General features: G+C 72.7%; 52 protein-coding genes, 4 tRNA genes and 3 pseudogenes (1 of these 59 running past the window's edge). 48 read left to right on the top strand and 11 right to left on the bottom strand.

Features of this window, described 5'->3' with window-relative positions:
- Positions 1-53: 53 nt before the first annotated feature.
- Both Q8R60_17985 and Q8R60_17990 read right to left on the bottom strand, forming a co-directional pair.
- A complete protein-coding gene (locus Q8R60_17985) occupies positions 54-1,400 on the bottom strand; it encodes a glycosyltransferase family 39 protein (protein ID MDP3714366.1) in 1,347 nt (448 codons plus the stop codon).
- An 87-nt stretch (positions 1,401-1,487) separates the two neighbouring features.
- A pseudogene (locus Q8R60_17990) lies at positions 1,488-1,706 on the bottom strand (BldC family transcriptional regulator).
- A gap of 373 nt (positions 1,707-2,079) precedes the next feature.
- On the opposite strand from Q8R60_17990, the gene Q8R60_17995 reads away from it, so the two are divergent.
- The 4 genes from Q8R60_17995 (at position 2,080) to Q8R60_18010 (ending at position 8,015) form a co-directional block, all read left to right on the top strand.
- Entirely contained in the window at positions 2,080-3,786 is a 1,707-nt protein-coding gene (locus Q8R60_17995) for a hypothetical protein (GenBank protein MDP3714367.1), read from the top strand.
- A gap of 156 nt (positions 3,787-3,942) precedes the next feature.
- Positions 3,943-4,155 carry a hypothetical protein gene (locus Q8R60_18000; GenBank protein ID MDP3714368.1) on the top strand — a complete coding sequence of 71 codons (213 nt, stop codon included), beginning with the start codon at positions 3,943-3,945 and terminating at the stop codon, positions 4,153-4,155.
- 5 nt (positions 4,156-4,160) lie between these two features.
- Positions 4,161-4,454, top strand: a complete 294-nt coding sequence (locus tag Q8R60_18005) for a DUF4229 domain-containing protein (GenBank protein MDP3714369.1) — start codon at positions 4,161-4,163, stop codon at positions 4,452-4,454.
- Between the two features lie 135 nt (positions 4,455-4,589).
- The gene (locus Q8R60_18010; GenBank protein MDP3714370.1) at positions 4,590-8,015 is read left to right on the top strand and encodes a M36 family metallopeptidase; all 3,426 of its coding nucleotides are present in this window, start codon (positions 4,590-4,592) and stop codon (positions 8,013-8,015) included.
- A gap of 222 nt (positions 8,016-8,237) precedes the next feature.
- Here Q8R60_18010 and Q8R60_18015 read toward each other — a convergent pair whose 3' ends face one another.
- The gene (locus tag Q8R60_18015) at positions 8,238-8,678 is read right to left on the bottom strand and encodes a hypothetical protein (protein ID MDP3714371.1); all 441 of its coding nucleotides are present in this window, start codon (positions 8,676-8,678) and stop codon (positions 8,238-8,240) included.
- Positions 8,679-8,843: 165 nt separating this feature from the next.
- Here Q8R60_18015 and Q8R60_18020 point away from each other — a divergent pair, with 165 nt between their 5' ends.
- Together Q8R60_18020 and Q8R60_18025 are read left to right on the top strand one after the other, a co-directional pair.
- Positions 8,844-9,554: a response regulator transcription factor gene (locus tag Q8R60_18020; GenBank protein MDP3714372.1), complete on the top strand. Its 711-nt coding sequence runs from the start codon at positions 8,844-8,846 to the stop codon at positions 9,552-9,554.
- Positions 9,551-11,032: a HAMP domain-containing sensor histidine kinase gene (locus tag Q8R60_18025; protein MDP3714373.1), complete on the top strand. Its 1,482-nt coding sequence runs from the start codon at positions 9,551-9,553 to the stop codon at positions 11,030-11,032. Before Q8R60_18020 ends, Q8R60_18025 begins: the two co-directional genes overlap by 4 nt.
- Before the next feature lie 28 nt (positions 11,033-11,060).
- Here Q8R60_18025 and Q8R60_18030 read toward each other — a convergent pair whose 3' ends face one another.
- Together Q8R60_18030 and Q8R60_18035 are read right to left on the bottom strand one after the other, a co-directional pair.
- On the bottom strand, positions 11,061-11,468 hold the full coding sequence (locus tag Q8R60_18030) for a nuclear transport factor 2 family protein (protein ID MDP3714374.1): 408 nt from the start codon (positions 11,466-11,468) through the stop codon (positions 11,061-11,063).
- A complete protein-coding gene (locus tag Q8R60_18035) occupies positions 11,465-12,310 on the bottom strand; it encodes a TIGR03619 family F420-dependent LLM class oxidoreductase (GenBank protein MDP3714375.1) in 846 nt (281 codons plus the stop codon). Before Q8R60_18035 ends, Q8R60_18030 begins: the two co-directional genes overlap by 4 nt.
- A 143-nt stretch (positions 12,311-12,453) precedes the next feature.
- Between Q8R60_18035 and Q8R60_18040 the strand changes: the two genes are divergently transcribed.
- Positions 12,454-13,422: an amidohydrolase family protein gene (locus Q8R60_18040; GenBank protein ID MDP3714376.1), complete on the top strand. Its 969-nt coding sequence runs from the start codon at positions 12,454-12,456 to the stop codon at positions 13,420-13,422.
- Between the two features lie 88 nt (positions 13,423-13,510).
- The gene (locus Q8R60_18045; protein ID MDP3714377.1) at positions 13,511-14,749 is read left to right on the top strand and encodes an isochorismate synthase; all 1,239 of its coding nucleotides are present in this window, start codon (positions 13,511-13,513) and stop codon (positions 14,747-14,749) included.
- Between the two features lie 27 nt (positions 14,750-14,776).
- Here the strand turns inward: Q8R60_18045 and menD are convergent, their stop codons facing one another.
- Both menD and Q8R60_18055 read right to left on the bottom strand, forming a co-directional pair.
- Positions 14,777-16,456: a 2-succinyl-5-enolpyruvyl-6-hydroxy-3-cyclohexene-1-carboxylic-acid synthase gene (menD, locus tag Q8R60_18050; GenBank protein MDP3714378.1), complete on the bottom strand. Its 1,680-nt coding sequence runs from the start codon at positions 16,454-16,456 to the stop codon at positions 14,777-14,779.
- On the bottom strand, positions 16,453-17,472 hold the full coding sequence (locus Q8R60_18055; protein MDP3714379.1) for an o-succinylbenzoate synthase: 1,020 nt from the start codon (positions 17,470-17,472) through the stop codon (positions 16,453-16,455). Before Q8R60_18055 ends, menD begins: the two co-directional genes overlap by 4 nt.
- A gap of 18 nt (positions 17,473-17,490) precedes the next feature.
- Here Q8R60_18055 and Q8R60_18060 point away from each other — a divergent pair, with 18 nt between their 5' ends.
- Genes Q8R60_18060 through Q8R60_18070 form a run of 3 tightly spaced genes read left to right on the top strand, consistent with a single transcriptional unit; the run spans position 17,491 to position 20,350 of the window.
- Complete coding sequence (locus Q8R60_18060) at positions 17,491-18,414, top strand: 1,4-dihydroxy-2-naphthoyl-CoA synthase (GenBank protein ID MDP3714380.1); 924 nt, start codon at positions 17,491-17,493, stop codon at positions 18,412-18,414.
- 11 nt (positions 18,415-18,425) lie between these two features.
- On the top strand, positions 18,426-19,484 hold the full coding sequence (locus Q8R60_18065) for an AMP-binding protein (protein MDP3714381.1): 1,059 nt from the start codon (positions 18,426-18,428) through the stop codon (positions 19,482-19,484).
- Positions 19,481-20,350, top strand: coding sequence for a 1,4-dihydroxy-2-naphthoate polyprenyltransferase (locus Q8R60_18070; GenBank protein MDP3714382.1), 870 nt, complete (start codon positions 19,481-19,483; stop codon positions 20,348-20,350). Before Q8R60_18065 ends, Q8R60_18070 begins: the two co-directional genes overlap by 4 nt.
- A 26-nt stretch (positions 20,351-20,376) precedes the next feature.
- Here the strand turns inward: Q8R60_18070 and Q8R60_18075 are convergent, their stop codons facing one another.
- Positions 20,377-21,072, bottom strand: a complete 696-nt coding sequence (locus Q8R60_18075) for a demethylmenaquinone methyltransferase (GenBank protein MDP3714383.1) — start codon at positions 21,070-21,072, stop codon at positions 20,377-20,379.
- Positions 21,073-21,193: 121 nt separating this feature from the next.
- On the opposite strand from Q8R60_18075, the gene Q8R60_18080 reads away from it, so the two are divergent.
- The 20 genes from Q8R60_18080 (at position 21,194) to htpX (ending at position 41,588) form a co-directional block, all read left to right on the top strand.
- Positions 21,194-22,459, top strand: coding sequence for a geranylgeranyl reductase family protein (locus Q8R60_18080; GenBank protein MDP3714384.1), 1,266 nt, complete (start codon positions 21,194-21,196; stop codon positions 22,457-22,459).
- 105 nt (positions 22,460-22,564) lie between these two features.
- The gene (locus tag Q8R60_18085; GenBank protein MDP3714385.1) at positions 22,565-22,924 is read left to right on the top strand and encodes an NADH-quinone oxidoreductase subunit A; all 360 of its coding nucleotides are present in this window, start codon (positions 22,565-22,567) and stop codon (positions 22,922-22,924) included.
- A gap of 1 nt (position 22,925) precedes the next feature.
- A complete protein-coding gene (locus Q8R60_18090) occupies positions 22,926-23,471 on the top strand; it encodes an NADH-quinone oxidoreductase subunit B family protein (protein ID MDP3714386.1) in 546 nt (181 codons plus the stop codon).
- A gap of 32 nt (positions 23,472-23,503) precedes the next feature.
- On the top strand, positions 23,504-24,121 hold the full coding sequence (locus tag Q8R60_18095) for an NADH-quinone oxidoreductase subunit C (protein MDP3714387.1): 618 nt from the start codon (positions 23,504-23,506) through the stop codon (positions 24,119-24,121).
- Positions 24,118-25,443, top strand: a complete 1,326-nt coding sequence (locus Q8R60_18100; protein ID MDP3714388.1) for an NADH-quinone oxidoreductase subunit D — start codon at positions 24,118-24,120, stop codon at positions 25,441-25,443. Before Q8R60_18095 ends, Q8R60_18100 begins: the two co-directional genes overlap by 4 nt.
- Entirely contained in the window at positions 25,443-26,102 is a 660-nt protein-coding gene (gene nuoE / locus Q8R60_18105; protein ID MDP3714389.1) for an NADH-quinone oxidoreductase subunit NuoE, read from the top strand. Before Q8R60_18100 ends, nuoE begins: the two co-directional genes overlap by 1 nt.
- Positions 26,099-27,397: an NADH-quinone oxidoreductase subunit NuoF gene (nuoF, locus tag Q8R60_18110; protein MDP3714390.1), complete on the top strand. Its 1,299-nt coding sequence runs from the start codon at positions 26,099-26,101 to the stop codon at positions 27,395-27,397. The genes nuoE and nuoF overlap by 4 nt, the downstream gene beginning before the upstream one ends.
- Positions 27,394-29,913, top strand: a complete 2,520-nt coding sequence (locus tag Q8R60_18115) for an NADH-quinone oxidoreductase subunit G (GenBank protein ID MDP3714391.1) — start codon at positions 27,394-27,396, stop codon at positions 29,911-29,913. The genes nuoF and Q8R60_18115 overlap by 4 nt, the downstream gene beginning before the upstream one ends.
- The gene (nuoH, locus tag Q8R60_18120; protein MDP3714392.1) at positions 29,910-31,205 is read left to right on the top strand and encodes an NADH-quinone oxidoreductase subunit NuoH; all 1,296 of its coding nucleotides are present in this window, start codon (positions 29,910-29,912) and stop codon (positions 31,203-31,205) included. Before Q8R60_18115 ends, nuoH begins: the two co-directional genes overlap by 4 nt.
- Positions 31,198-31,707 carry an NADH-quinone oxidoreductase subunit NuoI gene (nuoI, locus tag Q8R60_18125; GenBank protein ID MDP3714393.1) on the top strand — a complete coding sequence of 170 codons (510 nt, stop codon included), beginning with the start codon at positions 31,198-31,200 and terminating at the stop codon, positions 31,705-31,707. The genes nuoH and nuoI overlap by 8 nt, the downstream gene beginning before the upstream one ends.
- A complete protein-coding gene (locus Q8R60_18130) occupies positions 31,704-32,450 on the top strand; it encodes an NADH-quinone oxidoreductase subunit J (protein ID MDP3714394.1) in 747 nt (248 codons plus the stop codon). Before nuoI ends, Q8R60_18130 begins: the two co-directional genes overlap by 4 nt.
- On the top strand, positions 32,447-32,746 hold the full coding sequence (gene nuoK, locus Q8R60_18135; GenBank protein ID MDP3714395.1) for an NADH-quinone oxidoreductase subunit NuoK: 300 nt from the start codon (positions 32,447-32,449) through the stop codon (positions 32,744-32,746). The genes Q8R60_18130 and nuoK overlap by 4 nt, the downstream gene beginning before the upstream one ends.
- A 118-nt stretch (positions 32,747-32,864) precedes the next feature.
- Positions 32,865-34,784: an NADH-quinone oxidoreductase subunit L gene (gene nuoL / locus Q8R60_18140; protein ID MDP3714396.1), complete on the top strand. Its 1,920-nt coding sequence runs from the start codon at positions 32,865-32,867 to the stop codon at positions 34,782-34,784.
- Entirely contained in the window at positions 34,781-36,361 is a 1,581-nt protein-coding gene (locus Q8R60_18145; protein ID MDP3714397.1) for an NADH-quinone oxidoreductase subunit M, read from the top strand. Before nuoL ends, Q8R60_18145 begins: the two co-directional genes overlap by 4 nt.
- A 6-nt stretch (positions 36,362-36,367) precedes the next feature.
- Positions 36,368-37,927 carry an NADH-quinone oxidoreductase subunit NuoN gene (gene nuoN / locus Q8R60_18150; GenBank protein ID MDP3714398.1) on the top strand — a complete coding sequence of 520 codons (1,560 nt, stop codon included), beginning with the start codon at positions 36,368-36,370 and terminating at the stop codon, positions 37,925-37,927.
- Between the two features lies 1 nt (position 37,928).
- Entirely contained in the window at positions 37,929-38,927 is a 999-nt protein-coding gene (locus tag Q8R60_18155) for a polyprenyl synthetase family protein (protein MDP3714399.1), read from the top strand.
- A gap of 270 nt (positions 38,928-39,197) precedes the next feature.
- A complete protein-coding gene (nuoB, locus tag Q8R60_18160) occupies positions 39,198-39,719 on the top strand; it encodes an NADH-quinone oxidoreductase subunit NuoB (GenBank protein ID MDP3714400.1) in 522 nt (173 codons plus the stop codon).
- Positions 39,716-40,261, top strand: coding sequence for an NADH-quinone oxidoreductase subunit C (locus Q8R60_18165; GenBank protein ID MDP3714401.1), 546 nt, complete (start codon positions 39,716-39,718; stop codon positions 40,259-40,261). Before nuoB ends, Q8R60_18165 begins: the two co-directional genes overlap by 4 nt.
- On the top strand, positions 40,258-40,674 hold the full coding sequence (locus tag Q8R60_18170; GenBank protein ID MDP3714402.1) for a 4Fe-4S binding protein: 417 nt from the start codon (positions 40,258-40,260) through the stop codon (positions 40,672-40,674). The genes Q8R60_18165 and Q8R60_18170 overlap by 4 nt, the downstream gene beginning before the upstream one ends.
- Before the next feature lie 41 nt (positions 40,675-40,715).
- Positions 40,716-41,588, top strand: a complete 873-nt coding sequence (gene htpX, locus Q8R60_18175) for a zinc metalloprotease HtpX (protein MDP3714403.1) — start codon at positions 40,716-40,718, stop codon at positions 41,586-41,588.
- Positions 41,589-41,684: 96 nt separating this feature from the next.
- Here htpX and Q8R60_18180 read toward each other — a convergent pair whose 3' ends face one another.
- Positions 41,685-42,173 (bottom strand): YajQ family cyclic di-GMP-binding protein, encoded by a 489-nt coding sequence (locus Q8R60_18180; protein ID MDP3714404.1) that lies wholly within the window; start codon positions 42,171-42,173, stop codon positions 41,685-41,687.
- Between the two features lie 54 nt (positions 42,174-42,227).
- Between Q8R60_18180 and Q8R60_18185 the strand changes: the two genes are divergently transcribed.
- A tRNA-Tyr gene (locus Q8R60_18185) sits at positions 42,228-42,309 on the top strand.
- Between the two features lie 96 nt (positions 42,310-42,405).
- Here Q8R60_18185 and Q8R60_18190 read toward each other — a convergent pair.
- Positions 42,406-43,527: a hypothetical protein gene (locus tag Q8R60_18190; protein MDP3714405.1), complete on the bottom strand. Its 1,122-nt coding sequence runs from the start codon at positions 43,525-43,527 to the stop codon at positions 42,406-42,408.
- A gap of 278 nt (positions 43,528-43,805) precedes the next feature.
- Here Q8R60_18190 and Q8R60_18195 point away from each other — a divergent pair, with 278 nt between their 5' ends.
- The 10 genes from Q8R60_18195 (at position 43,806) to Q8R60_18240 (ending at position 53,087) form a co-directional block, all read left to right on the top strand.
- Entirely contained in the window at positions 43,806-45,578 is a 1,773-nt protein-coding gene (locus Q8R60_18195; GenBank protein MDP3714406.1) for a S8 family serine peptidase, read from the top strand.
- A gap of 68 nt (positions 45,579-45,646) precedes the next feature.
- Positions 45,647-48,217: a bifunctional diguanylate cyclase/phosphodiesterase gene (locus Q8R60_18200; GenBank protein ID MDP3714407.1), complete on the top strand. Its 2,571-nt coding sequence runs from the start codon at positions 45,647-45,649 to the stop codon at positions 48,215-48,217.
- Between the two features lie 18 nt (positions 48,218-48,235).
- Positions 48,236-48,311: transfer RNA gene (locus tag Q8R60_18205), tRNA-Thr, on the top strand.
- A gap of 9 nt (positions 48,312-48,320) precedes the next feature.
- A tRNA-Met gene (locus Q8R60_18210) sits at positions 48,321-48,397 on the top strand.
- 76 nt (positions 48,398-48,473) lie between these two features.
- Positions 48,474-48,638, top strand: coding sequence for a 50S ribosomal protein L33 (gene rpmG / locus Q8R60_18215; GenBank protein ID MDP3714408.1), 165 nt, complete (start codon positions 48,474-48,476; stop codon positions 48,636-48,638).
- A 130-nt stretch (positions 48,639-48,768) separates the two neighbouring features.
- Entirely contained in the window at positions 48,769-49,230 is a 462-nt protein-coding gene (locus Q8R60_18220; GenBank protein ID MDP3714409.1) for a MaoC family dehydratase N-terminal domain-containing protein, read from the top strand.
- Position 49,231: 1 nt separating this feature from the next.
- A complete protein-coding gene (locus Q8R60_18225) occupies positions 49,232-49,663 on the top strand; it encodes a MaoC/PaaZ C-terminal domain-containing protein (protein MDP3714410.1) in 432 nt (143 codons plus the stop codon).
- Between the two features lie 7 nt (positions 49,664-49,670).
- Positions 49,671-51,140, top strand: coding sequence for an AMP-binding protein (locus Q8R60_18230; protein MDP3714411.1), 1,470 nt, complete (start codon positions 49,671-49,673; stop codon positions 51,138-51,140).
- Positions 51,137-52,060 carry a glycosyltransferase gene (locus Q8R60_18235; protein MDP3714412.1) on the top strand — a complete coding sequence of 308 codons (924 nt, stop codon included), beginning with the start codon at positions 51,137-51,139 and terminating at the stop codon, positions 52,058-52,060. Before Q8R60_18230 ends, Q8R60_18235 begins: the two co-directional genes overlap by 4 nt.
- Positions 52,061-52,205: 145 nt before the next feature.
- A complete protein-coding gene (locus Q8R60_18240; GenBank protein ID MDP3714413.1) occupies positions 52,206-53,087 on the top strand; it encodes a patatin-like phospholipase family protein in 882 nt (293 codons plus the stop codon).
- A gap of 25 nt (positions 53,088-53,112) precedes the next feature.
- On the opposite strand, the gene Q8R60_18245 is transcribed toward Q8R60_18240, so the two are convergent.
- Positions 53,113-54,333 carry a pyridoxal phosphate-dependent aminotransferase gene (locus tag Q8R60_18245; protein MDP3714414.1) on the bottom strand — a complete coding sequence of 407 codons (1,221 nt, stop codon included), beginning with the start codon at positions 54,331-54,333 and terminating at the stop codon, positions 53,113-53,115.
- 165 nt (positions 54,334-54,498) lie between these two features.
- Here Q8R60_18245 and Q8R60_18250 point away from each other — a divergent pair.
- From Q8R60_18250 to rplJ, 6 genes and pseudogenes are all read left to right on the top strand, one after another.
- Positions 54,499-54,572, top strand: a tRNA-Trp gene (locus Q8R60_18250).
- 189 nt (positions 54,573-54,761) lie between these two features.
- A pseudogene (secE, locus tag Q8R60_18255) lies at positions 54,762-54,941 on the top strand (preprotein translocase subunit SecE).
- Between the two features lie 65 nt (positions 54,942-55,006).
- Positions 55,007-55,786, top strand: a complete 780-nt coding sequence (nusG, locus tag Q8R60_18260; GenBank protein ID MDP3714415.1) for a transcription termination/antitermination protein NusG — start codon at positions 55,007-55,009, stop codon at positions 55,784-55,786.
- Positions 55,787-55,857: 71 nt separating this feature from the next.
- Positions 55,858-56,289 (top strand): 50S ribosomal protein L11, encoded by a 432-nt coding sequence (gene rplK, locus Q8R60_18265; GenBank protein MDP3714416.1) that lies wholly within the window; start codon positions 55,858-55,860, stop codon positions 56,287-56,289.
- A 94-nt stretch (positions 56,290-56,383) separates the two neighbouring features.
- The gene (rplA, locus tag Q8R60_18270; protein ID MDP3714417.1) at positions 56,384-57,100 is read left to right on the top strand and encodes a 50S ribosomal protein L1; all 717 of its coding nucleotides are present in this window, start codon (positions 56,384-56,386) and stop codon (positions 57,098-57,100) included.
- A gap of 377 nt (positions 57,101-57,477) precedes the next feature.
- Positions 57,478-57,671, top strand: a pseudogene (gene rplJ / locus Q8R60_18275) (50S ribosomal protein L10) (it continues 313 nt past the right edge of the window).

Genomic DNA, 57,671 nt, shown 5'->3' on the forward strand with positions numbered 1-57,671 from the left:
CGGGGCGGGCGGGGCGGCGGGGGCGGGGCTGGCGGGGGCGGCGGGCGGCCGGGTCAACGGGTCCAGAGCTGGACGGCGAGGTCGGTCTTGGTGGCGCGGAACAGCTCGGTGCGCACCAGCCGGAGTCCGTCGGTCCGCAGCAGGTCGTCGTCGTCGGAGGCCACTGTCGCGCCGTCGCGGGCCAGCTGGCGCACCAGCCAGACCCGGGTCGCCCCCGCGGGCGGGTCGTCGGGCGGATAGCGCAGGTCAGCGCCCAAGCGGGTCGGAGCGGCGTAGACCGCGAGCCCCGCCGCGGACCGACCCTCCACCGCCACGACCGGCTCGCCGGGCCGTTGCTCGGCGAGCAGGAACGCCGCCACCTGGTCGGCCCGCTCCCACCGCGGCCGGGTCAGGGCGCGGACGTCGGCGACCACCCCCGCGACGACAAGCAGCACGAGCAGCCACCGCCGCCCGACGGCCCCGAGCGCCGCCACGACGGCGAGCCCGAGCAGCGTGGGCAGCAGGTAGCGCGGCACGAAGACCGGCCGCACCAGGTCGACGGCGGTCACGAGCACGACCGGCACGCCGATCCACGCCCACGCCAGCGGCCCGGCCGCGCGTGCCCCCAGCGCGACCGCGACGACCACCGGTAGGGCCAGAACCCCGCCGGTCCACGCGACCAGCGCCGACACCGGGACCAGCAGCCCCGTGGTCGTCAGGTAGCCACCACCGGACGCGCCGTGCGACAGGGCCAGCGCCACCAGCCCGAGGACCGGAAGCGCAGCGACCGAGACGGCGAGCACAGGAGCCTTACGGCGTACGACGAGAGCCGTTCCGAGCGCGAGCCCGCCGACGGCGGGCAGCGCGAACCAGTGCAGCAGCCCGGCGGCGCCCCCTGCCACGGCGAGCAGCCCGACACCCCCGCCCTGCACCACCCGGACGGCACCGAGCAGTGCGAGGGCGGTGGCGAGCAGCGCGAGGCCGTAGGGGCGGGCCTGCACCGACTGGACGACCATCAGCGGTGCGGCCGCCGCGAGCAGGCCGGCGACGAGTGCCACCGCCTGCCCGTGGAGCCGCTCGACGGCCCGCACCAGGACGGCGACGGCGAACACCGAGGCGAGCAGCGACAGCCCGCGTAGCCCGTCGAGGCCGTCGGAGCGCAGGTCGACCAGCGGCAGTCGTGACCACAGCCAGGCCACGGCGTAGTAGGGCCCGTTGAAGGCCGGCGGGTCGGTCAGCCAGGCCGTCGGCCCGCGACCGTCGGCGACGAGGCCGACGACATCACCGAGCGGCCGGTCGACCACCGCGACGGTGTAGAGCTCGTCGAACCACAGCCCGTGACCGCGCAGGACCTGCGTGGTGCCGAGGCCGCCCACCAGCACAGGGGGCAGCACCGCGGGCAGCAGCAGCGGGAGGTGCACCCGCCCGAGGGTAGGAGGGTGCTAGCGGGCGACGACGCGCAGCGGCTCCGCTGCCAGCTGGACCGTCTGCGGGACGGCCTGTGGCCCGGTCTGCTGCGCCGGGATCTCGGCGTCGGCGCCACGCAGGAGCGCGCGGACCTCGGACTCGCGGAAGCGCCGGTGGCCACCGGGAGTGCGGATGCTGCCGATGCGACCGGCGGAGGCCCACCGGGTCACCGTCTTGGGGTCCACGCGGAACAGCGTGGCGACCTCGCCGGGCGTGAGCAGGCGCTCGCGCCCGGGTGCGGTGCGGGCATCGTCGGCCATCGTCGTCATCCTCTCCCCCCGGTACGCCGACTGTGGCGCCCCGGACACCCCCGGTCAACGACCGAAACGCCCAGAAGTGACGGGACCGGACGCAGGAAGGTGGCCGGCGGGTGCCGTCGGGCGATATCCGGCACAAGTCGGACCCACCCGGACGGGTCATGCCGAACCCCCTCGGAACTGGTCCGGAAACAGCCCGAAAGGGCCATGGCGCCTGGGCTCGGCCGCGGCGATCCTCGACGCAGCCGCCGCAATTGGGACACGAGCGACACCCGCGACATCCCGGTCGGCATCGGGTCGGACCCGGACCTCCGGTCCCACCGAGAAGTCCACTGGCCGCCCACCGACCCGACCGTCCTCACGCCTAGGAGACCCCGTGCGCCCCCTCGTCCCCGCAGGAGCACTGCTGCTGCTCTGCGCCGCCACCCCCGCCCTCGCGACGCCGGCCTCCGCCGCGACCGCCGCCGTCGTCTCCCAGAAGGCCGCCGGCTCCGCCGAGTCGGCCCTCGGCCTGCTGTCGGTCACGGCCGCCGGCCACACCGTCGACGTCGCCACCATCGAGCTGATCAGCGACCGGCTGTCGGCGACCCCGGTCGCGAAGGTCGTCGTCACGCCGATCGCGGTCGACGACACCCCCTACGGCCAGCAGACGATCACGTCGGGCTCCTCGACAGTGCCGGCCCTGCCGGGCACGAGCATCCCGTCGGTGCCTGGTGTGCTGTCGGTCGGCTCGCCGGCCATCAACGCCGCCGCGTCCAACACCGACAGCGGCTCGACGAGCAGCGCGGGCGCCCAGTCGCTCGGCAGCCTGTCGGTCCTCGGTCTCACCGTCGACCTGTCCGGTGCAGCCGAGGCCGTCACCGGCGTCACGGGCACCGCCTCCACCGCGACCAAGCGCGTCCAGGTCACCGACCTCGCCCTGCCGAGCATCGCCGAGCTGCTCGCCGGTCTCGGTCTCGACCTCGACCTGCTGCCGCTCGACACCCTGCTCACCCTCGTCGACGAGCTCGGCCTGGTGCTCACCAGCGCTGTCACCACGGCCATCGAGGCGCTCGACGCCGCCCAGGCCGAGCTGACCGCCGCGACCGCGACGCTCACGGCCGCCCTCGCGCAGCTGTCCGCCGCGACGGCCGTCGTCGACACCGCCGTCGCGACCCTCACCAGCGCGATCGGCAGCACCGGCCTCACGGAGACGTCCATCGCGGCGCTGTCCGACGCCGCCCGGCTGCTCCTGCCCGCGGACGTCCTCACCGCCTTCGATGCCCTCGTCGCGGCCCGCTCCACCGCCGCAGCCCTCCAGGCCGCGGTCAACACCGCGCAGGCCGTCGTCGACGCCGCCCAGACCGCGGTCGAGACCGCCGTCGCCGTCGCCCTCGACGCGGTCGAGGCGCTCCTCGACGGCACCCCGCTGCTGTCCCTGGACAGCCTCGAGGTCTCGACCGAGGCGCTCGCCACGAGCGCGAAGGCCGGCGGCCAGCAGGCCTCCGTCACCGGCGGCGAGATCGTCGGGCTCAACGTGCTCGGCACCGACGTCCTCGACACCGTCCTCGGCACCAGCTCGGTCGACCTCCTCGAGGTCACCGACGAGGTCCTCGCCGAGGTCGACGGGGTCGTCGACGGCCTCACAGGGACGCTCGCCAGCGTGCTGTCCGACGTCGCCGGCCTCGAGCTGACGGCCCCGCAGATCGACGTCCTCGGCGCGGCGACCCGCATCGGTGTCGTCGACGGCTTCGGCGAGGCCGAGACGCTCGTCTCGGCCCTGTCGATCACGCTGCCGCGGATCACGCTCCCGACCTCGCTGTCGCTTCCCGGCGTCGGCGCGTTGCCCGCCTTCGAGGGCGTCACCGCCGTCAACGGCGCGCTGTCGAGCCTGGCCGGCTCGGTCGACCTCGTCACGCTCACCGAGCTGTCGCGCTTCCGCCCTGCCGTCACCAGCGCCCCGACCACGGGTACGCCGACGACCGCGCCGACCCTCCCGAGCACCGGTGGCGCCCCCGGCGCCCTCGTCGGCCTCGGTCTGCTGACCGCCGCCGGCGCCGTCCTCGTGGTCCGCCGCCGCACCGCAGTCCCCGCGGCCGTCTAGTCCAGCACCAGCACCACCAGCACCGCCCGAGGGCGGCCACCCGGGACGGGGTGGCCGCCCTCAGGCGTGTGTGACGGGACGCTCACCGGTCCGGGAGGAGCGCGCAGCGGCTCCGGCGTACGCTCTTGTGAAGGCATTCACAAGGGAGCGGTCAGCGTGGACACGGGCCTCAAGCAGGAGCTCGAGGACAAGGTCCTCGCCGGCGAGCGGCTCACCCGGGCCGACGGAGAGGCGCTCTACGCCTCCGACGACCTCGTGTGGCTGGGCGAGCTCGCCCACCTCGTCCGGACGCGCAAGAACGGCGACCGGGTGCTGTTCAACGTCAACGAGCGGCACGCGGAGCCGCAGCCGATGAAGGCCTGGACCTGAGCGACGTGAGCGAGCCGACTCCTGAGCCGGACCTCGAGCCCGAGGTGCCGGTGCGGGTCGGGCGCGCGTTCGCGTCGTACTCCGCCCTGCGGCTGCTGCTGTTCACGATCGTCGTGGCGGTGCTCTACGTCTTCGGGCTGACCGGGCTGCCGCTGCTCGGCACCGCCGTGATCGCGAGCGCAGTGCTGTCCTACGTCGTGCTGCGGCCCCAGCGCGAGGCGCTGGCCAGGGCGATCGCCGGGCGCGACGCCGACCGGCAGGCCGAGAACGCCGCCCGGCGGGCCCAGCTCGAGCAGTAGTGGCGTTGCTCACCCCGGATGTGGCGGCGAGGTGAGCAGGAGACCGGCGGTGCGCGGCGAAGTGATCGGGATCTGACCCCCGCTGAGCGTCGCGCCCCAGACCCGCGACTCAGCCCTTCGAAGGGCTCCACCCCCGTGCGCCGTCCCCTGCTCGCCCTGCTCGCCGTGGGCACCCTCGCCGCTGGACTGACCTTCGGTCCCAGCGCCACCGCCGCGCCGTTCGTCGACCCGCTCGGCTACGGCTTCCAGGGAGAGGGCGGCCTCGACGCCGAGACCCTCGACCAGCGGGTCGGTGCGGTCCTGCCGACCGTTGCTCAGCGCGCGGCCGTCGCCGCGCTCGGAGCCCGCGCCACCTGGGACCCGCTGGGCAGTCCGAAGGTCCTCACCCGTGACGACGCGGAGTTCCTCAGCGAGGCGCTCCCGGGCTCCCCGGCCGACGCCGCGCGGGCCTTCGTGCGCCGCCACGCTGTCGTCTTCGGCCTCTCCGAGGGCCAGACGTCCGCCGATCAGCTCGAGCTGATCAAGGCAGTGCCGCTCACCGAGGGCCCGCAGGCTCGCAAGATGATGGCCCGCGAGAGCGTCGACTGGTCCGACAACGCCCACGTCGTCAGCTTCCGCCAGCGCTACGCCGGCCGGCCGGCCGCGATCGACGGCCAGCTCACGGTGGCCCTCGACAAGGACAACCGGGTGGGCTTCGTCAGCTCCTCGGTGACCAGCCAGACCCAGGTCACCAACACCGCCCGCATCTCCATGGTCGACGCCTACCTCGCCGCCGCGAAGGACGCCCGCATCGCGATCGACCGCGACAGCATCGAGCTGCTCGGCACGGTGAACCCGCTCGGTCACCGCGTGCTCAAGCGGGCCGGCGTTGCCGACCAGCAGCTGGTCCGCCTGGTCGCGGTCCCGACGCCGCGCGACGGCGTGCGGCTGGCGTTCGAGGCCATCGTGCTGCGCAGCCTCACCGACGGGGTCGAGCACCCGCACGCCTACGTGTCGATGGTCGACGCACAGACCGGGAAGGTGCTGCACCGCAGCAACCGCCTGCAGCACCTCGCGGAGGCCGGCGCGGATGACGCCCCCGGTGCCGGCTCGGTGCCCTACTGGAAAGTCTTCCCGAACTTCCCCGACCTGCCGGTCCAGGGCACGGTCACGCCGGACAACCGCGAGTTCTGGTGCTTCACCGGTGGCACCGACTGCGCCCGGGTCCTCGGACCGGTCGGCGACGTCCCCAACGTCGCGAGCCCCTACGCCTACGACGAGAACCTCCTGCCGGACGGCACTCCGGTGCCCTCCAACAGCACCGACGGCAACAACGCCCGCACCGCGATCTCGCGGGTCAGCCAGCTGACCCCCGACACCGCCGTGCCCGCCCTGTCGGTGACCCGCGAGTACGACTTCGCCTTCACCGACCAGTGGCAGCAGAGCAAGTGCGACCCGGCCAGCTTCGTCTCGCCACAGCTCAACGACGCGGACGCCGCGACGGCCAACCTGTTCGTCATGCACAACCGCATGCACGACTGGGGCTACTTCCTCGGCTGGACCGAGGTCAACAGCAACTTCCAGAAGGAGAACGCCGGCTCCGAGGCCGACAGCGCCGACCGCGAGAGTGACCCGGAGATCGGCAACAGCCAGTCCGGCTCCATCGCGGGTGGCGCGACCTTCCTCGGCCGCGACAACGCCAACCAGATCACGCTGATGGACGGCTTGCCGGGCATCAGCAACCAGTACCTCTGGGAGCCCCTGCAGGCCGGCTTCTACCCGCCCTGCGTCGACGGCGACTACGACATGGGCATCGTCGCGCACGAGGTCGGCCACGGGATCCAGAACCGCATGACCGCAAACGGGAACGGTCTGTCCGGCGACCAGGCGCGCTCCATGGGCGAGTCCTGGTCCGACCTGTCGGCGATGGAGTACCTCAACGGCTACGGCTACGAGTACGGCACCGGCCTGCAGCGCTACTCGATCGCGGCCTACGCCGTCGGTGACGCCGTCCACGGCATCCGCAACTTCAACATGGCCGACAGCCCGCTCAACTACTCCGACGTCGACTACGACGGCAACGGCACGACGTCGCCGCACGCCGACGGCGAGATCTGGAGCGCCACCCAGTTCGACCTGCGCGCCGCGCTGGTCAAGAAGTGGGAGTCGCGCTTCGACAGCGACGACCAGGCGCTGCAGGCGCGCTGCGCCGAGGGCCTGCTGCCCTCCACCCAGTGCCCGGGCAACCGCCGCTGGATCCAGCTGATCCACGACGGCTTCCTGCTCCAGCCGTCCTCGACGAGCATGCTCGACAGTCGCGACGCGATCCTCGCCGCCGACAAGGTCCGCTACAACAGCGCCAACACCAAGGAGCTGTGGGCGGCGTTCGCCAAGCGCGGCATGGGCGCCGACGCCGAGTCCGTCTCGGCCAGCGACCACGACGTCGAAGCCGGCTTCCAGGACCCGGTCGGCAGCAACGGCCGCATCGTTTTCACGGCGACCGGCACCGGCGCGACCCTGCCCGAGGAGATCGAGGTCCACGTCGGCGCCTTCGAGGCGCGCACGACCCCGGTCGCGGTCCTCGCGGGTGCCACGCCCAGCCCGGCCCGCAGCTTCACCCCCGGCACCTACCGCCTCTACGTCGTCGCGGAGGGCTTCGGCCACCTGCGCGCCACGATGACGGTCACCGCAGGCGGCACCAAGACCGTCACCCTGCCGCTGCGTGCCAACCTCGCCTCCAGCACCAACGGCGCCGAGGCGACCGGTGACGGCGGCGGCCTGGAGTTCCTCATCGACGACTCCGAGGACACCAACTGGGCCTCGATCAACGAGGGCGACATCCGCGGCAAGCAGGTCACGGTGGACCTCGCCGGCGGTCAGCAGACCGTCCGCGAGGTGCAGGTCAGCGCCGTCAACCGGCCGGGCTTGTGCGACGGAGCGACCGGTGCCGACCCGACCGAGGTCGTGCAGTGCCAGGACGCCGAGGAGGCGCCCTACGACACCGGCGGCCAGAACCGCTTCGCGGCGCTGCGCTCCTTCGAGATCCTCACCTGCGACACGACGACCGGCTCGGCCTGCGAGCAGGAGGGTGACTTCACCTCCCGCCTCGTCGCGAAGGACGCCTTCCCGGCCGACCGCCCGCGCCCGACGGTGAAGGACCTCAGGCTGCGGACCTTCGCGATCCCGGAGACCAAGGCGACCCACGTGCGCATCAAGGTCGTCGACAACCAGTGCACCGGCGGCCCGGACTACACCGGTGCGGCGAACCCGGAGAACAACCCGCTGTCCGACCCGGACTGCGCCAACGGCGCGCTCACGACCGCCTCGGCGGCCGGTGCGCCCGCGACGACGACCAACAACAGCCAGCTCCAGCGGGTGCGCATCTCCGAGCTGCAGGTCTTCACCAGCCGCACGGCGGCGGCCCCGGTCGTCAACACCCCGCCGGTCGTCACCCCGCCCGTCGTCACGCCGCCGGTCTCGGCTCCGACGCTGCCCACCACCGGTGGCGTGCCGCTGGCGCTGCTCGGCCTCGGCCTGCTCGTCGGGGCCGGCGCGGTCGTCCGGGCGCGTCGCACCGCCTGACCGACCCGCTCACGCCGAAGGGCCACACCCCCGCGCGGGGTGTGGCCCTTCGGCGTACTCCGTGGTGCTCGGCTGTCGAGGAGCCGCCACCCGCGAGATGTGGCGATCATGCGGGCGTGGCCACGTTGCCGTGATCGTCACGTCCGTTCGGACCCGGGTACGACGAAGGCCCGCACCCCCCTCGGGCGCGGGCCTCTGTCGTGGCTGTCGGGCGGGCGGTGCCTAGAAGTTGGTGATGGTGCCCGTGACGGTGCCCTCGGTGGGCAGACCCGCGCAGGTGTCGGACAGGGTCATGCGGACCGAGACGAGGTTGGCGGACTTGGCGCTGACCTTGAGCGTGCCGGTGCCGCAGTAGGTGACGACGTTGCCGGCGTAGTCGTCGTTGGTGAAGACCTGCATCGCGACCGGCAGTCCGGTGGCGTCGACGGCGCTGAGCTTGACGGTCTTCTCGCCCTTGACGGTGTCGAAGTCGAAGCACTGGCCGGGGAGGTCGCAGTTGTTGAGGGAGAAGCTCGCCGCGACCGAGACGGTGCCGGCGGTGAAGGCCGTGTAGTCGAAGGTCACGGTGCGGGTGGTCTTCTTCGGCGGCTTGGGGGCGGCCGAGGCGGCCAGTGGGGTCGCGACGACCGCAACGGCGGCCAGCAGGGCGAGGGAGCGCTTCACGGGGTGTCCTTCGGTCGGGTGGTGCTGCTGGGTTCGACGCGATCAACGAGGCTCCTGCCTGCGAGTGACGCCGGCCGCCTCACAGCGGACTCACAGGCGACGTCCAGACTGGCGCCAGCGGGTGCGCGCACAGTGGTGGTGCACCCGGAGGAAGGACGTCGAGACGTGACCAGCACCAGCGCACGGCCCGAGGCCCGGCTGCTCGTCGTCGACGACGAGCCCAACATCGTCGAGCTGCTCTCGGCGAGCCTGCGCTTCGCGGGCTTCGAGGTGGCGACGGCTACCAACGGGCAGGAGGCGCTCACCACCGCACGGACCTTCCGGCCCGACGTTGCGCTGCTCGACGTGATGATGCCGGGCATGGACGGCTTCGAGCTGGTCCGGCGGCTGCGCGGCGAGGGGGCCCGGGTGCCGGTGCTCTTCCTCACCGCCTGCGACGCCACCGAGGACAAGGTGATGGGACTGACGCTGGGCGGCGACGACTACGTCACCAAGCCCTTCAGTCTCGACGAGGTGCTGGCCCGCATCCGCGCGATCCTGCGCCGCGTCGAGGCCGGCGCGGCCGGCGCGCCCTCGACGACCCTGGTCTTCGCCGACATCGAGCTCGACGAGGACACCCACGAGGTGTGGAAGAACGGCGAGCTGGTCGGGCTGTCCCCGACGGAGTTCACGCTGCTGCGCTACTTCATGGCCAACGCAGGCAAGGTGCTGTCCAAACCGCAGATCCTCGACCACGTCTGGCACTACGACTTCGGCGGTGACGTCAACGTCGTCGAGTCCTACGTCAGCTACCTGCGCCGCAAGCTCGACACCACCGAACCGCGGCTGCTGCACACCCTGCGCGGTGTCGGCTACGTGCTGCGCCTGCCCCGGTGACGGTCACGGCCCGTCGCCGGGGAGTCGCGGAGGCACTGCCGCTGCGGGTCCGCCTCACCGTCCTGCTCGTCGTCCTTTCCGGTGTCGGCCTGCTCGCGGCGGGCGCTGCCGCGGCGTCGTCGCTCAACGGCTACCTCGTCGGCCGGGTCGACGCCCAGCTCGTCGAGCAGGCCCAGCGGGGTGCACTGGGCGACGGCCAGATGGGACGGGGTGGCCGCGGGGGGCGCGGCGGTCCGCCCGGGCGGTTCTGGATCGGTGCGGTGGACGCCGGCGGTGACCTCGTCGGGGTGCTCGGCGACACCGGCCGCGACGGCGCCCCTGACCTCGGTGACCTCGCCGGCGCCGGGCGGCAGGGGCCGACGACGGTGCCCGACTCCTCCGGAGACGGGCAGTGGCGCATCGTCGTACGCCCGTTGTCGCTCAACGCCTTCCCGCGCGTCGCCGGGGTGGTCTACGCCGCCGACCTCGGAGACGTGAGGGGTACGACGAGACGGCTCGTCGCGCTCGAGCTCGGCGTAGGGCTGGTCGTGCTGGTCCTCGTCGCGGGCGCGGGCTACCTGCTGGTGCAGCGCTCCCTGCGGCCGCTGGTCGAGGTCGAGGAGGCGGCCGCCGCAGTGGCTGCCGGAGACCTCACCCGGCGGGTGCCGGCCCGGGACCCGCGCACCGAGGTGGGTTCGCTCTCGCGCTCGTTCAACGAGATGGTCGAGCAGGTCCAGTCGGCCTTCGCGACCCGTGCGGCGTCGGAGGCCCGGCTGCGTCGCTTCGCCGCGGACGCCTCCCACGAGCTGCGGACACCGCTCACGTCGATCCGCGGCTTCGCCGAGCTCTACCGCCAGGGCGCCGTCTCCTCCGACGCCGATGTCGCACGGGTCATGTCCCGTATCGAGGACGAGTCCGTGCGGATGGCCTCGCTCGTCGAGGACCTGCTGCAGCTCGCGCGACTCGACCAGCAGCGGCCCCTGGAGAGCGGGCCGGTCGACCTGCTGCAGCTCGCGACAGACGCGGTCCACGACGCCGCGGCCGTCGCCGGCGGTCGCACCGTCACCCTCGACGTCGTGGGCTCGGTGGCGCCCCTGGTCGTCGGCGACGAGGGTGCGCTTCGCCAGGTGCTCGCCAACCTGGTGAGCAACGCGCTGGCCTACACCCCTCCCGACGCGCACGTCACGGTGCGGGTCGGTGCGACGCGCGCGCCCGGCACCTGCGTCGCCGTCCTCGAGGTCGCCGACGACGGCCCGGGCCTGTCCGCGGCCGACGCCGAACGCGTCTTCGAGCGCTTCTACCGGGCCGACTCCTCGCGCACCCGCTCCGACGGTGTCGGCGGCAGCGGCCTCGGGCTGTCGATCGTCTCGGCGATCGTCACCGCCCACGGCGGGTCGGTCGACCTGCAGACCACCCCCGGTGAGGGTGCGTCCTTCCGCGTCCGCCTCCCCCTCGCTGCCCCCCTGACCCCTGCCCCCGCACCCTCCCTTGCGTCATAACCGCTGAGCGTGGGCATCTCCTGAGTTGCTAGGACGTAGTGAGGGTGGCCATCATCCGTTCGTACTCCCAGAAGGCCCGCAGCGACAGCAGCTTCCCGTCGCCGTCGACCTTGTAGACGATCACGCAGTCGCACACCGCCGACGCGCCGCCGCCGAGGTCGAGCGACAGCGACACGACGTTGGCGCACTCGTCGCCGGCCGCGTGCGAGTCGCGGATGTCGAAGGTGATCCCGGTGCCCGCGATGTTGGACTCCCAGAAGGCCTCGCGCGCCGCAGCGCCCCGGTGGCCGAGCCCGGTCGGGTCGAGCGGCGAGACGCCCACAGGGTCCTGGATCACGCCGTCCTCGGCCCAGAGCGCCAGCCAGGCCGCCTTGTCCTTGGCCTCCACCGCCGCGCGCGAGGCGAGCGCGGCAGCCCGGGCCGGGTGCTCGCTCACCACTTCTGGATGACGTCGGCGGCGAACTGCCGGATGCCGTCCTGCTTGGCCTCGAGCGGCCCGTCGAGCGGCACGCCGTAGAACAGCCAGGGGATCGTGACGATGTCGGTCACCCCGATGGACGCCAGGTCGCGGTAGCCGTCGAGCCCGAAGCGGTCCGACGACGCCAGCTGGAAGGTGAAGCCCTCGGTCGAGCGACCCGCGGCCTCGAGCATCGACGACAGCTCGGTGATGACCGAGCGCGCTTCGTCGTACCCCATCATCGCGCTGGTCCAGCCCTGCCCGAAGCGCACGGTGCGACGCAGCGCGATCGGGGTGTGCCCGCCGATGTAGACCGGCACCTGTGAGGGCGGCGCCGGCGCCATGCGGATCCGCCCGAAGGCCACCCGCTCGCCGGACATCTCCGCCCAGTCGCCGGACAGGATCGCGAGGACGGCTTCGAGCGACTCGTCGGTGTACTTCCCGCGGCCCTCGAAGGTCTGGCCGCACCACTCGAACTCCTCCTTGAGCCAGCCCACGCCGGCCCCGAAGGTGAAGCGGCCGCCGGACAGCACCGCGGCCGACTGGACCTGCTTGGCGAGCAGCACCGGGTTGCGGACAGCCACCTTGATGACGTGGGTGCAGAAGCGGATCCGCTCGGTCACCGACGCCATCGCCCCGACCGCGACGAACGGGTCGACGAAAGGGGTGTCCTGCGTCCACATCCGCGCACCGTCAGCGGTGTAGGGGTAGCTGTCGCTGACCTGCTCGGACCAGAAGATGCTGTCCGGCACCGCGACCTGCGCGAACCCCACCTCCTCCGCGGTCCGCGCGAGCGCGGCGTAGTGGGTCGGGTCGGTCATCGCGATCGCCATCGTGAACTGCAACGTGTTCCACCTCCGTCGGATGGCCGCACGCTATCGCCGCTCCTGCCCCCTGTCGTCCGCGGAGTCCCGCTGGTCAGGCCTGCCAGCGCGGCCGCGGGGCGGCCCGGGAGGATGCCCGCGTGACCGCCACCGTGCACTGCGCCGACGTGGTGCTCCCCATGAGCGGCGCGCCGCTCCGCGATGGGGCCGTCCTCGTCGTGGACGCGCTGGTGGTGGACGTGGGCCCACGTGCCGACGTCGTACGACGCGCAGGCGAGAGGGCGCGGGTGCGCAGGTGGCGCGGCGTGCTGCTCCCCGGGCTGGTCAACGCCCACACCCACCTGGCCCTCGGTCCGTCCTTCAGCGACCTGGCCCACCTGGCCCCGGACGCGGCCCTGGACGCGGCATCGGTCGCGTCCTGGCGCGCCCGCGTCGAGCAGCGAGCCGCGGCGATGGGACCCGACGAGCGGGCGGTCGAGGCCCGGGGCTCGGTCCACGCGGCGCTGCGGACCGGCACCACCTGCGTCGGGGACCTCGGCGTCGGCGGGGTCGCGGGTGCAACGGCGGGTGCACCGGCGGGTGGGCTCGCCGGTCGGTCGTGGCGGTCCGGGGAGGTCACGTCGTGCCCCCTCGCGCCGGAGCCGCCCTCGCCTCGATCACCGGTCGTGCTCCGGACGCGCAGCGACGCCCTCCTCGGCCTTCCGGAGAGGCCGGTCGCCCGGCTGCTCGACGACGGCACCCCGGTCGCGCTCGGCACCGAGTCGCTCGCGTCGTGCCCCGACCTCGACATGCTCGCCGAGGCGAGGGCCTGTCGCGACCTCGCTGCGCGACAGGGCCTGGAGCACTCGGCGACCGCGCTGCTCGTCGCGCTGACCAGCGGCGGTGCTGCAGTACTCGGTGTCGAGGCCGGGACCCTCTCCCCGGGCCGTCGGGCGGACCTCACGGTCGTCGACGTGGCGGGCCACCTGGAGCTCGGCGGTGCCTCGGGCGACGGCGATCGGGTCGGCGCCGCGCTCCTCGACGCGGCGGCGGCCGCGCTGGTCGAGCACGGCGCCGGGCGGTGCCTCGCCACCGTGCTCGCGGGTCGTCTCGTCCACCGCCGGGCCTGACTCGCCGTCGGCCGGGTGACGCCGGGCCGGCTCGCCTGACCCGGCGACGCGCGGGCGCCGTGCTTCGTGCCTACCCTGGGGTATGTCCATGACCGCGGAGACCACCGCGCTCGCGGTCTCCACCGTGCCGATGGCGGCCGCGGACCGGCCGGAGCACCTGCTCGACCTGCTCCCCGAGGCCGGTGCGCTCGCGTGGGTCCAGGACGGCGCGGGGCTCGTCGGCTGGGGCGAGGCCGCCCGGCTCGAGCTGACCGGAGCGGGGTCGTTCACCGAGGCGCAGACCTGGTGGGACGCACTCGTGGCGCGGACCACTGTCCTCGACGAGGTCGGCGTGCCCGGCACCGGCTTGCTGGCGTTCGGGTCCTTCGCCTTCGACCCGAGCCGCGGGACGTCGGTCGTCGTCGTGCCCGCGGTGGTCGTCGGGCGTCGTGGCGACACGTGGTGGCGCACGGAGATCGGTGCGGGCGGTCCGGACCCTGTCCGCACTCCACCGCGGGTCCCGTCCCCGGTGGTGTTCACCGACGGTGAGGTCACGGGCGCGCAGTGGATGACCGCGGTCGGTGAGGCGGTGGAGCGGATCGTGGCCGGCGACCTCGAGAAGGTCGTGCTGGCGCGTGCGCTCGACGCGCATGCCGACGAGCCGGTCGACGTGCGCCACCCCTTGCGGCGCCTGGCCAGGGACTACCCCGACTGCTGGGCCTTCTCCGTCGATCGGCTGATCGGCGCCACCCCCGAGATGCTGGTCCGGCTCGACGACGGCGTCGCGACCTCCCGCGTGCTTGCCGGCACGCTGCGGCGATCGGGCGACGCGACCCAGGACGCGCGGCGCCGCTCGTCGTTCGGGCGCTCGGTCAAGGACGTCGAGGAGCACGGCTACGGCGTGCGCTCGGTGGTCGACGCCCTGCGCCTGCACTGCGCCGACGTCGAGGTGCCGGACGCGCCGTTCGTGCTCGAGCTGCGCAACGTCATGCACCTCGCCAGCGATGTGCGGGGCGTCGTCACCGACGGCGCGACGTCGCTGGACCTGCTGTCGTCGCTGCACCCGAGCGCCGCCGTCTGCGGCAGCCCCACGGACGTGGCGCTCGAGGTGATCCGCGAGATCGAGGGCCTCGACCGTGGGCGCTACGCAGGGCCGGTGGGGTGGTTCGACGCATCCGGCGACGGCGAGTGGGGGATCGCGCTGCGCTGCGCCGAGGTCGACGGCTCCGACCCGAGGAGGCTCAGGCTCTACGCCGGGTGCGGCGTGGTGGCCGGCTCGCAGCCCCTGCAGGAGCTGGCCGAGAGCGACGCCAAGCTGGTCCCGATGCGCGAGGCCCTGCGGCCCTAGGCGCGGACCCCGCCCTCCCGACGGCAGCTAGGTCGTCGGGGTCAGGGCTACCGCCACCGCGCTGCGGACCTGCTGGTCCACGGCAGCGGCTGCGGCCCGGTCGGTCCGCACCTCGACGACTCTCGGACCGGCGGTGGACCCACGGGCGTCGAGCAGGTCGCGCAGCTGCTCGCGGGAGGAGGCGAGGGCGTACGGCGTGCAAGTGGCCGCGCACAGGGCCTCGAGATCCACGCGGTGAGGTGTGCCGAAGAGCCGCTCGAAGGCCTCCGCGTGCTCGGGGGCGCCCTGCTCGAGCAGCCCGAAGACGGCGCCACCGTCGTTGTTCACGACCACGACCGTGAGGTCGGGGCGCGGCTCGTCCGGACCGATCACGAGACCGTTCACATCGTGCAGGAAGGTCAGGTCGCCGAGCAGCGCGAACGTCCGCCGGCCGTGCGCCAGGGCAGCGCCGACGGCGGTGGACACAGTGCCGTCGATGCCAGCGGCGCCACGGTTGGCCAGCACCCGCAGGCCTGCCCGGCCGCCGACGAGGAAGAGGTCCCGCACAGGCTTGGACGACCCGACCACCAGCAGCTCCTCCGCGGCCGCCACCACTTCGGCGGCCACCAGCGGCTCGGCGCCCGGGCCTGTGGCCTGTCCACCAGCGTGCTCCGACCACACCCGCAGAGCCACGTCCCGGGCCCGTCGGCCTGCGACCGACCAGCCGTCGAGCCAGGCCGGGTCCACGGCGGCACCGGCTCCCGGGCTCGGCACCCCGGGGAGGACCCGGGCCGCCTGCCGTGCCGGGTCGGGCCAGGGAAGGCGGGTGGCGACCACGTCGGCGGGCGCCGACGCGACGAGTCGAGCCACGGCGCGCGACAGCGTCGGTCGCCCGACGACGAGCACCCGCTGGGGCTGGTGCGCCTCCAGCCAGCCCGGGACGCCGAGCACCAGCTCTGCGGCGCGCACCACGGGATCTCCCCAGGCGCTGCTCGAGGGCTCAGCGACCACCGGGAAGCCGCGGGCCGCCGCCAGCTCGAGCGCCGCCGCCCCGACCTCGGGGGCGCAGTCGCCGATCACCACGACGGTGCGGTCCGGCAGGTCGTCGGCCACGCCGACGGAGCGGTCCGGCACGACGACGGTCCAGGGCGAGCCGTCGGCACGTCCCTCCAGCGGCTCGACCCAGTCACCGCTCGTGGGGACCAGTGGTTCGCGCAGGCCGAGGTTGAGGTGGACGGGACCGTGCTCGGCGGCCGCGAGGGCGCGACAGGTCAGCGAGCGCCAGTAGTCGTTCTGGCCGGTCCGCTGCTCCGGGGTGCCCACCTCCACGAAGAGCCGGACGGCCCCGCCGTAGAGCCCGAGCTGGTCGACCGTCTGGTTGGCGCCGGTGCCCCGCAGCTCCGGCGGACGGTCGGCGGTGAGCAGCAGCAGGGGGACGGCGGCGTGGGCGGCCTCGAGCACGGCCGGGTGCAGGTTGGCCGTGGCCGTGCCGCTCGTCGTGACGACGGGCACCGGTCGGCCGGAGGCCTTGGCCAGCCCGAGGGCGAGGAAGCCTCCGGACCGCTCGTCGATGCGGACGTGCAGCCTCAGCCTCCCGTCCCGGTCGGCGTCGTGGAGGGCGAAGGCCAGGGGCGCCGACCGCGAGCCGGGGCACAGGACGGCCTCGCGCACGCCGCCCCGCACGAGCTCGTCGACGAGGACCCGCGCGAGGGCGGTGGACGGGTTCACGTCGACGAGTCTGCCGCGAGCACGGCCGTGCAGCGCGCCAGGCGGTCCCGCCACCACTGCTGCCGGTCCGCGGACGCGGCGTAGCGAGCCAGCAGCTCCGGCTCCGGCACGACCGCCCCGGCCCGCATCCGGCCGGGCCCGCTGTCGAGCAGACCGGCCTCGACGACGTCCCCCGTCATGAGGTTGGTCGTGGCGAGGCCGCAGGCGTAGGGGAGCTCGGGCAGTGCCGCCGCGAGCGCGATCCCGGCGCTGATGCCGACCGAGGTGTCGAGGGCGCTCGACACCACGACGGGCAGCCCGCACTCCTCTGCGATCCGCAGGGCGGGGCGCACGCCACCGAGCGGCGCGACCTTCAGCACGAGCAGGTCGGCCGCCCCGGCGCGGGCGACCCGCAGCGGGTCGTCCGCCCGGCGGACGCTCTCGTCCGCGGCGACCAGCGCGTCCACGCCGCCGTGGGCCAGGAGCACCCGCAGGCGCCCGAGGTCCTCGACGGAGGCGCAGGGCTGCTCGACGTACTCCAGCGAGAAGGCGGCGAGAGCGGTCACCGCGCGCACCGCGTCGTCGAGCGACCAGGCGCCGTTGGCGTCGACGCGCACCCGGCCCTGCGGGCCGAGGACCTCGCGCACGGCGGCGACCCGTGCGACGTCGTCGGCGAGCGACTGCCCCGCCTGGGCGACCTTGACCTTGGCGGTCGTGCAGCCCGCGAAGCGCGAGAGCACCCCGGCGACCTCGGCCGCGGTCACCGCCGGGACGGTCGCGTTGACCGGGACCTCGGTGCGGACCGGCTCGGGCCAGTCGCCGGCCACCGACTCCAGTGCGGCGGCCAGCCACAGCGCGGACTCGTCGTCGCCGTACTCGGGGAAGGGCGCGAACTCGCCCCAGCCACCGGGACCGCCCAGCAGCACCGCCTCGCGATGCAGGACGCCGCGGAAGGGGACGCGCATGGGCAGCGACACGACGTGCACCTCGTGCACGGCCTCCAGGGCGTGGCTCCCGGTCGTGCCCAGCACCCGCATCCCCCTAGTGTTGACGTCGTGGTCGCCACTGTGTCAGAGCTGTTCGATCCCTCCGTGTGGCAGGAGGTCCCGGGGTTCGAGGACCTCCAGGACCTGACCTACCACCGCCACACCGCCCCCGGCCGCGAGGGTGCCGTCGTCCGCGTCGCCTTCGACCGGCCCGAGGTGCGCAACGCCTTCCGCCCCGGCACCGTCGACGAGCTCTACCGGGTGCTCGACCACGCGCGGATGTCCCCGGACGTCGGGTGCGTGCTCCTCACCGGCAACGGCCCCTCACCCCGCGACGGCGGCTGGGCCTTCTGCTCCGGCGGCGACCAGCGGATCCGCGGGCGGGCCGGCTACCAGTACGCCTCCGGCGACACCGCCGAGAGCGTCGACCCGGCGCGGGCCGGCCGGCTGCACATCCTCGAGGTGCAGCGGCTGATCCGGACCATGCCCAAGGTCGTCATCTGCGTCGTCCCCGGGTGGGCGGCCGGCGGTGGGCACAGCCTGCACGTGGTCTGCGACCTCACGATCGCGAGCGCCGAGCACGCGCGCTTCAAGCAGACCGACGCCGACGTCGGCAGCTTCGACGGGGGCTACGGCAGCGCCGGTCTGGCCCGCCAGGTAGGCCAGAAGTTCGCCCGCGAGATCTTCTTCCTCGGCCGGGAGTACACCGCCGAGCAGATGCACCGGATGGGCGCGGTCAACGAGGTGGTGCCGCACGCCGACCTGGAGAGGGTGGCGATCGAGTGGGCGCAGGAGGTCTGCCGCAAGAGCCCGACCGCCCAGCGGATGCTCAAGTACGCGTTCAACGCGGTGGACGACGGGATGGTCGGCCAGCAGGTGTTCGCCGGTGAGGCGACGCGACTGGCCTACATGACCGACGAGGCGGTCGAGGGGCGCGACGCCTTCCTGGAGAAGCGCGACCCCGACTGGTCGCCCTACCCCTACTACTTCTAGGTCGACCCGGCGTGCTCGCGGCGGAGCCGACTCTCGCGACGGTCGCGGCAGCGCTTGTGGGCCACGGCCCGCCGCTGCTCACGACCACCGACCTCCGGGTCGTCGCGTCGATGCGTCCGGACGAGCCCCTGGAGCACGACGACATCGCGTTCGTCGTGCCCACCTCCGGGTCCACCGGCGAGCCGAAGGGCGTGCTGCTCACGGCTGCGAGCGCCCTGGCGTCGGCCGAGGCCGCAGCCAGCGTCGTCGGAGCAGGCCAGTGGCTGCTGGCGATCCCCGCGACGGGCGTGGGTGGCCTGCAGGTCCTCGTCCGCTCGGTCGTCGCGGGCACCGAGCCGGTCCGGCTCGCGGGGCCCACGACCGTCGAGGCCTTCGAGGCCGCGACCGCGCGGCTCACCGGCCCGCGCCGCCTGGTGTCGCTGGTGCCCACCCAGCTCCAGCGTCTGCTGGGCAGCCCGGCGCTGACGGCGTACGACGCGGTGCTGCTCGGAGGGGCGGCGGCGCCGGCAGCCCTGCTGAGGCAGGCCCGTGACGCGGGGGTGCGGGTCGTGACGACCTACGGCATGAGCGAGACCAGCGGCGGGTGCGTCTACGACGGCGTGCCGCTCCCAGGTGTCCGGGTCGAGGCGGGGGAGCCGATCCGGTTGTCCGGACCGGTCGTGGCTCGCGGCTACCGGCTGCGGCCCGACCTGACGGCAGCGCACTTCGACGGTGACCGCTTCACGACGAGCGACCGCGGCGAGGTCGTGGACGGTCGGCTCGTGGTCACCGGTCGGGTCGACGACGTCGTGGTGACCGGCGGTGTGAAGGTGCCACCGGCGGCCGTCGAGGCGGCCCTCGCCGACCACCCCAGCGTCGTGTCGGTCGCCGTGGTGGGCGTCCCCGACGCGGAGTGGGGGCAGCGGGTCGTGGCCGTGGTCGTCCTGTCGGGGCCGTTGGGCCTCGACGAGGCTCGCGACCACGTCGCGGCCGCACTGCCGCGCAGCCACGCCCCCCGTGAGCTCAGGGAGGTCGACGCGCTGCCGCTGCTGCCGTCGGGCAAGATCGACCGCATGCGGTTGCGCGGATGACGACGACGGCCCAGTGGGTGGAGGGGGCGCGGCCGCGGACCCTGCCGGCGGCCCTCGCGCCGGTGCTCGTGGGCACGGGCGCTGCGGCGCTCGTCGACGCGGTCCGTACGCTGCACGCGCTGCTCGCCCTCGTGGTGGCGCTCGCGCTGCAGGTCGGCGTCAACTACGCCAACGACTACAGCGACGGGGTCCGCGGCACCGACGCCGACCGGGTCGGTCCGCTGCGGCTGGTGGGCTCCGGCACGGCCTCCCCGGCCGCCGTCCGGGCCGCGGCGATCGCGAGCATCGGCGTCGCGCTGCTCGCCGGTGGCGTGCTCGCGCTGCTGACGACGCTGTGGCTCGTCCCCCTCGGCGTGGTGCTCGTCGCCGCGGCCTGGGGCTACACCGGCGGCGCCTCGCCCTACGGCTACCGCGGCCTCGGCGAGGTCTCGGTGTTCGTGTTCTTCGGGCTCGTCGCGGTGACGGGCACGACCTACGTCCAGGCCGAGCGCGTCACGGCGCTCTCCGTCGTCGGCGGGATCTCCTGCGGCGCCCTGGCCTGCGCGATCCTCGTCGCCAACAACCTGCGCGACATCCCCACCGACGTCGTCGCCGACAAGCGCACCCTCGCGGTGCGGCTCGGGGACGCGCGGACGCGCACCCTGTACGCCGGTCTGCTGCTGTCCGCCGCCGTCGTCACCGTGGCGGCGACCGCGGCGACGCCCTGGGCGCTGCTCGGGCTGCTCGCGGCGCCGCTCGCCCGCGATCCCCTGCAGCGCGTCCGGCAGGGCGCGACCGGTCGCGACCTCGTCCCGGTCCTGGTCGGCACCGGCAGGCTCCAGCTCGCCTACGCCGTGCTACTCACCGTCGGGCTCCTCCTCGACTGAGACCGCGCTCGCCCTCGGCGCTGCGACTAGGGGCGAGTGGCTCGGTGCAGCGCGACGATGCCGCCGGTGAGGTCGCGCCAGGCGACCGCGCCCCACCCGGCCCGCTGCAGGTCCTGGGCCAACGATGCCTGCGCGGGCCAGGCCCGGATCGACTCGGCGAGGTAGACGTAGGCGGCTGGGTCGCTGCTCACGCGGGAGGCCACCGCCGGCAGCGCCTTCATGAGGTACTCCACGTAGACGGTGCGGAACGGCTTCCACGTCGGGTGGCTGAACTCGCAGACCACGAGCCGGCCGCCGGGCCGCGTCACCCGCAGCATCTCCTGCAGCGCCACCACGCGGTCCGCGGTGTTGCGCAGCCCGAAGGAGATCGTCACCGCGTCGAAGGACGCGTCGGCGAAGGGCAGCCGCAGCGCGTCACCGGCGACCAGCGACACCCCCCGGTGGCCGGCGCGGGCACCGACCCGCAGCATCCCGAGGCTGAAGTCGCAGCCGACCACCGACGCGCCCGACGCGGCGAGCGCGGCGCTGGAGGTGGCGGTCCCCGCGGCCAGGTCGAGGACCCGTTCGCCGGCGCGCAGGTCGAGCGCAGAGCGCACCGCGACCCGCCAGCCGCGGTCCTGGCCGAGCGACAGCACGGTGTTGGTGAGGTCGTAGCGCGCGGCCACCTCGTCGAACATGGCGGCCACCTGGGCCGGGTCCTTCTCGAGCGTCGCGCGGGTCACGCCACCATCCTCCCAGGAGGTCCCGGCCGCGCGCGAACCGGGAGTGCCACCTCACCGTGCAGCCCCTACACTCGACCACAGCGCTCGTGAAATCTTTCACAAGCGCCAGAACGGAGCCCCGGTGACCACCTCAGCCGTGCAGGACGCGGACGTCGTCGTCGTCGGCGCCGGCCCCGGCGGGAGCGCTGCCGCGCAGCTGCTCGCCCAGTCCGGCCTCGACGTCCTCGTGCTCGAGAAGACCGCCTTCCCCCGCGAGAAGGTCTGCGGCGACGGCCTCACGCCGCGCGCGGTCAAGACCCTCGTCGACATGGGCATCGACACCACCGACGCCAACGGCTTCATCCGCAACCGGGGCCTTCGCATCATCGGCGGCGGCGTCAAGCTCGAGCTGCCCTGGCCGGAGCTCGCGTCGTACCCGAGCTATGGCCTGGTCCGGCCGCGGCTGGACTTCGACGACCTGCTCGCCCAGACCGCGCAGAAGGCCGGCGCCCGGCTGCAGACCCTCAGCACCGTGACCGGCCCGGTCGTCGAGAACGGCCGCATCGTCGGCGTCACCGCGAAGGTCGGGCCCGACAAGGTCGAGACGACCTACCGCGCGCCGGTCGTCATCGCCGCCGACGGCGTGAGCGCCCGCCTCGCGCTCTCGCAGGGCATCCACAAGCGCGACGACCGCCCGATGGGCGTGGCCGTGCGGCGCTACTACGAGAGCCCCCGCCACGACGACGACATGCTCGAGTCCTGGCTGGAGCTGCGCACCCCCGACGGCGACCTGCTCCCCGGCTACGGCTGGGTCTTCGGCGTCGGCGACGGCACGTCCAACGTCGGCCTCGGCATCCTCAACACCACGACAGCCTGGCAGGACACCAACTACAAGGACCTGATGGCGCGCTGGACGGCGTCGATGCCGAGCGAGTGGCAGTACGACGAGGAGCACGCGCGCGGCCCGATCCGCGGCGCCGCCCTGCCGATGGGCTTCAACCGCCAGCCGCACTACCGCGACGGCATGCTGCTCGTCGGTGACGCGGCGGGCGCGGTCAACCCGTTCAACGGCGAGGGCATCGCCTACGCCCTGGAGTCCGGCCGGTTGGCCGCCGAGGTCGTCGTGCAGGCGCTCGCCCGCGCCGAGGGCCCGGCCCGCGAGCGCGCCCTGGAGGCCTACCCGGCCGCCATGAAGGCGCAGTACGGCGGCTACTACACGCTCGGTCGCGTCTTCGTCGGCCTCATCGGCAACCCGCAGGTCATGAAGCTGGCGACGAAGTACGGCCTGCCGCGCCCGCTGCTCATGAAGTTCACGCTCAAGCTGCTCGCCAACCTCACCGACCCGCGCGGCGGGGACGCCCTCGACCGGGTCATCAACGGCATGGTCAAGCTCGCCCCGGCGGCCTGACGGCATGACCCCACCCGTCGCGCACCCGGCCGCGACCCGTAGGCTGCCCCGTCGGGTCGCCCCCCGCCTTCCTGCACGTCCCGCCCGAGAGGAGCACGGCCGCTGATGGACGTCTACGTCCCGATCCTCGTGCTCTTCGCGCTGGCCTTCGCCTTCGCGGCGGGCTCGGTGCTGGCGGCCGGTCTGATCGGTCCCAAGCGCTACAACCGGGCCAAGCTCGACGCCTACGAGTGCGGGATCGAGCCGACCCCGCAGCCCATGGGCGGCGGTCGCTTCCCGATCAAGTTCTACCTGACGGCGATGCTGTTCATCGTCTTCGACATCGAGATCATCTTCCTGTACCCCTGGGCCGTCACCTTCAACTCGCTCGGGCTGTTCGGCCTGGTCGAGATGGTCCTGTTCATCGGCACCGTCTTCGTCGCGTACGCCTACGTCTGGCGGCGCGGCGGTCTGGAGTGGGACTGACATGGGTCTTGAGGAGAAGCTCCCCAGCGGAGTCCTGCTGACGAGCGTCGAGAAGCTCGTCAACTGGTCGCGCAAGTCCTCGCTGTGGCCGGCGACGTTCGGCCTCGCCTGCTGCGCCATCGAGATGATGGCGTCGGGCGCCGGTCGCTACGACCTCGCCCGCTTCGGCATGGAGGTCTTCCGCGCCTCGCCGCGCCAGGCCGACCTGATGATCGTCGCGGGCCGGGTCAGCCAGAAGATGGCGCCCGTCGTCCGCCAGATCTACGACCAGATGCCCGAGCCCAAGTGGGTCATCGCGATGGGCGTGTGCGCCAGCTCCGGCGGCATGTTCAACAACTACGCGATCGTGCAGGGCGTCGACCACATCATCCCCGTCGACATGTACCTCCCCGGCTGCCCGCCGCGCCCGGAGATGCTGCTCGACGCGATCCTCAAGCTGCACGACAAGATCATGGACGAGCCGCTCGGTGCCAACGCCAAGCGTCGCGAGCTGCCGGGCTACGAGCCCAAGATCCTGCTCCCGAGCAGCGTGCGGTACGCCCAGTGACGGCCCCCCTCGAGCCGCGCGCCGGTCAGGACATGTTCGGTGCCGCTTTCGGCGGTGACACCTCCGGCTTCGGAGGCCTGGTCCGTCGTACGCCGGAAGCCGTCTCCACGCCGCGCCCCTACGGCGGGTGGTTCGACGAGGCCGTCGACGCCCTCGAGGCCGCCTACCCGGCCTTCTCCGACGCCATCACCCGCGTCGTCGTCGACCGCGGCGAGCTGACCCTGCACGTGCGCCCCGACAAGGTCGCCGAGGTGTGCCAGGTCCTGCGCGACGACCCCAACCACCGCTACGAGCTGCTCTCGAGCGTCTCCGGCGTCGACTACCCCGCCGAGGCGACTCGGCTGCACGCCGTCTACCACCTGACGTCGATGACCTACCGCCGCCGGCTGCGCCTCGAGACCGCCGTCACCGTCGAGGACCCCCATGTCGCGAGCGTCTGCGACGTCTACCCGACGGCCGACTTCCACGAGCGCGAGACGTGGGACTTCTTCGGGATCGTCTTCGACGGCCACCCGGCGCTGACCCGCATCCTCATGCCCGACGACTGGGACGGCCACCCGCAGCGCAAGGACTACCCCCTGGGCGGCGTGCCGGTCGAGTACAAGGGCGCCACCATCCCGCCGCCCGACGAGCGGAGGACCTACTCGTGACGACCACCGACCCCTACGCCGCGCCTGCCGGCACGCGCGAGACCACCGAAGGCACGGTCTACACCGTCACCGGTGGCGACTGGGACACCGTCCTCGCGGGGGCCGCCGAGGACGAGCGCATGGTCGTCAACATGGGGCCGCAGCACCCGTCGACGCACGGCGTGCTCCGCCTCGTGCTCGAGCTCGAGGGCGAGACGGTCACCCAGGCCCGCACCGTCATCGGCTACCTCCACACCGGCATCGAGAAGAACCTCGAGTACCGCACGTGGACCCAGGGCGTCACCTTTGTGACGCGCATGGACTACCTCGCCAACGCCTTCAACGAGACCGGCTACTGCCTGGCCGTGGAGAAGCTGCTCGGCATCGAGGTGCCCGAGCGGGCCAACGTCATCCGGGTGCTCGTCATGGAGCTGCAGCGCATCGCGTCGCACCTCGTCGGTCTCGCGACCGGCGGTATGGAGCTCGGTGCGTTGACCGCGATGACCAACGGCTTCCGCGAGCGCGAGGTCGTCCTCGACGTGCTCGAGATGATCACCGGCCAGCGGATGAACCCCGCCTACGTCCGGCCCGGCGGCGTCGCAGCCGACCTCCCGCCCGGTGCGGTCGAGAAGATCCGCGAGCTGCTCGCCCTGTTCGACGAGCGCCTCCCCGGCTACGACGACCTGCTGACCGGCAACCCCATCTGGCAGGCGCGGCTGCAGGGCGTGGCGCACCTCGACCTGCAGGGCTGCCTGGCCCTCGGCGTGACCGGACCGATCCTCCGCGCCGCCGGCCTGGGCTGGGACCTGCGCAAGACCGAGCCCTACTGCGGCTACGAGGGCTACGACTTCGACGTGCCCGTGGAGACCACCGCCGACGGGTGGGGTCGCTTCCGGGTCCGGATCCGCGAGATGCGCGAGTCGATGAAGATCATCGAGCAGGCGCTCGACAAGCTGGTGCCCGGCCCCGTCATGGTCGAGGACAAGAAGGTCGGCTGGCCGGCCCAGCTGGCTCTGGGCAGCGACGGCCTCGGCAACTCCCTCGACCACGTGAAGAAGATCATGGGCACCTCGATGGAGGCCCTGATCCACCACTTCAAGCTGGTCACCGAGGGCTTCCGCGTCCCGGCCGGTCAGGTCTACGTCGCGATCGAGTCCCCCCGCGGCGAGATGGGCTTCCACGCGGTGAGCGACGGCGGCACGCGGCCCTACCGCGTCCACGTCCGCGACCCCTCCTTCGTCAACCTGCAGGCGACCTCCGCGATGTGCGAAGGCGCTCTGCTCGCCGACGCCATCGCGGCCGTCGCGAGCATCGATCCGGTCATGGGCGGAGTGGACAGGTAGTGCTCACGGACAAGACCCGCGCAGAGGCGCGCGAGCTCATCGCGCGCTACCCCGTGCCCCGCTCGGCGCTGCTGCCGATGCTGCACCTCGTGCAGTCGGAGGAGGGCTACGTCAGCCCCGACGGCATCGCGCTGTGCGCCGAGGAGCTCGGCCTCACCAAGGCCGAGGTCGGCGCCGTCGCGACCTTCTACACGATGTACCGCCGCAAGCCGGCCGGCACCTACCACGTCGGTGTGTGCACCAACACGCTGTGCGCGGTCCTCGGCGGCGACGAGATCTTCGCCGCCGTGAAGGACCACCTCGGCATCGGCCACAACGAGACGACCGAGGACGGCACGGTCAGCCTCGAGCACCTCGAGTGCAACGCGGCCTGCGACTACGCGCCGGTGATGATGGTCAACTGGGAGTTCTACGACAACCAGACGCCGGCCTCCGCCCGCGACCTCGTCGACGCCTGCCGCGCCGGCACCCCGCCGCCGCCCACCCGTGGACCGTCGTCGCTGTGCACCTTCAAGCAGGCCAGTCGCGTCATCGCCGGCTTCAACGACGGCCGCGCGGGCGAGGGCGTCAACGCCGGCCCGCCCGCGCTGGTCGGCCTCGAGCTCGCGAAGGGCCGCGGCGACACCGCACCCGACTACCCGGGCCAGGAGCAGTCATGACGCTGACCCCCGTGCTGTCCCGCCACTGGGACGACGCCGACTCCTTCACGATCGACGGCTACACCCGCCACGGCGGCTACACCGCCCTGACGAAGGCCCTCGGCCAGACGCCGGACTCGCTCATCCAGCTGGTCAAGGACTCCGGCCTGCGCGGCCGCGGCGGCGCCGGCTTCCCCACGGGAATGAAGTGGGGCTTCATCCCGCAGGGCGACGGCAAGCCGCACTACCTCGTCGTCAACGCCGACGAGTCCGAGCCGGGGACCTGCAAGGACACCCCGCTCATGCTGTCCAACCCCCACGTGCTCGTCGAGGGGGTGGCGATCGCGTCGTACGCCATCCGTGCCTCCTTCGCCGTCATCTACGTGCGCGGCGAGATCCTCCACGTCATCCGTCGGCTGCAGCAGGCCGTCGCCGATGCCTACGCCGCCGGCCACCTCGGCAAGGACATCCACGGCTCGGGCTTCGACCTCGACGTCGTCGTCCACTCCGGCGCGGGCGCCTACATCTGCGGCGAGGAGACGGCTCTGCTCGACTCCCTCGAGGGCTACCGCGGCCAGCCGCGGCTGCGCCCGCCGTTCCCCGCGACGCACGGCCTCTACGCGAGCCCGACCGTCGTCAACAACGTCGAGTCGATCGCGTCGGTCCCCTCCATCGTGCTCGGCGGCGCCGAGTGGTTCTCGAGCATGGGCACCGAGAAGAGCAAGGGCTACACGCTCTACTCGCTGTCGGGCCACGTGAAGAACCCCGGCCAGTTCGAGGCCCCGCTCGGCATCACGCTGCGCGAGCTGCTCGACATGAGCGGTGGCATGCGCGAGGGCCACACCCTGAAGTTCTGGACCCCGGGCGGCTCCTCCACCCCGATCCTCACCGACGCGCACCTCGACGTCCCGCTCGACTACGAGGGCGTCACCGCGGCCGGCTCGATGCTCGGCACCAAGGCCCTGCAGTGCTTCGACGAGACCACCTGCGTGGTTCGCGCCACGCTGCGCTGGACCGAGTTCTACGCCCACGAGTCCTGCGGCAAGTGCACGCCCTGCCGCGAGGGCACCTACTGGATGGTGCAGATCCTCAAGCGCCTCGAGGCCGGCACCGGCACCGAGGAGGACATCGCGACGCTGCTCGACACCTGCGACAACATCTTCGGCCGGTCCTTCTGCGCCCTCGGCGACGGCGCGACCAGCCCGATCGTGTCGGGTGTGCAGTACTTCCGCGACGAGTTCCTCGCCCACATCACCGGGCGCGGCTGCCCCTTCGACCCGGTGGCCTCGACCATCTTCGCCGGAGCCACTGCATGACCGCGACGCAGGACATCACGACGACGACCGACCTGGTCAGCCTGACCATCGACGGCTTCGAGGTGAGCGTCCCCAAGGGCACCCTCGTCATCCGCGCCGCCGAGCTCGTCGGGATCCAGATCCCGCGCTTCTGCGACCACCCGCTGCTCGACCCGGTCGGCGCGTGCCGCCAGTGCATCGTCGAGGTCGAGGGGCAGCGCAAGCCGCTCGCGTCCTGCACGACGACGGTCACCGAGGGCATGGTCGTCAAGACCCAGCTGACCAGCCCGGTCGCCGAGAAGGCCCAGAAGGGCACCCTCGAGCTGCTGCTCATCAACCACCCGCTCGACTGCCCGGTCTGCGACAAGGGCGGCGAGTGCCCGCTGCAGAACCAGGCGATGAGCCACGGCGGCAGCGAGTCGCGCTTCCACGACGTCAAGCGCACCTACCCCAAGCCGATCGCCATCTCGACGCAGGTCCTGCTCGACCGCGAGCGCTGCGTCCTCTGTGCCCGCTGCACCCGCTTCAGCCAGCAGATCGCCGGTGACCCCTTCATCGAGCTGTTCGAGCGCGGTGCGCTGCAGCAGGTCGCGATCTACACCGACACGCCGTTCGAGAGCTACTTCTCCGGCAACACCGTGCAGATCTGCCCGGTCGGCGCGCTCACCGGCGCGGCCTACCGCTTCCGCGCCCGCCCCTTCGACCTCGTCTCCTCGCCGATGGTCTGCGAGCACTGCGCGGCCGGCTGCGCGCTGCGCACCGACCACCGCCGCGGCAAGGTCCTGCGCCGCCTCGCCGGCGACGACCCGCAGGTCAACGAGGAGTGGAACTGCGACAAGGGCCGGTGGGGCTTCACCTACGCCACCCAGCCCGACCGCATCGCCGGCCCGCTCGTGCGCGACTACGACACCGGCCGGCTGCGGCCCGCGTCCTGGACCGAGGCGCTCGACGTCGCGGCCCGCGGCCTGACGATGGCCCGCGAGGGCAAGGGCGCCGCGGTCCTGCCCGGCGGCCGAGTCACCGTCGAGGACGCCTACGCCTACGCGAAGTTCGCTCGCGTCGCCCTCGGCACCCACGACATCGACGCCCGCACCCGCCCGGGGACCACCGAGGAGCTCGACTTCCTCGCGTCCTCGGTCGCCGGGCGCTACCTCGAGACGACCTACGCCGACGTGGAGGCCGCGCCGGCCGTCCTCGTCGCGGGGCTCGAGCTCGAGGAGGAGTCGCCGATCCTGTTCCTGCGGGTGCGCAAGGCCGCGCTCGCCGGCACGACCAAGGTCTGGGCCGTGGCGCCCTTCGCCACCCCGGGTACGACGAAGACCGGTGCGACGCTGCTCTCCACGGTGCCCGGCACCGAGGCCGCCGCACTGGCCGGCCTCGACGCCGACGTCGTGACCGCGCTGTCGCAGCCGGGTGCCGTCGTGCTCGTCGGCGAGCGCCTCGCGACCGCCCCCGGGGCGCTGTCCGCCGCCGCCGCGCTGGCGGCCCGCACCGGCGCCAAGCTCGCCTGGGTCCCGCGCCGCGCCGGTGAGCGCGGTGCCGTCGACGCCGGTGCGCTGCCGACGCTGCTGCCCGGTGGTCGCACCCTCGACCAGGCTGCCGACATCGAGGCCCTGTGGGGCCCGCTGCCGACCGAGCCCGGCCGCGACCTCGAGGCGATCCTCACCGCCGTGCGCGACGGCGAGCTCGACGCGCTCGTCGTCGGCGGGGTCGACCCGGCCGACGTCCGCGACCCGCTGCTCGCCCTCGACGCGCTCGACAAGGCGTCGTTCCTCGTCAGCCTCGAGATCCGCCGTTCGCCCGTGACCGACCGCGCCGACGTGGTGCTGCCGGTGGCCGCGGTGGTCGAGAAGGCCGGCACCTTCCTCGACTGGGAGGGCCGCGCCCGCCCGTTCGAGGCCGTGCTGCAGACCTCGGGCGCGCTGCCCGACGTGCGCGTGCTCCACGTGCTCGCCGACGAGATGGACCGCCCGCTCGGGCTGCCCGACGTCGCGGCGGCCCGCGCGGAGATCGGCCGGCTCGGCGTGCGCGCGAGCGCCCCGGCGGTCCCGTCGTACTCCGCTGGTGAGGCCCCGTCGCCCATCGCCGGTCAGGCGGTCCTCGCGACTTGGCACTGGCTGCTCGACGACGGCTCGCTGCTCGACGGCGAGCCGTTCCTCGCCGGCACGGCCAAGCGGCCGCGGCTGCACCTGTCCGCGGCGACCGCCGCCGAGATCGGCGCGGCGCAGGGCGACCTCGTGACCGTGACGACCGAGCGCGGCGCGCTGCAGCTGCCGCTGGTCGTCGCCGACCTGCCCGACCGCGTCGTGTGGGTCCCGACCCGGCTCGACGACGCCGCGGTCCGCCGCGACCTGTCGGCCGTCGGTGGCGACGTCGTTGCGATCGAGGGCCCGGGTGGCCCGGTGCCGCCGCCGAGCAGCCCGATGAGCGAGGCCGAGGAGCGGATGGTCCCGACCGACACCGACCCGTCCGGCGAGGCCGCCAGCGACGTGCAGGACGCGGTCGCCGACCAGACCGACGGGGAGGGCCAGGCGTGAACGACACCGTGACGAGCCTCGGCAACGAGCCGCTCTGGCTGACCATCGGCAAGGTGCTGTTCGTCTTCGTCCTGCTGGTCCTGCTGACGCTGTTCTCGATCGTCTTCGAGCGCAAGGTCGTCGCCTGGATGCAGATGCGCGTCGGCCCCAACCGGGTCGGCCCGCGCGGCTACCTCCAGTCCCTGGCCGACGGCATCAAGCTGGCGTTCAAGGAGGAGATCATCCCGGCGCTGGCCGACAAGCCGGTCTACGTCCTCGCACCGATCGTCTCCGCCGTCCCCGCCTTCCTCGCCTTCTCGGTCATCCCGTTCGGGCCCGAGGTGTCGATCGCCGGCGAGCAGACCTCGCTGCAGCTGACCGACCTGCCGATCGGTGTGCTGTTCGTGCTCGCCTGCTCGAGCGTCGGCGTCTTCGGCATCGTGCTCGCCGGCTGGTCCAGCGGCTCGGTCTACCCGCTGCTCGGCGGGCTGCGCTCTGCGGCGCAGGTCATCTCCTACGAAGTGGCGATGGGCCTGTCGTTCGTCGCGGTGTTCCTCTACGCCGGGTCGCTGTCGACCGCCGACATCGTCGACGGCCAGGCCGACAAGTGGTACGCCATCACGCTGCCGGTGTCGTTCGTCATCTACCTCATCGCGATGGTCGGTGAGACCAACCGCGCGCCCTTCGACCTCCCCGAGGCCGAGTCGGAGCTCGTCGGTGGCTTCCACACCGAGTACACCTCGCTGAAGTTCGCGATGTTCTTCCTCGCCGAGTACATCAACATCGTCACGGTCTCCGCGCTCGCGACCACGATGTTCCTCGGCGGCTGGCGCGCGCCGTTCCCGTTCAGCCGCGTCGAGTGGATGAGCGAGGGCTGGTTCCCGATGGTGTGGTTCCTGCTCAAGGTCATCGGCTTCATCTTCCTGTTCATCTGGCTGCGCGGGACCCTGCCCCGGATGCGCTACGACCAGTTCATGAAGCTCGGGTGGAAGGTCCTCATCCCGGTCAGCCTCGTCTGGATCCTGCTCGTCGCGGCGATCCGCACGCTGACCGAGGAGGTGCCCGACGGGCGCACCCGGGTCTTCTACATCCTGGCCGCGTTCGCCGTGCTGCTCGCGATCTTCTACCTCATCCCGCAGAAGCCCCCCGTCGTGGAGCCCACCCCCGAGGAGGGCCTCGTGCCGCTCGACCAGGGCGGCTTCCCGACACCGCCGCTCGACCTCGTCGTGCCGCCCACGCCGCGATCGCTGCAGCAGGCCGCGGTCACGTCCGGCGCGCCCGCACGTCCCGAGGAGGAGGTGGACCGTGGCTAGCCTGTTCGACCCCGTGAAGGGGTTCGGCGTGACCTTCGGCGCCATGTTCAAGGAGAAGACCACCGAGGAGTACCCCGAGGTCAAGAAGGTCACGGCGCCGCGCTACCACGGCCGCCACGTCCTCAACCGACACCCGGACGGCCTCGAGAAGTGCATCGGCTGCGAGCTCTGCGCGTGGGCCTGCCCGGCCGACGCGATCTACGTCGAGGGTGCCGACAACACCGACGAGCGGCGCTTCTCGCCCGGTGAGCGCTACGCCGCCGTCTACCAGATCAACTACCTGCGCTGCATCTTCTGCGGCCTGTGCATCGAGGCGTGCCCGACCCGGTCGCTGACGATGACCAACGAGTTCGAGCTCGCTGACGACAGCCGCACCGCGCTGATCTTCACCAAGGAGCAGCTGATGGCCCCGCTGCTGCCGGGCATGGAGCAGCCGCCGCACCCCATGCGGCTCGGCGACTCCGACACCGACTACTACGTGGGCGCGGGAGGCGACCAGTGACCGGAGCTGTCACGGCCGACGTGCTGGCCGCCGCCTCCACCGGCGAGGCGATCACCTTCTGGGTGCTCGGCCCGCTGTGCGTCATCGCGGCCGCCGCGATGGTGCTCTCGCGCAACGCCGTGCACGCCGCGCTGTTCCTGGCCGCGGTGATGCTGTCGCTCGCCGGCCTCTACGCCGTGCAGGACGCGCCGTTCCTCGCCGCGGTGCAGGTCATCGTCTACACCGGCGCGATCCTCATGCTGTTCCTGTTCGTCCTCATGCTCGTCGGCGTCGATTCGGCGGACTCGCTCGTCGAGACGCTGCGCGGCCAGCGGGTCGCGACCTTCGTCGTGGGCATCGGCTTCGGCCTGCTGCTCATGGGCGCGGTCGGCAGCGCGGTCGACGGCGACGGCGCGGGCCTCACCGAGGCCAACCAGGACGGCAACGTCGTCGGCATCGCCCGGCTGCTGTTCACCAAGTACGTCTTCGCCTTCGAGGTCACCTCGGCGCTGCTCATCACTGCCGCGCTCGGCGCGATGGTGCTCGCCCACAAGGAGAAGGTCGGCGTCGCGGCGCTGACCCAGCGCGAGCGGGCCCGCGCCCGCTTCGCCAGCGGCCACCCGCACCCTCTGCCCGGACCGGGCGTCTTCGCCCTCGGTGACAACACCGCCATCGGCGCGCTGCTGCCCGACGGCAGCACCGCCCCCGGCTCGGTGAGCCCCACGCTGACCGAGGAGCCCCAGGGACCGGTGGTGCACGGATGAGCCCCAGCTACTACCTGGTCCTCGCGGCGCTGCTGTTCACGATCGGCGCCGTCGGTGTGCTGACCCGGCGCAACGCGATCCTGGTCTTCATGTGCGTGGAGCTGATGCTCAACAGCGTCAACCTCACTCTGGTCACCTTCAGTCGCATCAACGGTTCGCTCGAGGGCCAGATCATGGCCTTCTTCGTGATGGTCGTCGCTGCGGCGGAGGTGGTCGTGGGCCTCGCGATCATCATGAGCATCTTCCGCACCCGCCGCTCGGCGTCCGTCGACGACGCCAACCTGCTCAAGTACTAGCCCCATCACCGGCCCTCCTGACCCTGGGCCGCACGAGACGAGGACGACCCGTGCCTGACCCGAACCGGTGCTCCCGGTGAGCGCGCTCAGCGTGCTCGCCGAGGGCGAGGCCGTCGAGGTGACGACCCGCTACGTCGCCGCGACCGGCAGCTTCGAGCTGCTCTGGCTGCTCATCGCGCTGCCGCTGCTCGGTGCGGCCGTGCTGCTGCTCGGCGGTCGCCGCACCGACTCGTGGGGCCCCTACCTCGCCTGCGCGATGACGGGCTCGGCCTTCGTCTACGGCCTGATCAGCTTCTTCGCCCTCACCGGCGAGGCAGCCGGTGAGCGCTCGGTGCAGCGCACGCTGTTCTCGTGGATCCCGGTCAACGGGTTCAACGTGGACGCCGGTCTGCTCTACGACCCGCTGTCCGCGACCTTCGTGCTGCTCATCACCGGCGTGGGCTTCCTCATTCACGTCTACTCGCTCGGTTACATGGGGCACGACCCGCGCAAGCGGCAGTTCTTCGCCTACCTCAACTTGTTCGTGGCCGCGATGCTGCTGCTCGTCCTCGGCGACAGCTTCCTCGCGCTCTACGTCGGGTGGGAGGGCGTCGGCCTCGCGTCGTACCTGCTCATCGCCTTCTACTTCACCAAGCCGTCGGCGGCGACGGCGGCCAAGAAGGCCTTCATCGCCAACCGCGTCGGTGACGTCGGGCTGTCGCTCGCGATCATGGTGCTGTTCGCGGCGCTCGGCACCACCGACTTCCTCGGCGTCTTCAGCGCCGCCGAGGAGGGCGTCCTCGCCGGCGGCACCGCGACCGCCGTCGGCCTGCTGCTGCTGCTCGGCGCCTGCGGCAAGTCGGGGCAGTTCCCGCTCCACACCTGGCTGCCCGACGCGATGGAGGGCCCGACCCCGGTCTCCGCCCTCATCCACGCGGCAACCATGGTCACCGCCGGCGTCTACCTCATCGCCCGCTCCACGCCGATCTACCTGCAGACCCCCGACGCCGCGCTCGTCGTCAGCATCATCGGCGCGATCACACTGCTGATCGGCTGCATCATCGGCTGCGTCTACGACGACATCAAGAAGGTGCTGGCCTACTCCACGGTGAGCCAGATCGGCTACATGTTCCTCGCGGTCGGGATCCCCGGCGCGGGCGCGGTGGCGATCCTGCACCTGCTCACCCACGGCTTCTTCAAGGCCTGCATGTTCCTGTCGGCCGGATCGGTCATGCATGGCATGAACGACCAGGTCGACATCCGCCGCTTCGGTGCGCTCCGCAAGGAGATGCCGGTGACCTTCGCCTGCATGACGGCGGGCTACCTCGCCATCATCGGCTTCCCGCTCACCGCCGGCTTCTTCTCCAAGGACCTCATCATCGAGCACGCCCTCGACCAGGGCGGCACCCGCGGGTGGGTCTTCGGCGGCATCGCGCTGCTGGGCGCCGGCCTTACCGCCTTCTACATGACGCGGCTGTGGACCATGACGTTCTTCGGGGAGAAGCGCTGGACGCCCGACGTCCACCCGCACGAGTCGCCGAAGGTCATGACGGTCCCGATGGGCATCCTCGCCGTCGGGGCGATCGTGCTCGGCTTCGTGCTCGTCAACGTCGTCGACCTGCAGGGCTGGCTCGCGCCGATCACGGGCACCGAGGCGGTCGACCACGTCCTCGCGCCGATCGTCGTCTCGATCCTCGCGACCACGGTCGCCGGCATCGGCGTTGCGCTCGCCTGGTTCCAGTACGCCACCAAGCCGGTCCCGACGACCCCGCCGGTCGCCGTCGGCCCGCTCACCACGGCGGCCCGCAACAACCTCTACCTCGACGCCCTCAACGAGGCCGTCCTCATGCGCCCCGGGCAGTACCTCACCCGGGCCCTGGTCTACGTCGACAACAAGGGCATCGACGGTGCGGTCAACGGCCTCGCGGCCGCTGTCGGCGGCGCCTCCGGCCGGCTGCGCAGACTGCAGACCGGCTTCGTGCGCTCCTACGCCCTGTCCGTCTTCGCAGGCGCCCTGCTCATCGCCGGCGCCCTGCTCGTGGTGAGGATCGGCGCATGACCGGCACCCCCTGGCTCACGATCCTCGGCATCACGCCGCTGGTCGGTGCGCTGCTGATCGCGCTCGTCCCGAAGGGCCGCGACGAGCTGGTCAAGCAGGTCGCCCTCGGCACCTCGCTCGTCGTGCTCGGCATGACGATCGCGATGTGCGCGGCCTTCGAGCCCAACGGCGAGCGCTTCCAGTTCGTGCAGGAGAAGGACTGGATCCCCACCTTCGGCGTGCAGTACGCCGTCGGTGCTGACGGCATCGCGCTGGTGCTCATCGCGCTGGTCGCGGTGCTGGTCCCCGTCGTGCTGCTCGCGAGCTGGGACGACGCCGACCCGACGCCGAACGACGACGGCTCCGCCTCGCCCCGCAAGCGCAGCGTCAAGACCTTCTTCGCGCTGCTGCTCATCCTCGAGACGATGATGATCGGCGTCTTCGCGGCGACCGACGTCTTCCTGTTCTACGTCTTCTTCGAGGCGATGCTCATCCCGATGTACTTCCTCATCGGGCAGTACGGCGGCCCGCAGCGCTCCTACGCCGCCGTGAAGTTCCTGCTCTACAGCCTCGTCGGCGGCCTGCTCATGCTGGCGTCGGTCATCGGGCTCTACGTCGTCTCCGCCGACCAGGGCGAGGGCACGTTCAACTTCGAGGCGCTTACCCAGCTGGAGATGTCCACGCCGCTGCAGATCGCGCTGTTCTCCGGCTTCTTCATCGCCTTCGCCATCAAGGCACCGCTGTGGCCCTTCCACACCTGGCTGCCCGACGCCGGTGCCGAGGCACCTGTCGGCGGCGCGGTCCTGCTCGTCGGCATCCTCGACAAGGTCGGGACCTTCGGCTTCCTGCGCTACTGCCTGCCGCTGTTCCCCGACGCCGCCCGCGAGCTCGGCCCCTACATCATCGCGCTGTGCGTGATCGGCGTGCTCTACGGCGCGCTGCTCGCAATGGGCCAGACCGACCTCAAGCGGCTGGTGTCCTACACCTCGGTCGCCCACTTCGGCTTCATCGGGCTGGGCTGCTTCGCCTTCACGTCGCAGGCCGGCACCGGCGCGGTCCTCTACATGGTCAACCACGGCCTGTCGACGGGCGCGCTGTTCCTCGTCGTCGGCTTCCTCATCGCCCGCGGCAAGTCGCGCAACAAGGAGCACTACTCCGGCGTCGCGTCGATCACTCCGGTGCTCGGCGGCCTGTTCTTCGTCGCCGGCCTGTCCTCGCTGGCGCTGCCGGGGCTGTCGACCTTCATCAGCGAGTTCCTCGTGCTCGTCGGCACCTTCACCACCTACCCGGTGGCGGCCGTGCTCGCGACGCTCGGCATCATCCTCGCCGCGCTCTACATCCTGCTGGCCTACCAGCAGACGATGCAGGGCCCGCTCGAGCTCCCCGCGGGGATCGTCAAGGAGAAGGTCAAGGACCTGCGCTTCCGTGAGGTCGCCGCTGTCGCGCCCCTCATCGCCATGATGATCTTCCTCGGCTTTTACCCGAAGCCACTGCTCGACGTCATCACCCCCGCCGTCAACGCGACGCTGCAGCAGGACGTCGGCGTGGAGGACCCCGCGCCGACCGACGCCGCCCCCGTCGCGACCGAGAGCAAGTAGGCAACCGTGATCGACGACATCCAGTCGCCCTCCATCGCCTACGCGGCGCTGGCGCCGATGCTCCTCGTCTTCGGCGCCGCCGTGATCGGCGTGCTCGTCGAGGCCATCGCCCCCGCCGCCCAGCGGCGCGCCCTGCAGCTCGCCGTCGCCGCCGCGGGTCTGGTCGGGTCCTTCGTGGCCGTCGTCCTGCTCTGGGGCGACCGCACCGGTGAGGGCGGCGCCGGTGAGCTCACCGCCGAGGCCGCCATCGCCGTCGACGGCCCGACGCTGTTCCTACAGGCCACCCTCGCGGTGCTCGGCCTCGCCGGCATCATGCTGCTCGCCGAGCAGCGCCTCGACAGCTCCGGTGGCGCCGTCGTCGCCAAGGCAGCGGTCCTGCCGGGCAGCCGCGAGGACGTCGCGCTGTCGGAGAGCGGCACGGTCCAGACCGAGATCTACCCGCTCGCGATGTTCGCGCTCGGCGGCATGATGCTCTTCCCCGCCTGCAACAACCTGCTGCTGATGTTCGTCGCGCTCGAGGTCCTGTCGCTGCCGCTCTACCTGATGTGCGGGCTGGCCCGCCGTCGCCGCCTGCTGTCGCAGGAGGCCGCGGTGAAGTACTTCCTGCTCGGCGCGTTCTCCTCCGCCTTCTTCCTCTACGGCGTCGCGCTCATCTACGGCTACGCCGGCAGCGTCGACCTCGGCGATGTCTTCGACGCCACCGGGGTCGCCTCCAGCAACGACCTGCTCCTCTACCTCGGCCTCGCGATGCTCGTCGTCGGCCTGCTCTTCAAGGTCGGCGCGGTGCCCTTCCAGGCATGGACGCCCGACGTCTACCAGGGCGCTCCGACGCCGGTCACCGCCCTCATGGCGGCGTGCACCAAGGTCGCCGCCTTCGGCGCCGTGCTGCGCGTCCTGCAGGTCGGCTTCGAGCGCACCTCCTGGGACTGGCGCCCGATGATGTGGGCGGTCGCGATCCTCACGATGGTGCTCGGCGCGGTGCTCGCGGTGACGCAGACCGACGTCAAGCGGATGCTCGCCTACTCCTCGATCGCCCACACCGGCTTCATCTTGGTCGGCGTCATCGCGGTCAACAAGACCGGTCTCGCGAGCACGCTGTTCTACCTGCTGACCTACGGCTTCACGACCATCGCGAGCTTCGCGATCGTCAGCCTCGTCCGCGACAGCAGCGGCGAGGCCACCCACCTCGCGCAGTGGGCGGGCCTCGGTCGCAAGAGCCCGGTCGTCGCCGGGGCCTTTGCGCTGCTGCTCTTCGCGCTCGCCGGCATCCCGCTCACCAGCGGCTTCATGGCGAAGTTCGCGGTGTTCCAGGCCGCGACCGAGGGCGGTGCGACTGCGCTCGTTGTGGTCGGTGTCATCGCGAGCGCGGTGACGGCGTTCTTCTACGCCCGCGTCGTCGTGCTGATGTTCTTCCAGGAGCCGGCTCCGGACGGCCCGACCGTCGCGATCCCGAGCGGTCTCACCGCCGCCGCGATCGCCGCGGGACTGGCCGTCACCGTCGTGCTCGGCGTCTACCCGCAGTCGGTCCTCGAGCTCGCGAACGACGCCGCCGTCTTCGTCCGCTGACATGACCACCAGCCTCGGCGCGGCGGCGCTCGACGCCGACCCCGTCCTCGCGGCGTCGCTGCAGGGCGGCCTCGCACGCGTCGAGGACCGGCTCCGCGAGGTCGTCGCAGCCAGCCACCCGCTGCTGCGCGAGGCCAGCGCCCACCTCGTCGCCGCCGGCGGCAAGCGGGTCCGCCCGCTGCTCGCGCTGCTGGCTGCCGAGCTGGGTGACCCGGGCGCTCCTGGTGTCGTCGACGCCGCCGTCGTCGTCGAGCTCACCCACCTCGCGACGCTCTACCACGACGACGTCATGGACGAGGCGCTCGTACGTCGCGGTGCCGAGAGCGCCAACGCGCGCTGGACCAACACCGTCGCGATCCTCACCGGCGACTACCTGTTCGCCCGCGCGTCCGACCTCACGGCCGGGCTCGGCACAGAGGCCACCCACCTGCAGTCGCGGACCTTCGCCCGGCTCGTCGAGGGTCAGATCTCCGAGACCGCCGGACCGCTCGACGGTGAGGACGCCGTCGCCCACCACCTGCAGGTCATCGCCGACAAGACCGCGTCGCTGCTGTCGACCTCCGCCCGGCTCGGCGCGATGACCGCGGGTGCCGCGCCCGCCGACGTCGAGACCGTCGCGCGCTACGGCGAGGTCTTCGGGGTCGCCTTCCAGCTGTCCGACGACCTCATCGACATCACCAGCGACTCGGCGGCGTCGGGCAAGACGCCCGGCACCGACCTGCGCGAGGGCGTCCGGACCCTGCCCGTGCTGCTGGTGCTGGCCGGCACCGACGACGAGAGCGCCCGGCTGCGCGAGCTGCTCCACGCCGACCTCACCGACGACGCCCTGCACGCCGAGGCCCTCGCCCTGCTGCGCGCCCACCCCGCGATGGACGAGGCGCGGCAGCGACTGCAGGGCTACGTCGACGAGGCCCGCTCGGTGGCCGCCGACCTGCCCGACGGGCCGGCCCGCGACGCGCTGCTGGGGCTCACCGCCTTCGTCGCCGACCGCACCGGCTGACCCGGCACGCACCACCTGCCCCGACACCCCTCGCCATCAGTCGGGATGTGGCGATCACGCGCGCTCAGCTCCGCGGGGATGATCGCCACATCGTCGGGCCGGGGGACCGTGACACCGCCGGTGCCCCTTGCCATCAGTCGGGATGTGGCGATCACGCGCGCTCAGCTCCGCGGGGATGATCGCCACATCGTGGAGCCGCCGCGGCCCACGTGCGCTCCGCCAGGGGTACGGGGCGGTGGGCCGCGCCGGGTGAGCGGGCAGGATGGGCGGGTGACGACCCCGACGGCACCCGGCGCGGCACCCGGCGCGGCACCCGGCGCGGCGGTCGACCCGCAGGCCGCTCCGCTGCCGGCGCCGCTGCGGCTGGTGCTCACCGCGGGCCGGACCTGGCGGCTCCGGGTCGTCGGTGCGGGCCTCGCCTGCTGCGCGGTCGAGCTGCTCGCGGCCTCCCTCGACGCGCCCGTCGACGGCAGCGGCGTGCTGCGGCTCGGGACCGCCAAGGCCGACGAGCCCGACGAGCCCGACGAGCCCGACGTGAGCGTGCTGGTCGTGTCGGGCACCGTCACCGACAAGGTCGCACCCGCGCTGGTCGCGCTCTGGGAGTCGCTGCCCGAGCCGCGCAAGCTCATCTCCTTCGGCTCCTGCTCCAACAGCGGCGGTCCCTACTGGGACAGCTACTGCGTGGTGCGCGGCGTCGGTGAGCTGCTGCCCGTCGACGTGCTCGTTCCCGGCTGCCCGCCGCGGCCCGAGGCCCTGCTCGACGGCCTGCTCCTGCTCGAGCAGCAGCTGTGACGCCGCAGGAGCTCGCCGACCGGGCCGTCGCGGTCGTCCAGTCGGCGGGTATCGCCGAGGTGACCGCGGCAGCGGCGTACTCCCTGGTCACCGTCGACGTGCCCCGCGTGCGCTGGCAGGAGGCGGCGACGGCCCTGCGCGACGGGCTGGGCCTGGACTCCCTCGACCTCGTCACCGCCGTCGACGAGGAGGCGGCCGGCTTCGACGTCGTGCTGCGCGCCTTCTCGACCACCGACAAGCACGGGCTCGCCCTGCGCACCCGGGTCCCCCGCGAGGACCCCACTGTCGCCACCCTGACCGGTGTGTGGGCTGGTGCGGCCTGGCACGAGCGCCACACCGCTGAGCTGTTCGGGATCGGCTTCGAGGGCCACCCCGGTCTCACCCGGCTGCTGCTGCCCGACGGCGTCACGAGCCCGCTGCGCAAGGACGTCCTGCTCGAGCGCCGCCAGACGACGCCCTGGCCCGGCCGCAAGGAGCCGGGCGAGTCCGACACCGACAGCCCGCGGCGGCGTCGGCTGCTGCCCCCCGGAGTGGCCCCGTGACCGACCTGCCCGCCCGCAGCCGCGGCGTCATCGGCCTGCTCGCCGAGAGCTGCACGGTCTGCATGCTCTGCGCCCGCGAGTGCCCGTCGTGGTGCATCCACATCGACTCCCACAAGGAGGTCGAGCCGGCCGAGACGCCGCGCGGCAAGCCCAAGGTCTCCCACGTCATGGACCGCTTCGCCATCGACTTCTCGCTGTGCATGTACTGCGGGATCTGCATCGAGGTGTGCCCCTTCGACGCGCTGCACTGGTCGCCCGAGCACGCCTACGCCGCGACCGCGGCCGAGGGGCTCGTCCACGAGCGCGACCTGCTGGGGGAGTGGCTCGCCACGGTGCCGCCGCCGCCGCCGCTGGACCCCGCGGCCGGCCCTGCCAAGGAGGAGCTCGACGGGGAACGGCCGCCCCGCCCCTGAGCGTTGATCTCGGTGAGACGCACCCCGACCCGGAGGAAGACGTGCACAGCCACCACAGCTCGGCCAACGGACTGAAGACCGTCCTGCTGCTCGGCCTCATGAGCTCGGTCATCGTCGTCATCGGTGGCCAGTTCGGCAGCGGAGGGCTGTTCTTCGCCGTGCTGTTCGCGTTGGGGATGAACGGCTACGCCTACTTCAACAGCGACAAGCTGGCCCTGAAGAGCATGCGCGCCTACCCGGTCAGCCAGGTCGAGGCGCCCGAGCTCTACGCCACGGTCGCCGAGCTCGCCGCCACGATGCGCATCCCCATGCCGCGGCTCTACCTCAGCCCGACCGAGGCCCCCAACGCCTTTGCGACCGGTCGCAACCCGCGCCACGCCGCCGTCTGCTGCACCGAGGGCATCCTGCGGCTGCTCGACAAGCGCGAGCTGCGCGGCGTGCTCGGCCACGAGCTCGCCCACGTCGGCAACCGCGACATCCTCATCGCCTCGGTCGCGGCCACCCTCGCGACTGCCATCACGATGATGGCCAACATCGCGCAGTTCTCGATGCTGTTCGGCGGTCGCGACGACGACGAGGGCGGCAACCCCTTCGCCGCGCTGCTCCTCGTCATCGTCGGGCCGATCGCTGCCGCGATGGTCCAGATGGCGATCAGCCGCAGCCGGGAGTACCAAGCCGACGCCACCGGCGCCCGGGTCACCGGCGACCCGCTCGCCCTGGCCAGCGCGCTGCGCAAGCTCGAGATGGGCACCGCCGCGCGGCCGCTCGTCGAGGACCCGCGGCTCGCGCCGGCCAGCTCGATGATGATCGCCAACCCCTTCCGGGGCGGCGGTCTGGGGCGGATGTTCAGCACCCACCCGCCGATGGCGGAGCGGATCGCGCGACTCGAGGCCCTGGCTGGCTACCCGCGCTGACATCTGATTAGACTGATTGTCGAAAGACCCCCTGGTACCCCGACGGCCGGCTCCCTCCCCCCGAGAGCCGGCCGTCGGCCTGTCCGGACCCGCCCGTCAGCGGTAGTTCGTGAACTGCAGGGCGAAGTCGAACTCCTTGCCCTTGAGCAGCGCGATGACGGCCTGCAGGTCGTCCTTCTTCTTGGCCGACACCCGCAGCTGGTCGCCCTGCACGGCAGGCTGCACGCCCTTCGGGCCCTCGTCGCGGATCACCTTCGCGACCTTCTTCGCGTTCTCCTGGCTGATGCCCTCCGACACCGTCGCGGTGATGCGGTACTCCTTGCCGGACTGCTGCGGCTCGCCGGCCTCGAGCGTCTTGAGCGAGATCGCCCGCTTGATGAGCTTCTCCTTGAAGACGTCGAGCAGCGCCGCGCAGCGCTCCTCCGACTCGGCCTTGATCAGGACGCTCTCGCCGGACCAGCCGATCTCGGCGCCGGTGCCCTTGAAGTCGTAGCGGGTCGCGGCCTCCTTGGCGGCCTGGTTGAGCGCGTTGTCGACCTCCTGACGGTCGACCTTGCTCACGATGTCGAAGGACGGGTCTGCCACGGGGATCTCCTGCGAAAGGGGTGCGGGTGTTCCGCTATCCTCGTCCACGCACCAGGCGGGTTGCCCGAGTGGTCAATGGGAGCGGACTGTAAATCCGTCGGCTTAGCCTACGAAGGTTCGAACCCTTCACCCGCCACGCGTCACGGCCCCGCGCTCCTCGCGAGCGCGGGGCCGTCGCACGTCCACGACCAAGGCGTACGCCGGGGGCCGGCCGGGGGGCGGGCGATCAGGCTCAGCGGGCGCGGCGGGCGAGCACCGAGCGGATGGTGGCGCCCTCGAGGGTGCCGAAGGTCCGTCCGAGCGTCAGGGCTGCCGGCGACATGATCGTGCAGGGCCCGCGGGACTCCGGCGAGGTGCCGTGGTCCGCCTGCGGGGGAGCGCCCTCGGCGCAGTTGCCCTGCTCGTGGTGGCCCCCGAAGGAGTGGCCGACCTCGTGCGCGAGGATCACGCCGGCGCTGACCGTGCCGACGCCGCCGGGCACGGTGTTCTCCGGCGAGTAGTGGACCTGGCCGATGGAGAAGCCCTGCTCGGGGTGCAGGGTCCCGGCGAGGCAGTCGGCCTGGCCGCCGCCGAAGACGTCGTTGGCGACGTAGACCGCGTCGACGCCTGCTGGCCGCCGGCCGCCGTAGCGGGCCCGGGCCCAGCCGCGCAGCTCGTCGGCCTGGCGGACGCCGGCGGGCAGTGAAGTGACGTCGTAGGACAGCCGCAGCGAGACCCCGATGCGGCGGTAGGCCTCGACCGCGACGGGGGCGGCCGCGCGCATGTCGTTGGCGAGCTCCGGCGGGACGACGACCCGCACGTGCGCGGCCAGCACACCGTCACCGGCGAAGGAGGTGGCGGGCACGACGACGGCGTCGTCGCAGACCGGGTCGCGGTCGAGCGCCCGGCCGCCCAGGCGTGCGCTCACGGCGGTCCGGAAGCCGTCACCTCCGAGAGCGCCGTAGGTGACGCTCACCCGCACGCGGTAGGTCGCGCTCGCGCTGCGGTGCTCGAAGGTCACGTCCGGGGCGGCGTCGCCGTCCTGCTCGGTCTGCTCGCCGGGGCCCCCGAGGAGCTCGTCGCTCGGCCGCTGGCCGTCTCGGGCGACCTCCGCGCCCGAGCTGTCGAGCACCTCCAGCACGGTCTGCTCCTGCGCGACGTCGATCGTCACCAGGGTCCCCGGTCGAGCGACCACGGTGAGCTCCTGCACGTGACAGGTCTCGGTCGGGCCGGCACAGGCGTCGCTACCCCGCAGCTCGGCCTCGTAGGCCGTGCGCGGGTGCTTCGGGTCGAGCCGGGAGCCGGCCGCGGCCGCTGGGGCGGTCCCCGCAGCGAGGAGGACCAGCAGCGGCAGCAGCACCCGTCGGAGGTTCATGCCTCGGAGAGCCCGCGAGATCGGGTCCGGTTCGGACGGGTTCGCACTCACTCGTCCGGAGCACCCGAAGTTGCGGCATTCGGCCCTACGCGCGCCTCGGGATCCTGCCGACCGCTACACGGACAGGACGTTCCCAGCCTGCGCGCCTGCTCGACTCGACTACCGACCGGAGCCCCAGACCCGTGCTCGCCGACCGTCGTACCGCCACCCGCCGCGACAGCCAGACCTGGACGCGCGACGTGTCCGGTACTGCTGTGTCGGGTGTTCGCACGCCGCTCTTGAGTCAGACCTGGACGCGGACGGCACAGCCTGCGGGCCGCAGCCAGACCTGGACCCGGGTCGCCGCCGCGCTCACCGCCCTGCTCGTCGCGGGCGCGCCCGGTGCGGCCTACGCGAGCACGGCGCCTGACCGCGCGGCCGGCACAACCGCTGTCAACGACGCCACGGACGCTGTCAGCAGCTGGATCGTCCGGGCCGTCCCCGGTCAGCTCGCCGCGGTCGACGCGGAGGTGCGCCGGCTCGGTGGCGTCGTGACCGGCCAGGTCCGCCTGGTCGAGGCCGACGTCGCGTTGCTGCCCGCCTCGGCCGTGGCCGCGCTGCGCCAGGACCGCCGCGTCGCGAGCGTCACCCCCGACGACGTCGTCGCCCTCCTCGGCGACGACAGCGACGACGACACCGAGAAGTCCGAGAAGTCCGAGGTCGACACGGCGACCTCGCTCGCAGAGCTGCGCGCGCAGGTCGGCGCCCCCGGCCGCCGCGCGGGCGCGGGCATCGGGGTCGCCCTGATCGACAGCGGCGTCGCCCGGGTCAAGGGCCTGGACCGCTCGCGGATCGTGCAGGGCCCCGACCTGTCCTTCGAGTCGCAGTCCGATGAGCTCCGCCACCGCGACACCTTCGGCCACGGGACCCACCTGGCCGGCATCGCCGTCGGCCGCGAGGGGATCGCGCCCGGTGCCCGGCTGGTGAGCCTCAAGGTCGCCAACGCCCACGGTGCAGCCGACGTCTCGCAGGTGCTCGCCGCGGTCGACTGGGTCGTCGAGCACCGTGACGACCCGACGTACGGCGCCCGGGTCCTCAACCTGTCTTTTGGCACCGACGCGACCCAGTCCTACCTCGCCGACCCGCTGGCCTTCGCGGTCGAGCAGGCCTGGCGCAAGGGCGTCGTCGTCGTCACCTCGGCCGGCAACCGGGGCGCCGGTGACGGCCGCATGACCAACCCCGCGACCGACCCGTTCGTCATCGCGGTCGGGGCGGCGGACACCCGCGGGACCGTCGACCGCGCGGACGACGTGCTCGCCGGCTTCTCCTCGACGGGCTCCACGACGCGCGCTCCCGACCTGCTCGCCCCGGGCAGCCGGATCGCCAGCCTGCGCGCTCCCGGTTCGACGATCGACCGGGCCCGACCTGAGGCGCGCGACGGCAAGGCCTTCCGTGGCAGCGGCACCTCGCAGGCCGCCGCGGTGGTCTCCGGTGCCGCCGCCGCGCTGCTCGCCGAGCGCCCCGAGCTCACCCCCGACCAGGTCAAGGCGCTGCTGGTCGGCACGGCCACCCCGATGCCCGGCGGGGCGATGCTCGACCTCGCTGCCGCGCTGCGGGCCCCGACGCCGTCGAGCGCACTGGCCCGGCAGGCCTTCGCGCCCTCCCGCGGCGACGGCAGCCTCGACGCGGCCCGCGGCACGATGCGCCTCGTCGCCCCCGACGGCAGCGTCCTGCGCGGCGAGCAGGACGTCATCGGTGCGCCGTTCGACGCGGCGGCACACGCCGCGGCGTCGGCCGACGGGACCGCCTGGGTCGACGGCACCTGGAACGGCGCGGTCTGGACCGGCGCCGCGGCGGGTGACACCGACTGGGCGAGCAGCACCTGGGCCAGCTCGACCTGGGGCTCCTCGACGTGGGGCTCCTCGACGTGGGCGAGCAGTACGTGGGCCAGCTCGACGTGGGCGAGCAGCACGTGGGCCAGCTCGACCTGGGCCAGCAGCACCTGGGCCTCCTCGAACTGGGCGTCCTCGACCTGGGCCTCGTCCACGTGGGCCTCCTCGAACTGGGCCTGACGGGCGACTCCAGCATCCCCGCGCACCTGCCGATGCCCTAGGGACGCGGCACCGGGGGAGGGAACGCGATGAGCGCACGCGTGCCGACCCGCCATCCAGCGCTGCGGGTCGTCCCGTTCATCGGCGCGCTCATCGGCGCGGCGGTCGCCGCTGCCTACGTGCTCGGTGATGCCGAGGCCGTCGCGGCCGAGCGGCTCGAGATCCCCTGGTGGGTCCTGCTCGGCCTGTTCGCCGGGGTCGAGGTCTTCGTCCTCCACGTCCAGATCAAGCGCGAGGCCCGCACGGTCTCCATGAGCGAGATCCCGCTCGTGCTCGGCATGTTCTTCGCCCCACCGGCCGTGGTGCTCGCGGCCCGGGTCTTCGGCTCCGGCCTGGTCTACGCGCTCTACCGGCGCCAGGGGCCGCTCAAGCTGTCGTTCAACACCGCTCTCAACGCCGCGGAGACCGGGCTCGCGCTGCTCGTCTTCCGCGCGGTCCTGGGGGACGCCGACCCGACCGACCACCTCGCGTGGGCGGCGGCGTACCTCGGTGCCTGCACCGCGAGCGCGCTGGCCGGGCTGTCGGTCACCTTCGTCATCTTCCTGTTCGAGGGCGTCCTGCGCTGGCGCGACCTGCGCGCGGCCCTGCTCAAGGGCGTTCCCATGGCGGTGCTCACGACCACCGCCGGCCTGATCGCGGCCTCGTGCCTCGTGCTCGACCCCGGCACCGCCTGGCTGCTCGCGGCGGCCGCGGTCATCGTCGTCATCGCCTACCGCGCCTACGCGTCGCTGTCGGAGCGGCACCTCTCGCTCGAGCGCCTCTACCGCTTCAGCCAGGTCGTCTCCGCCACACCGGAGGTTGACGAGGTGATGCGCAGCGTGCTGGCGCAGGCCCGCGACCTGCTGCGCGCGGAGGTCGCCGAGCTCACCTTCGTCCCGACAGGGGGTGCGGGACTGAGGGTGGTCCTCGACAGCGAGGGCGTCTTGCAGCGCCAGGAGGCCGACCTCGACGACACCGACTGGCTGTGGCGCCAAGTCGTGGCCCGCAACGAGTCCGTCCTCATGAGCCGCGGCGACAAGGACCCGGCCGTGGTCGCGCACCTGGCCGCCCGCGGGATGCGCGAGGCCATCGTCGCCCCGTTGCGCGGTGAGTCCGGCGTCGTCGGCTTGGTCGCCGTCGCGGACCGGATGGGCAGCGTGCGCACCTTCGACGCCGACGACGTGCGGCTGCTCGAGACCGTCGCCAACCACGCCTCCGTGGCTCTCGAGCACGGCCGCCTCGTCGACCGGCTGCGCCACGAGGCGATGCACGACGGGCTGACCGGCCTGCCCAACCGCGCCGCCCTCGAGAGCGCCGCCCGCGACGCGCTGGTGCAGACCCGCGTCGGGGCGAGCCCTGGCGTCGCGCTGCTGCTCATGGACCTCGACGGCTTCAAGGAGGTCAACGACACCCTGGGCCACCTGCACGGCGACCTGCTGCTCAAGGTCGTCGCTGATCGGCTGCGCACGCACGCCCCCGAGACTGCTCTCGTCGCCCGGCTCGGCGGCGACGAGTTCGCCGTCCTGCTGCCCACCACCGCGCAGGTCGACGAGGCGCTCGCGGTCGGCCGCGCACTGCTCGCCAGCCTTGAGGAGCCAGCGTCGCTCGAGGACGTCCGTCTCGAGGTCGGGGCGTCGATCGGCGTCAGCGTCGCCCCCGTGGACGGCGACGAGATCGGCGCGCTGCTCAAGTGCGCCGACGTGGCGATGTACGCCGCCAAGAGCGCGTCGGCGGGCGTCGTCGCCTACCGCCGCGACCTGGACGGCCACGACCCCGCCAAGCTGCTCATCGCGACCGAGCTGCGCCGCGGCCTCGCCGACGACGAGTTGCGGGTCTACGCCCAGCCCCAGCTCGACCTGCGCAGCGGTGAGGTCGTCGGCGTCGAGGTCCTCGTGCGCTGGCAGCACCCCGAGCGGGGCCTGCTGCTGCCCGACGAGTTCGTCCCCGTCGCCGAGCGCACCGGGCTGCTGCGCCCCCTCACGGCCACCGTCCTGGGCGAGGGTGTCGCGGCCTGTGCACGGTGGTACGCCGAGGGCCGCGTGCTCGGCGTCGCGGTCAACCTCTCGCCGCGCAGCCTGCTCGACCCCGACCTCGTGGCCGACGTCGAGGCCCTGCTGCGGCTGCACCAGGTGCCGGCCCAGCTGCTCACCCTCGAGATCACCGAGGGCAGCGTGATCAGCGACCTCGCGCGGACCTCCGGGGTCCTGCAGCAGCTCGCCGACCTCGGGATCCGGCTGTCGGTCGACGACTTCGGGACCGGCTACTCCTCGCTGTCCTACCTGTCGCGGCTGCCCGTCCACGAGGTCAAGGTCGACAAGCACTTCGTGACGACGATGGCCCACGACGCGCACGACGCCGCGATCGTGCGCTCGGTGATCGACCTCGGGCAGAACCTCGGGCTGCGGGTCGTCGCCGAGGGCGTCGAGGACGCCGGCACCCTCGCGCTGCTCACCGAGCTCGGCTGCGACCTCGCGCAGGGCTACCACCTGTCGCGTGCCATGCCGCTCGACGAGCTGCCCGCCTGGCACGACGCCCACCAGGCGGCGCGGGCCGGTGCCGGGTTCACCTCGCAGCGACCGCCGGTGACCCCACTGCCGCAGGCCGGCGCGACGATCCTGTAGGCTTCCGCTCGCTTCGCCGCCCCTTTAGCTCAGTCGGCAGAGCGTCTCCATGGTAAGGAGAAGGTCTACGGTTCGATTCCGTAAAGGGGCTCCAGTACGTCTTGGCGGTGTAGCTCAGCCTGGTAGAGCAAGCGGCTCATAATCGCTGTGTCACCGGTTCAAGTCCGGTCACCGCTACCACACCCTCGTCTCTAGTAGTCTGAGGCGCGCGTACCCACACGAGTAGCACGACTGAAGAAAGCGCAGGCACCTCCGCATGGCCGCCACTGACGTCCGTCCGAAGATCACCATGGCGTGCACGGAGTGCAAGAACCGCAATTACATCACCAAGAAGAACCGGCGCAACGACCCCGACCGGCTCGACCTGAAGAAGTTCTGCCCGACCTGCCGCACCCACACGGTGCACCGCGAGACGCGCTAGTCCGCTCGCGCCCGCGCGACCTCGAGCCGACTCCCCACGGGGGGTCGGCTCTCGTCGTACCCGGGGGTCATCGGTCGGGTAGAACGCGTTGCGGTTAGGGTCGGGCGACCGATCTGACCCGGGAGTGCGCATGCCCCTCAACCGCGACTTCGTCGGCCGCACCGCGCGGTCGAAGGAGCCCTTCGAGGTGACCAGGAACGACATCCGGCGCTTCGCGCGCGCCATCGGCGACGCCAACCCCGCCTACCTCGACGTCGAGGCCGCGAAGGCGCTCGGCCACCGCGACCTGGTGGCACCTCCGACGTTCCTCATCAGCGCCAGCACCGGCGACGCGGGAGGTGGCTTCATCACCGACCCCGCGCTCGGCCTGCAGTTCCACCTCGTCGTCCACGGCGAGGAGCGCTTCGCCTTCCACCGCCCGGTCTACGCCGGTGACGTGCTCGACAGCGAGACCCGCATCGACTCCATCCGCGACGCCGGTCGCAACGAGCTCATGACGCTGGTCACCGAGGTCACCAGCGGCGGGGAGCCCGTCGCGACGGTGACCAACACGATCGTGAGCCGCGGCACCGCTGCCGAGAAGGAGGCCTGAGATGCCCCGTTACGACGACGTCGAGATCGGCACCGAGCTGCCGACCCAGAGCTTCCCGATCCAGCGCGCCAACCTCGTGCAGTACGCCGGTGCGAGCGGTGACTTCAACATCATCCACTGGAACGAGCGGGTGGCGAAGGCCGTCGGGCTGCCCAACGTCATCGCCCACGGGATGCTCACCATGGCCACCGCCGGGCGCGTCGTCACCGACTGGGTCGGCGACCCGGGGGCCCTCGTCTCCTACGGCGTCCGCTTCAGCCGCCCCGTGGTCGTCGAGGACGACGACCAGGGCGCCACCCTCACCGTCAGCGGCGTCGTCGAGGACAAGCGCCCCGCTGACGGCGCTGGCGGCGAGGTCGTCGTCGCGCTCACCGCGCGGGTCGGCGAGGACAAGGTGCTCGCGGGCGCCAAGGCGGTCGTGCGTCTCCCATGAGCGCCCGATGACCGCCCTCGGCCGGCGCGCCGCGGACCTGCTCGAGCGCTTCGACGACCACGACAGCCTCTTCTTCGAGGGCACCTGGCACCGCTCGCACGCCCTTGCCGCCAGGGCCCGACGGGCTGCCCGCGGGCTGGTCGAGCTCGGGGTGCGCCCGGGTGACCGGGTCGTGGTCTGCATGGCCAACTGCCCGGAGGTCGGGCTCGCCTACGCCGCGCTCTGGCGGGCGGGGGCGGTGCCGACCCCGGTGCTGTTCCTGCTGACCGAGGACGAGCTGCGCCACGTCGTCAGCGACTCCGGCGCCGTCGCGGCGATCACGACGCCGGAGTTCCTGCCCAAGGTGCAGGAGGCCGCGCAGGGCCTGCCGGTGGTCGTCGTGGGGGAGGGCGGCACCGCGAGCTGGGCCGACCTCGAGACCGCCGACGAGCTGCCGCTGGTCGACCGCGCTGACGACGACCTCGCCGCGCTGCTCTACACCGGTGGCACCACCGGGCGCTCCAAGGGCGTGGCGCTGCGCCACGCCGGGCTCGACGCGGCCGGTGCGGCCGCCTACGACGTCGCCTACCGCGAGGGCCGCACCACCACACTGCTGCCGCTGCCGCTCGCCCACGCCTACGGCCTCATGGTGAGCGTCGCGGGTCTGCACGCTCGCGAGCCCGGCCGCTCGGTGCTGCAGCGGTGGTTCGACCCGGTCGGCTTTCTCGACCTGGTCGAGAAGCTCGAGGTGCACAACGCCGCCTGCATCCCCGCGATGCTGCAGGCGCTGCTCGCTCAGCCGCTCGAGCAGCGGTCGCTGCCGACCTGGGACCGGGTCAGCAGCGGCGGTGCCCCGCTCGCCCGCGAGGTGGCCGAGGAGCTCGAGCGCCGGGTCCCGGGGCTCGAGGTCCGCGAGGGCTACGGCTGCACCGAGACCAGCGCGCTGATCAGCACCCAGCCGCAGGACGAGCGCCGGCTGGGCTCGGTCGGTAAGCCCGTCCCCGGCGTGGAGGTCCGCATCGACGCGCCCTCCGGTCAGGACGGCGAGATCTGCGTCCGCGGGCCGCTGGTGATGGCCGGCTACTGGCAGGACAAAGACGCGACCGACGCCGCGATCCGCGACGGGTGGTTCCACACCGGCGATGTCGGGCGGCTCGACGAGGACGGCTTCCTCTACGTCGTCGACCGCATCAAGGACCTCGTCATCCGCAACGGCTTCAACGTCTACCCCCGCGACGTCGAGGATGTCCTGCTCGCCCACCCCGACGTCACCGCGGCCGCCGTCGTCGGCGTCCCCGACGACCGGGTCGGCGAGGAGGTCGTCGCGGTCGTCTCACTGGCCCCGGGCGCCACCGTCACGGCCGAGGACCTCATCGCCTTCAGCAAGGAGCGGATCAGCGCCGCGAAGTACCCCCGCCGTATCGAGGTCGTCGACGCGGTGCCGCTCACCAGCGTCTTCAAGACCGACCGCAAGGCCGTCCGCCGGCTGCTCGGGTGAGCGCGCTCGACGACCTGCTCGCCGCGCGCGCCGTCGCCCGGGCGGGCAAGGACTTCGCCGAGAGCGACCGGCTGCGTGACGAGATCGCCGCTCTCGGCTGGGTCGTGCGCGACACCGCCGATGGCCAGGTCGTGAGCGAGAAGCCGCCGTACGAAGTCCTGGCGGGCGTGTCGGCCCTGCCGGACCGCGCTGCCGAGCCGGACTCGCCGGGCAGCGTCGCCACCCTGCTCGTCGAGGGCTGGCCCGAGGACCTGCGGACCTGCGTCGCGGCGCTGCTGGAGCACGGCCCGGCGGACCTGCGGGTGGTGCTGGTCGAGAACGGCCAGACCGACGCGGGCGCCGTCGTCCACGAGCTCGCCGCCGACCCGCGGGTCGAGGAGGTCCACCTCGACCGGGCCGGGGGCTGGGCCGAGGTCCGCAACGCGCTGGTGCGCTCCCGCACCGAGGCCGCCCACGTCGTCATGGACGTCTCGACCGTGCTCACCGGCGACGCGCTCACCCCGCTCGTCGCGGCTCTCGGCCCGGCAGCGGGGTCGGCGGCGGGGTTGGTGTCAGCGGCGGGGTGGCGGGGCGTGCACGTCGTCGACGGCTGGACCGACTTCGAGGACGTGCCCGCGGGTGCGGATCCGGTGGAGGTGGAGGCCCTGCTGTCCTACTTGCTCGTCGTGCGCCGGCAGGCTGCGCTGGAGGTGCCGCTGCCGCCCAAGGCGCGCTTCTACCGCAACGCCGACATGGAGTGGTCGTTCCTGCTGCGCGAGGCCGGTCACCGGCTCGTCGCCGTCGACGTCCCCGCCCGCCAGGACCGCCACCGCGGCTACCACGACAGCGACCCGGCCTACCGCGACAAGGAGTCGCGCAAGACCTACGACCGCTTCCTGCAGCGCTTCCGCGGCCGCGAGGAGCTCCGGCTCCCCCGCTGACCCGGTCGGCGCCCGGTCGGCGCCCGGTCGCCGGCGGGGTGGCAGCGAGGTTCGGCGTTCGCCGGACAGCGTGATCGTCTCGGGTTCACACTGGCGGCCGAGCCGCCGATGGGAGCGGTGATCCGAGCTTCAGGAGGTGGCGACCGTGCTCCCGTCCCTGCGCCTGCGCCGGTCGGCCCGCCCCGAGAGCGAGCCGGACGGGCAGCCCCGCGACGCCGTCGTGCTGTCCGGCGGGGGCAGCCTCGGCGCCGCGCAGGTCGGCGCGCTCAAGGCCCTGCTCGAGGCCGGCGTGCGACCGGACCTGTTCGTCGGCTGCTCCGTCGGTGCCCTCAACGCGGCCTACCTCGCCGCCGACCCCACCCTCGCCCGGGTCCAGGAGCTCGAGCAGGTGTGGCGACGGCTCGAGCGCAAGGACGTCTTCGGCGGCAACCGGCGGCTGCTCGCCACCCACGTGCTGCGCCGCGACGACCACCTCTACGAGCCCGACGCACTGCGCCACCTCGTCCGGACCTGGGTGCCCTTGCGCGACCTCGGGGACACCGCGGTGCCGTGCCACGTCGTCACGACCGACCTGCGCACCGGCGCGCCGTGCTGGTGGTCGGAGGGCGAGCCCGTCTCGGTCCTCACCGCGAGCGCGTGCCTGCCGGCGGTCTTCCCGCCCGTGCCGCTCGGGGGCTCGCTGCACGTCGACGGGGGAGTGACGTGCCCCGTCCCCGTCGAGCGCGCTCTCGACCTCGGGGCCGCGCGCGTCTGGGTGATCGACGTCTCGGGCGGCACGCTGGGCCGGCGCGACGACCGGATGACCGCTCTCGACGTCCTCCTCATGTCCTTCGCGATCAGCCGCTCCCACCTCGACCGGCCGGCGCAGCTCGTGCGCCCGGGCCAGCAGGTCGTGCGGCTGCCGCGGCTCGAGGTCGGCCCGATGGAGATGCGCGACTTCACCCAGACAGGTCGCCTCATCGACGCGGGCTACGCCGCCGCGACCGAGGCGCTCTCGTCGCTGGTGCCCGCCCAGCGCACCGGCTGAGCCGCCGCCGAGGCCTGATCCGGACCTACTCCGCTTCGGACAGCAGCGCGCCGAGGCGCGCGATGCCCTTCTCCAGGTCGGCGTCGCCGAGGGCGTAGGACAGCCGGAAGTAGCCCGGGGTGCCAAAGGCCTCGCCCGGCACGACGGCCACGCCGACCTCGTCGAGCACCAGCTCGGCGAGCTGGGCCGAGGACTCGACGACCCGGCCGCGCAGCGTCTTGCCGATCAGCGCCTTCACCGACGGGTAGGCGTAGAAGGCCCCGAACGGCTCGGGGCACTCCACGCCCGGGATCTCGTTGAGCATCCGGACCATGGTCTGGCGGCGCCGGTCGAACGCCGCGCGCATCTCGGCCACGGCGGTCAGGTCGCCGGACACCGCCGCCAGCGCCGCGACCTGGGCGACGTTGGAGACGTTGGACGTCGCGTGCGACTGCAGGTTGGTGGCGCCCTTCACGACGTCCGCGGGACCGATCAACCAGCCCACCCGCCACCCGGTCATCGCGTAGGTCTTCGCGACGCCGTTGACGACGATGCACTGCCCCGCGAGCTCGGGCACCACGACCGGCATCGAGACGTGCCGCGCCCCGCCGTAGACGAGGTGCTCGTAGATCTCGTCCGCCACGACCCAGATGCCGTGCTCGAGCGCCCAGCGCCCGACCGCCTCGACCTCCTCGGGCGAGGCGACCGCTCCGGTCGGGTTGGACGGCGAGCACCACAGCAGCACCTTGGTGCGGGGGGTGCGGGCCGCCTCGAGCTGCTCGACGGTGACGCGGTAGCCCTGCTCCTCGGTCGTCACCACGTCGACCGGCACCCCGCCGGCGAGCTTGACCGCCTCCGGGTAGGTCGTCCAGTAGGGCGCCGGCAGCAGCACCTCGTCGCCCGGGTCGCACAGCGTCGCGAAGGCGGCGTAGACGGCCTGCTTGCCGCCGTTGGTCACGAGCACCTGCGACGCGTCGACGGCGTAGCCGCTGTCGCGCAGCGTCTTGGCCGCGATCGCCGCCTTCAGCTCGGGCAGCCCGCCCGCGGGGGTGTAGCGGTGGTTCTTCGGGTCGCGGCAGGCCGCCGCGGCCGCCTCCACGATCGGCTCGGGCGTCGGGAAGTCCGGCTCGCCCGCCCCGAAGCCCACGACGTCCTCGCCGGCGGCCTTCTTGGCCTTGGCCTTCGCGTCGACCGCGAGGGTCGCCGACTCGGCGATCCCCCCGATCCTGGCGGACACGCGGGCGGGGACGCGGGTGGGAGCGCTCATGGCCCCATGGTCGCAAGCGCAGTCCACCGGGTCGACCGCGGGGTCGAGAGAGCCGGCCGTTGGAACCCGGGCCGACGGGGCCCTACACTCTGACGTCTGGGGGCTCGAGGCCTCTGCTCCGGCGCGCCCGCGCACCGGGTCGCAGAGGGGTCCGACGGCCCTCGGAGGGGTGTAGCTCAGCTGGCCAGAGCGCCGGTCTCCAAAACCGGATGTCGCAGGTTCGACTCCTGTCACCCCTGCAGCACCGGTACGCACGACCCGCACCGCACAGCCCCACCGCACAGCCCGGCCCCGACGAGAAGAGGACAGCAGTGAGCGACAGCGCGAGCACCGTGCTCACGCGCGACGACGACGGCGGCCGTCCCGCCCGCACCCGTCGCCGCGGTCCGATCGCCGTCATCGTCGAGCGGTTCCGCCGGATCATCACGTTCGTCAAGCAGGTCGTCGCCGAGCTCCGCAAGGTGATCTGGCCGACCCGCAAGGAGCTCATCACCTACACGAGCGTCGTGCTCGTGTTCGTCGTGATCATGGTCGCCATCGTCAGCGTCTACGACTTCGCCTTCGGGCAGGGCGTGCTGAAGGTGTTCGGCGACAGCTCCGACAGCTGACCCAAGGCTGATCCCGACGGCTGATCCGCCCCCCGCACTCCCCGACCACAGAGATGGACGTGTCCGTGTCCGAGTACAGCCTGCACAGCGACGACGATCAGGGCACCAGCGCGCCCGCGTCCGAGCAGGTCGAGGCCCTGGGCGCGCCCGTGGCGGACCCCTTCGCCGTGCCGTCGACCCCCGACGCCGAGACCGACACCGAGACCGACACCGAGACCGACACCGCTGACGAGGCTGCCGAGGAGGCTCCCGTCGCCGAGGTCCCCGCGGGTGACCTCGACCCGGCCGACGAGATGGCGGCCGTGCTGCGCGACCTGCCCGGCGACTGGTACGTCGTGCACTCCTACGCCGGCTACGAGAACAAGGTGAAGGCCAACCTCGAGAGCCGGATCCAGAGCCTCAACATGGAGGACTACATCTTCCAGATCGAGGTCCCCACCGAGGAGGTCATGGAGGTCAAGGGCGGCAAGCGCCAGGCCGTCGTGCGCAAGAAGCTCCCCGGCTACCTGTTCGTCCGCATGGACCTCACCGACGAGTCGTGGTCCGCGGTCCGCAACACCCCCGGCGTCACCGGCTTCGTCGGCCAGACCTCCCGCCCCACCCCGCTGACGGTCGACGAGGTCGTCAAGCAGCTCGCCCCGCCGAAGCAGAAGTCCGTCGTCGTCCAGAAGGCGGTCGACTTCGAGGTGGGCGAGTCCATCACCGTGACCGACGGCCCGTTCGCGACGCTGCCGGCGACGATCAACGAGATCAACCTCGACAGCCAGAAGCTCAAGGTCCTGGTGTCGATCTTCGGGCGCGAGACGCCCGTCGAGCTGTCCTTCAACCAGGTCGCGAAGCTCTAACCGAGCGACCACCCGCACGCGTGGGAGGGACCGCCCGGTCCCGCCTGACCACTCACCGAGAGAAGAACGCAATGCCTCCCAAGAAGAAGATCGCCGGGCTCATCAAGCTCCAGATCAAGGCCGGTGCGGCCACGCCCGCGCCGCCCGTCGGCCCGGCCCTCGGCCAGCACGGCGTCAACATCATGGAGTTCTGCAAGGCCTACAACGCCGCGACCGAGTCGCAGCGCGGGGACATCGTGCCGGTGGAGATCACCGTGTTCGAGGACCGCACCTTCACCTTCATCACCAAGACGCCGCCGGCCGCGCGCATGATCCTCAAGGCCGCCGGTGTGGAGAAGGGCTCCCCGACCCCGCACAAGGTCAAGGTCGCCTCGATCAGCAGCGCGCAGGTCCGCGAGATCGCCACCACCAAGATGGCCGACCTCAACGCCAACGACCTCGACGCGGCCGAGAAGATCATCGCGGGCACCGCTCGTCAGATGGGCATCACGGTCACCGAGTAGCACCCGCCCCACCCGCACGACCCGCTCCACCCCAGTCACGCGTGGGAGGGCCCGCCCGGGTCCGCCTGACCACTCACCAGAGATGAGCACCGCCATGAAGCGCAGCAAGGCCTACCGGGCCGCCGCCGAGAAGGTCGACTTCGACAACCTCTACACCCCGCTCGAGGCCGCGCGCCTCGCGAGGGAGACGAGCACCACGAAGTACGACGCCACCGTCGAGGTCGCGATGGTCCTCGGTGTCGACCCCCGCAAGGCCGACCAGATGGTGCGCGGCACCGTCAACCTCCCGCACGGCACGGGCAAGACCGCCCGCGTCATCGTCTTCGCCCAGGGCGAGAAGGCCGCCGAGGCCACCGCCGCGGGTGCCGACGAGGTCGGTGGCGACGAGCTCATCGAGAAGGTCTCCAAGGGCTTCCTCGACTTCGACGCCGCTGTTGCGACCCCCGACATGATGGGCAAGGTCGGCAAGATCGCCCGCGTCCTCGGCCCGCGCGGCCTCATGCCGAACCCGAAGACCGGCACCGTGACCGCTGACGTGACCAAGGCCGTCAACGACATCAAGGGCGGCAAGGTCAACTTCCGCGTCGACAAGCAGGCCAACCTGCACCTCGTCATCGGCAAGGCGTCCTTCGACGCCGCCAAGCTGGTCGAGAACTACGCCGCGGCCCTCGACGAGGTCACCCGCGCGAAGCCCGCCACCAGCAAGGGCAAGTACCTCAAGCGCGTCACCGTGAGCACCACCATGGGCCCCGGCATCCCGGTCGACCCGACCCGCACCCGCAACCTGCTCGACGAGAGCGCCGACGCCTGACCTGCACGTGCGCGACGGGCCTCCCGGCGTACCTGCTCCACCCCTGATCCACCCCTGATCCACCCGCTCGTCCAGCGGTCCCCCGGCCCCGCGCCGGGGGGCTGCTACCCTCTCCACCAGCCCAAGACCGCCGGTTGCTCCGCCTGCTCGCAGGGGGAGTCGAAGGTCCCGCACTCGTGCGGGCGGCCCGCGCAGGTGAACGCAAGGCCACGACCCCGCTCCGGCGGGACTCCTGACGCCCCGCGCTCCCTGCGCCGGGGCGTCTGCTGTGTCCGGGCCCGTCACCGGTGCCGACACCCCAAGGAGGTCCCGCCATCAGCGCCACCACGCAGGAGCGGACCGTGCAGAGCGACAAGCCCGAGCACCGGCGCGCCACCGTGCGCCCGGACAAGGGCGAGGCGGTCGCCACGATCGCGCAGAGCTTCCGCGACTCGTCCGCGACGGTCCTCACCGAGTACCGCGGTCTCACCGTCAAGCAGATCTCCGACCTCCGTCGGGCGCTGGGCGCCGGCACGACCTACAGCGTCGTGAAGAACAGCCTCACCAAGATCGCCGCCGCGGACGCGGGCGT

The sequence above is a fragment of the Mycobacteriales bacterium genome (assembly GCA_030697205.1).
In the GTDB taxonomy this organism is placed as follows: Bacteria; Actinomycetota; Actinomycetes; order Mycobacteriales; family SCTD01; genus JAUYQP01.

Coding starts and splice junctions, on each gene's coding strand:
- Q8R60_18085 (MDP3714385.1), top strand. CDS start 22,565: ATGGACGTCTACGTCCCGATCCTCGTGCTCTTCGCGCTGGCCTTCGCC.
- Q8R60_18095 (MDP3714387.1), top strand. CDS start 23,504: ATGTTCGGTGCCGCTTTCGGCGGTGACACCTCCGGCTTCGGAGGCCTG.
- Q8R60_18035 (MDP3714375.1), bottom strand. CDS start 12,310: ATGACCGACCCGACCCACTACGCCGCGCTCGCGCGGACCGCGGAGGAG.
- Q8R60_18155 (MDP3714399.1), top strand. CDS start 37,929: ATGACCACCAGCCTCGGCGCGGCGGCGCTCGACGCCGACCCCGTCCTC.
- Q8R60_18230 (MDP3714411.1), top strand. CDS start 49,671: ATGACCGCCCTCGGCCGGCGCGCCGCGGACCTGCTCGAGCGCTTCGAC.
- Q8R60_18245 (MDP3714414.1), bottom strand. CDS start 54,333: ATGAGCGCTCCCACCCGCGTCCCCGCCCGCGTGTCCGCCAGGATCGGG.
- nuoK (MDP3714395.1), top strand. CDS start 32,447: ATGAGCCCCAGCTACTACCTGGTCCTCGCGGCGCTGCTGTTCACGATC.
- Q8R60_18145 (MDP3714397.1), top strand. CDS start 34,781: ATGACCGGCACCCCCTGGCTCACGATCCTCGGCATCACGCCGCTGGTC.
- Q8R60_18115 (MDP3714391.1), top strand. CDS start 27,394: ATGACCGCGACGCAGGACATCACGACGACGACCGACCTGGTCAGCCTG.
- Q8R60_18070 (MDP3714382.1), top strand. CDS start 19,481: ATGACGACGACGGCCCAGTGGGTGGAGGGGGCGCGGCCGCGGACCCTG.
- Q8R60_18190 (MDP3714405.1), bottom strand. CDS start 43,527: ATGAACCTCCGACGGGTGCTGCTGCCGCTGCTGGTCCTCCTCGCTGCG.
- Q8R60_18045 (MDP3714377.1), top strand. CDS start 13,511: ATGACCGCGGAGACCACCGCGCTCGCGGTCTCCACCGTGCCGATGGCG.
- Q8R60_18225 (MDP3714410.1), top strand. CDS start 49,232: ATGCCCCGTTACGACGACGTCGAGATCGGCACCGAGCTGCCGACCCAG.
- Q8R60_18090 (MDP3714386.1), top strand. CDS start 22,926: ATGGGTCTTGAGGAGAAGCTCCCCAGCGGAGTCCTGCTGACGAGCGTC.
- Q8R60_18200 (MDP3714407.1), top strand. CDS start 45,647: ATGAGCGCACGCGTGCCGACCCGCCATCCAGCGCTGCGGGTCGTCCCG.
- nuoF (MDP3714390.1), top strand. CDS start 26,099: ATGACGCTGACCCCCGTGCTGTCCCGCCACTGGGACGACGCCGACTCC.
- Q8R60_18220 (MDP3714409.1), top strand. CDS start 48,769: ATGCCCCTCAACCGCGACTTCGTCGGCCGCACCGCGCGGTCGAAGGAG.
- Q8R60_18055 (MDP3714379.1), bottom strand. CDS start 17,472: ATGCGGGTGCTGGGCACGACCGGGAGCCACGCCCTGGAGGCCGTGCAC.
- rpmG (MDP3714408.1), top strand. CDS start 48,474: ATGGCCGCCACTGACGTCCGTCCGAAGATCACCATGGCGTGCACGGAG.
- rplK (MDP3714416.1), top strand. CDS start 55,858: ATGCCTCCCAAGAAGAAGATCGCCGGGCTCATCAAGCTCCAGATCAAG.
- rplA (MDP3714417.1), top strand. CDS start 56,384: ATGAAGCGCAGCAAGGCCTACCGGGCCGCCGCCGAGAAGGTCGACTTC.